Below are 57,031 nucleotides of genomic sequence, written 5' to 3'. Positions count from 1 at the left end.
ACGTCGGCGAACGGTGTTTGCGAGAGTGAACAGCGTTCACAACGCTACCAAGATCTAGGGCGACTCTAACCGTCGGCGCGGGAGGCAGACAGATGTTCGGCTGGTGGGGCAGAGCGGTCGTCCGGCTGCGCTGGTGGGTCGTCGCTGCCGGTCTGGCGGTGGTCGTGGCCGGGGCGACCTGGGGCGCGGGGGTCTTCGGGTCGTTGTCGGGCGGGGGCTACGACGATCCCGACAGCGAGTCCAACCGGGCCGCCGCGGCCATCGCCGAGCAGCTCGGGCAGCGTGATCCCGACCTGATCATTTTGTGGACCAGCGCCGGCGTGCCCGTCACCGACGCCTCCGTGCGCGAGGCAGTCACCGGCGTGGTCACCAAACTGCGTGCCAGCCCCGACGTCGCCCAGGTGGTCGATTACACCACCCAGAAGTCGTTCGTCAGCAACGACCAGCGCTCGACCTACGCGGCTGTCTACCTCGAGACGGAGGACGTCGACCAGAAGACGGCCGCGTACCACCGGATCGAGCCGGACTTCGCCGCGCCGGGGCTGACCACGCAGGTCGGCGGGCTCGTCGCCTTCAACGACCAGGCCAACACCCAGACCGAGGAGGACATCACCCGGGCGGAGATCTTCTCGCTGCCGGTGCTGTTCGTGCTCCTCGTGCTGATCTTCCGCGGGCTCATCGCCGCGCTGTCGCCGCTGGTCATCGGGGGCATCGCCATCCTCGGCGCCTTCGTGGCGGTGCGGGCGCTGACCTACGTCACCGACATCTCGGTCTTCGCCATCAACGTGATCACGCTGCTCGGCCTGGGCATGGCGGTCGACTACTCGCTCTTCGTGGTGAGCCGCTTCCGCGAAGAACTGGCGAACGGCAAGGACGTTCCGGCGGCCATCCGGACCACGGTCGCGACTGCCGGCCGTACGGTGATGGTCTCGGGGTTGACCATCGTCCTGGCGCTCTCGAGTCTGTTGATCTTCCCGCAGCCGTTCCTCGGCGGCATGGCCATCGGTGGCATGGCGGCCGTGCTGGTCGCGATGATCGCCGCCCTGACCGTGCTGCCCGCCGCCCTCTCCCTGCTCGGGCACCGGATCGACAAGCTGCGCATCCCGCTGCCGCAGCGCAGACATCCCGGCGCCGGCTGGGCGCGGATCGCCCACAGCGTCATGCGCCGCCCGATCCTGTACGTCGTAGGCGTGCTCGTCGTGCTGACCGCCTTCGCCGCGCCGTTCCTCCGGGTGGAGTTCGGCGGCTTCGACGAGCGGGTGCTGCCCGCCGACACGTCCGCGCGCATCGTCGGCGAGCGCCTGAACGCGGACTTCCCCGGTGGCGGCGAGAACCCGATCAACGTGCTGGTGAGCGGAGGCCCGGCGGACGCGTTCGCCGACCGGATCGCGGCCCTCCCCGACGTGAAGGGCGCCGCCGTGACCGCCGAGCAGGGCGGCTCGTCGCTGATCACGGTCACCTACCCCAGCACGTTGCCGGCGGCCGAGTCCCGCGACATCGTCTCGGCGATCCGCGAGTTACCACCGCCCGCCGGGGCCGAGGTGCTGGTCGGCGGCCGCCCCGCCATCGACCTGGACCTGCTGGAGAGTCTGGCCGACCGGCTGCCCTGGATGGCGCTGATCATGGCGGTGGCCACGATGCTGCTGCTCTTCCTGGCCTTCGGCTCGGTGCTGCTGCCGATCAAGGCCGTCCTGATGAACCTGGTGTCGATCGGCGCGTCCTTCGGCGTGGTCGTCTGGATCTTCCAGGACGGGCACCTCGAGGGCCTGCTGCGCTTCGAGTCGACCGGTTTCATCGAGCCCAGCAACATGATCCTGGTGCTCGCCGTCCTCTTCGGCCTGGCCACCGACTACGAGGTGTTCCTGCTGTCCCGGGTGCGCGAGGAGTGGGACCGCACCGGTGACAACACGGCCTCGGTGGCGGCCGGGCTGCAGCACACCGGCGGCATCATCACGGCCGCGGCTCTGCTGCTGATCACCGTGGTGGCGGGCTTCGCGACCGGTGGTGTGACGGTCATCAAGACCATCGGTGTCGGCATGATCGTGGCCATCATCGTGGACGCGACGCTGGTCCGAGCCCTGCTGGTCCCGGCAACTATGCGGCTGCTGGGCCGCTGGAACTGGTGGGCACCGGGTCCGCTGGGTCGTTTCTACGCTCGCTACGGGATTCACGAGACGGAGCCGGCACCTGCGGATCGTCCTCGAGAGACCGCAGCCGTCTAGCCCGCTGGTAGGTGCTGGCACTCTGCGTCGCGGCAAAACCGACCAGCAGGATGACGTGGAAGAGGTAGAGCCAGAGCCCGACCGCGACCACACCCCCGATCTCGGTGAAACCGCCGAACGGTACGCCCAGGTCCAGCGGCAGCGAGCAGAAGAGCACAAAGCCGTGCAGGAAGCCCGAGAGGTTCGCGGCGGTGAACGAGCCGACCAGCACCGTCGCGAGCCACTCGGGGCGGCCCGGGGCGACGCCGCGGTAGACCCAGATGACCACGGGTGTCAGGACCAGCCAGGCGGCGAGGAACGACAGGACCACACCGGCGAACGCGTACCAGCCGCCGCGCGTCCAGAGGCTGCTCGTGACCGGCAGGGCCAGGAACAGCGCCAGCAGCAGTGCGGGGGCGGCGGCGAGCAGCGGGAGCCAGAGGATGCGGCCGCGCCAGCCGACCATCGACTCGCCCGGGTCCCGTAACGACACGAACGCGCGGCGCAGACCCTCCCCGTACAGGGTGGCGGGAAGCAGGCTGGCGAGAGCGAGCATCGGGGTCAGGTGGAGCCCGGCATCGATGAGCGCGGACAGTGCCTGGGGGGCGCCGATGGCGTCCGGCAGGGTGGCGATGGTCTGCCCGGTGAGCCGCCGGACCCGGTCCGGGCCCGCGATCAGACCGGTGATCCAGATGGCGAGCAACGCCACCGGCACCACGGCGATCCCGGCGTAGAAGGTCACCGCCGCGGCGTGCAACGCCAGGTCGCGCCCGCGTAACGGCTTGAACGGCGCGGCCAGTTTTCGGCGTACGGCCGCCACCCGGGTTCCCATGCCCCCACCTATACCCAGCGGACCGCTACGATCTCGCACGATCATGGGAGCCGATTTGACGCTGACCTTCCAGGCGCAACCCGACAAGCGCCTTCTGACCGCTGCCATCAGGCACATCCTGCGGACGCGCCTGCTGATCGTCCGTGTGCTCGGCGCCTTTGTCGTGTTGTGCGGCGTCTACACCATGATCATCACGAACGGGAACCTGTTCTACCTCGTCTTCTACGGGCTGCTCGGTCTGTTCCTCGGTGCCGGGCTGAGCGAGCTGGTCGTCTGGCGGTCGGTCCGGGCCAGCGTCGACATGTCAGCACGGCCGACGCGGTTCCGCTTCGCCCCCGACGGTCTGGGTGTGAGCACCGACGTGGCGCAGACGGGCATGAGCTGGGCGGCGGTCACCGACTTCACCGTGCTGCCGGGGCAGATCGTCCTGCGGATCAGCAAGCGGCAGTTCATCTGCGTGCCGACCGGCGGCCTGACCGAGGAGGAGTTCGTCCAGCTCCGGACGCTCCTCCGTGACAGGGGAGCGGTCGCATCGCACGCGGCACCGGAGAGTCCGGCCGGGGTACGCCCGCCGACGCCGTGACCCGGCAGAGGAAGATGACTGCATGCGTGAGCTAGTGCTGCTCGGGTCGACCGGTTCCATCGGCACCCAGGCCATCGACATCGTCCGCCGTAACCCCGACAAGTTCCGGGTCGTCGCGCTCGGCGCCGGCGGCGGGAACGTCGAACTGCTCGCGGCTCAGGCCCTCGAACTCGCCGTCGACGTGGTCGGGGTCGCCCGGTCCAGCGTCGTCCAGGACCTGCAGCTCGCCTTTTACGCCGAGGCGCAGAAAAAGGGCTGGGCCACCGGTGACTTCAAACTGCCGAAGATCGTCGCCGGGCCGGAGGCGATGACCGAGCTCGCCCAGTGGCCCTGCGACGTGGTGCTCAACGGTGTGGTGGGCAGTCTGGGGCTCGCGCCCACGCTGGCGGCGCTGCGCTCCGGGCGTACCCTCGCGCTCGCCAACAAGGAGTCGCTCGTGGCCGGCGGCCCGCTGGTCAAGGCCGCGGTGACGCGGCCGGGGCAGATCGTGCCCGTCGACTCGGAGCACTCCGCTCTCGCCCAGTGCCTGCGCGGCGGATCCGCCGCCGAGGTACGCCGGCTCATCCTGACCGCCAGTGGGGGAGCCTTCCGCGACAGGCGGCGTAGTGAGCTTTCTGACGTCACTCCGGAAGAGGCGTTGAAGCACCCGACGTGGGACATGGGCCCGGTCGTCACGATCAACTCCGCCACGATGGTGAACAAGGGGCTCGAGGTCATCGAGGCGCACGAGTTGTTCGACGTGCCCTACGACACCATCGAGGTCATGGTCCACCCGCAATCGGTGCTGCACTCGCTGGTCGAATTCGCCGACGGATCGACGTTGGCGCAGGCCAGCCCGCCCGACATGCGGCTGCCGATCGCCCTGGCGCTCGCCTGGCCCGACCGGGTGCCGGACGCTGCCGCCGCGGTCGACTGGACGCTTGCGCACAACTGGGAACTACGGCCGCTCGACCACGAGGCGTTCCCCGCCGTCCGGCTGGCCAAGGCGGCGGGTGAGGCAGGACACTGCCGGCCGGCAATCTTCAACGCCGCGAACGAGGAGTGTGTGGCCGCGTTCGTGTCCGGTCGGCTACCTTTTCTGGGCATCGTCGACACCCTCGAGGCGGTGCTCGCGGCGGCCCCCGATTTCGACGAACCGGGTACCGTCGACGAGGTGCTTACCGCGGAGGACTGGGCGCGCGCCCAGGCGCAGCGGATGATCGCGACAGCGGCTGAAGGAGCCTGATGCTGTACTGGTTGGGGACGGCGGCCTTCGCGCTGGCAATTTTGATCTCGGTCAGCCTCCACGAGCTGGGCCACATGATCACGGCCAAGCGGTTCGGCATGAAGGTGACCCAGTACTTCGTCGGCTTCGGCCCGACGATCTTCTCGTTCCACCGCGGCGAGACGGAGTACGGCCTCAAGGCCATCCCGCTCGGCGGCTTCTGCAAGATCGTCGGCATGACGCCGCAGGACGACGACGTCCTCGAGGAGGACCAGCCGCGGGCGATGTGGCGCTACCCGGTGTGGAAGCGCACGATCGTCATGTCGGCCGGTTCGCTCACCCACTTCGCCCTCGCGGTTGTCGCCGCCTGGTGCGCTGCGGTCTTCGTCGGCCTGCCCAACCCCGACGTGCCGCAGACCATCCAGCAGCAGGTCGCCCTGCCGGCCCAGATCAGCGTCGCCGACTGCGTTCAGGTCGTGCTGTCTCCCCAGCAGGAGTGCAAGGCCGGCACCGGCACCGACGTGGCGGCGCCCTCGGCGGCCGCGGGTCTCAAGACCGGTGACGTGATCACCAAGGTCGGCGACACCCCGATCCGCAGCTACGGCCAGCTCACCGACGTCATCCGGACGGCCAAGGCCGGCCCGACCACGTTCGAATATCTCCGCGACGGCCAGGCCGGCACCGCCACCGTCAACCTGATCGAGGCGCAGCGCCCGCCGCTGGACAACCCGGACGGGCCCGTCACCAAGGTCTCGGTCGTGGGCATCGGGCAGAACATCAACATGCCGAGCACGGTCACCTACGGCCCGATCGACGGCATCGGCGCCAGCCTGCGGTACGACTGGAGCCTGGTCGAGGGCTCGTTCGTGGCGATGAAGCGCATCCCGGAGAAGATCCCCGCCCTCTGGAACTCCATCACCGGCGACGAACGCGACCCGAACACTCCGATCAGCGTCATCGGCGCCAGCCGCCTCGGCGGCGAGGCCATCGAACGCGGCGTCCCCGAGATCTTCCTGCTGATCTTCATCTCCCTGAACGTCTTCATCGGCATCTTCAACCTGCTCCCGCTGCTGCCCCTCGACGGCGGCCACATCGCCATCGCCTGGTACGAACGCGTGCGCTCCTGGCTCTACGCCAAGCTGCACCGCCCCGACCCGGGCCGCGTGGACTATTTCAAGCTGATGCCGTTGACCTACGTAGTCATCCTCATCGGTGGCGCGTTCACCCTGCTGACCGCCACAGCCGATGTGATCAACCCGATCACGATCTTCTCGAAGTGAGAGTGCGCACATGACCGCCATCAGCCTCGGAATGCCGGCTGTCCCGCCCCCTCCGCTGGCCACCCGCCGGCTGAGCCGCCAGATCATGGTCGGCAACGTGCCGGTCGGCGGCGGCGCGCCCGTCAGCGTGCAGTCGATGACCACGACCCTGACCTCCGACGTCAACGCGACCCTCCAGCAGATCGCCGAGCTCACCGCCTCCGGCTGCCAGATCGTCCGCGTCGCGGTCCCGTCCCAGGACGACGTCGAAGCGCTCCCCGCGATCGCCCGGAAGTCCCAGATCCCCGTCATCGCGGACATCCACTTCCAGCCGAAGTACGTCTTCGCGGCCATCGACGCCGGCTGCGCGGCCGTCCGGGTCAACCCCGGCAACATCCGCCAGTTCGACGACAAGGTCAAAGAGATCGCGGCGGCTGCGTCCGCGGCCAACGTGCCGATCCGCATCGGCGTCAACGCCGGCTCCCTCGACAAGCGCCTGCTGGCAAAATACGGCAAGGCCACAGCCGAAGCCCTCGTCGAGTCGGCCCTCTGGGAATGCTCGCTGTTCGAGGAGCACGGCTTCCGCGACATCAAGATCTCGGTCAAGCACAACGACCCGGTCGTGATGATCCGCGCGTACCGCCAGCTCGCCGAACAGTGCGACTACCCGCTCCACCTCGGCGTCACCGAAGCCGGCCCCGCATTCCAGGGCACGATCAAGAGCGCGGTCGCGTTCGGCGCCCTCCTCGCCGAAGGCATCGGCGACACCATCCGCGTCTCCCTCTCCGCCCCGCCGGTCGAAGAGATCAAGGTCGGCCAGGGCATCCTCGAATCCCTCGGCCTCCGCGAACGCGGCCTCGAAATCGTGTCGTGCCCGTCCTGCGGCCGCGCCCAGGTCGACGTCTACACCCTCGCCGAGCAGGTCACCGCCGCCCTCGAAGGCTTCCCGGTCCCGCTCCGCGTCGCCGTCATGGGCTGCGTCGTGAACGGCCCGGGCGAGGCCCGCGAAGCCGACCTCGGCGTCGCCTCCGGCAACGGCAAAGGCCAGATCTTCGTCAAGGGCCAGGTCATCAAGACCGTCCCCGAGTCGATCATCGTCGAAACCCTGGTCGAAGAAGCCCTCCGCCTCGCCGACTCCATGGGCGCCGAACTCCCCGAAGAACTCCGCGAACTCCTCCCTGGCCCGACCGTCACCGTCCACTGATCCTTTCCCGGTACGGCGTCGGTTGTCCTCAACCGCAACAACGACAACCGCCGCCGTCGCCGGTCAGCCAGTCACCGGTCCCGGCCGGGGAGAAGCCGCCGGGCTGACCTGCCTGGCCGCGCCCGGTGGGTTGCCAACCTGAAGCGCCGCAGCATTTGTGGTTCCGTCTCAGGCCGCGTGGCGCGCTGTGAGTGGGGGCACGTTGTGGCTGCGTTGGGCGACCCGGCTGCCGGGCCACCACGGTCTCAGGCTTTGTGCGACTGCCGTCGAGGCTCGCTGCGCGGTCGCTGGTGAAGGCCCAACTTCAACGAAGTTGGGCCAGTGGTGTCGGGTTGTGGCGGGGCTGGGCTGATTGCATGGCTCGCTTTGGGGCTGGGTTGGCAGCTTCGCGCGATCGCTGTGTGCGGTGGTGATGAAGGCCCAACTTCAACGAAGTTGGGCCAGTCGCGTCGGGTTGCAGCGGGGCTGGGCTGATTGCATCGCAGCGCTTCAGGGCTGGGGTGGCGGCTTCGCGGGGATCGCTGCGGGTGGCTGGTGAAGGCCCAACTTCAACGAAGTGGGCCTGTCGTGTCCGGTTGCAGCGGGGCCGGCCTGATTGCATGGCTGTGCTTCAGAGCTGGGGGTGGCGGCTGCGCGAGGCTCGCTGCGCGGCGGCTGGTGAGGGCCCAACTTCAACGAAGTTGGGCCTGTGGTTCGGGATTGTGGCTGCGTTGGGCTGATGTGTGGCCGTTTCGCAGTGCGGTTCGCTCGCCGAACAGCGACGAGCCGCCACAGCACAGCCTCGACGGTGTGGCACCAAGCGGCTACCCGCTGGGCCGCTGCGGTGCCGCCTGGCGCTGGGTGACAAGTGCGCTCGCGGCAGTGGGCGCTGTAGCTAAGCACGGAGACGCAGCCGGTCAGACTCGCGATTGGTGGCTGGGCTCAGGCCGTGGCTGCGTGAGGCAGGTTCGGTGGCGTTGGGGTTGACCCCGTGATCGCTCGGCCGCCGATCAAACAACCATGGGCAGGATCCACGGCGCCCGCCCCGGCCTTTGCGGCGTGGTGCCGGTTGGGGCCGGGGCGGGGGTGGGGTGTCGGCTTCCCGGTTCTGGTGTGCGGGTGGGCGACGGTGTTGCGGTTGTAGTGACCTCGCGCCGTACTGGAAGAGGAGCCTGATGACCGCCATGGCTGGGCGGATGCTGGGTCGGGCCTACTCGCCGTCGGCGAGGATGGCGTAGAGCTTGCGCTTGGTTTCGTTGAGGACCTCGAGGGCCTTCTGGCGCTGCTCCGGGGTGCCGTTGAAGCCGACCTGGCGCAGGGCGTCCATGATGCCGACCGCCGCGTCGCGGAAGTCCTGGACCTGGGACATGGTGTCGTTGCTGAACTGCGCCCACGGCGGGTTTTCCGACGCAGCGGCTGCTTCCTCGCGGCCGGCGTCGGTGAGCGTGAAACGCTTCCGGCCGCCGGTGGCCTCGGCGACGATGAGGCCTTCGTCCTCGAGGAGCTGCAGGGTCGGGTAGACCGATCCGGGGCTCGGGCGCCAGATGCCGCCGGTGCGGCTTTCCAGCTCCTGGATCATTTCGTAGCCGTGCATGGGCCGCTCGAGGAGCAGCGCCAGCAGGGCGGGGCGGACGTTGGGGCGGCTGCCGCGACCTCCGCGGCGGTGGCCGTGACCGCCCGGGCCGCCGGGGCCGAAGCCGCCGCCGAAACCGCCGGGGGTGCCCTGTCCGAAGGGGAAGCCGGGCGGGAATCCGAACCCGCGGCGGCGACCCTCGTGCATGTGAGGCATGTGTCCGTAACGCATGACCTTCTCCGATCTGTTGTCGATAGTTAGACGATATATCGGCAACATGTCGAGCGCAAGGGATTCTTTTCTTCGAGGGGGCGGGTGGGGTGCGGGCGGGCCACCATCTGGCAATCTGATAGCTGTGTTGACGGTGCCCATCCGCCAGCTCGGCGAGTCCGAGCGGGCGACGGTCGAGCGGATCCTCGACCAAGACCCGTACGCCGGCGCTCAGATCGCCGAGCGTGTGGCGGCCCATGGGCTGAACTGGTGGCGGTCCGACGGCCGGATCTACGGGTACGGTCCCGGTCGTCGCGTCGAGTCGCTGTGCTGGTCAGGGGCGCATCTGGTGCCCGTGTGCGCGACACCCGCCGCCGTGGCCGCCTATGCGGATCTGCTCGGGTCCGAGCCGCGCATCTGCTCGTCGATCATCGGTCGCGCCGATGCCGTCCTCGACCTGTGGGACAGGCTCGGCGGGCACTGGGGTCCGGCGCGCGACGTGCGGCCGAACCAGCCGCTGCTGGTCGCCGACCGCGAGGCGCCGATCGCTCCCGACCCGGAAGTGCGGTTGGTCAAGCCGGCCGAGGTCGACCAGCTCTTCCCGGCGGCGGTCTCCATGTACACCGAAGAGGTCGGCGTCTCCCCGCTGCTGGACGACGGCGGCCGCGGTTACAAGCGCCGGATCGCCGACCTGGTGCGGGCCAAACGTGCGTACGCGCGGTTCGTCGGCGACCGGGTCGTCTTCAAGGCTGAGCTGGCGATCGTCACCGGCCGGACGACCCAGGTGCAGGGTGTCTGGGTCGATCCGGAGTTCCGCGGGCGCGGTCTGGCGGCGGGCGCGATGGCCGCGGTGGTCCGTGACGCGCTGCACCGGGTCGCACCGACGGTGAGCCTCTATGTGAACGACTACAACACGGCAGCTCGCCGGGTGTACGCGCGCTGCGGCTTCGTCCCCAACGGCAGTTTTGCCACTGTCCTGTTCTAGCGGGGGCCGAGCCTGGTCAGCAGGTCCGTCAGCTCTGCTGGGGTGAGGTTTGCCTGGTCGGGGAGCGGGACCAGGGCCATGACCGGGACCTTGACGCCGGCCTCGGCGTAGCGGGCCACGTGGTCGCGACACTGCTCGGGCGAGCCGTGCACGATCAGCTCGTCGACCACCTCGTCCGGGATCGCCGCCAGGGCGCCCTTACGGTCGCCGGCCGCCCAGGCCTTCCACATCGGACCGAGCTCGGCCTCGCGGCCCAGCCAGCGGTGGAATTCCGCGTACGCGGGGACGGTCAGGTACGCCGCGATCATGCGCCGGCCGACCGTGCGCGCGTAGTCGGCGTCCTCGGTCGGGCAGACGAAGATGCGGGCGACCACTTCGAAGTTCCAGCGGTCGGATTTTGCCTCGGACAGGCAGCGGGACACGTCCGTCGCGGCCAGCCAGTTGAGGATCACACCGTCGGCCTCGGCCGAGGCGAGCCGGAGCATGCCCGGTCGCAGGGCCGCGAGCAGGAGCCCCGGGGGTGTGGCCGGTGGGCGTTCGAGACGGAAGCGGCGCACGCGGAACGTCTCGTACTCCTCGTCGACCACTTCGCCGGCCAGGGCGGCGCGGAGGAAACGCAGCATGTCGCGGCTGCGGGCGTACGGCTTGGTGAAGTCGGCGGCGTTCCAGTCGCCGACGACCACCGGCGACGAGGCGCCGATGCCGAGCTGGAAGCGGCCGGGGGCGGCCTCGGCGAGAGCGGCGGCGGTCATCGCGAGCAGGCCAGGGCCGCGGGTGAAGACCGGGGTGATCGCCGAGCCGAGACGGACGCGGGGCTGCCAGGCCGCGGCCAGGGCCAGCGGTGTGAAGGCGTCCGTGCCGTTGACCTCGGAGGACCAGAGGTCGGTGAAACCGGCGTCCGCCAGCGTCGCGAAGACGGCGGCGTGATCGGTCAGCGGTACCCCGCCCAGCGGAACGGTCATGCCCCAGCGTGTCGACATCTCCCGATCCTGCCCTGTCATCGACGTGAGGTCCACCACGTGCATGGCCATCGACGATCGTCAGGAGTAAGTTTTTGTACTGACCAGTCAGTTCGAAAAGTAGGTGCTGTGATGCCGGTCCTGACCGCCGCCGGAGCGGGCGTGCGCCACCGTCGCCGCTGGCTCTTCCGTGACCTCGACCTCTCTGTCGATCCGGGCGAGATCGTCGCGGTGGTCGGCCCACCGGGAAGCGGCCGGACGACCGTGCTCCTCGCGCTGTCACGGCGTTTCAAGCTGTCGGCGGGCCGAGTCACCGGTTCGGCCGCGCTGGGCTACGTGCCCGAGGTGACAGCTCCTGAACCTGTGCTGACTGTCCGCGAGCACGTCCGCGAACGCCTGCTGCTGCTCGGTCGCTCACCGCGTGAGGCGTCCGAGGTGCCGCTGCTGGGACTCGACCCCGCGCGCAAGGGCTTCCAACTGAGCCCGTACGAGCGTCAGGTGCTCGGGCTGGTGCTGGCCACGCTGGAGAAACCGCAGGTCGTGGCGCTGGACGGCGTGGATGAGGGCCTCGACCGGCGGGAGTCGGAGCTGCTCTGGGAGCTGATTGCCGGGCTTGCTGCGGACGGTGTCGCAGTGGTGGTGACGGCTCGTGAGATCGACGCCGAGCGGGTGACGACGGTGGTGAGCCTCGGCGGCGCCGAGCCTGAGACCGCTCCCGACGTCGACAGTGATCAGGACGTCGCCGACGAGCCGGACCACAACGACGGCCCGGAGGTCGTCGCCGATCCTGCCGGCACGAAGAGTGACGTTGATGACGTGGTGGGTGGGGAGAAGTCATGACCGGGTTGTCGAGTTTCCGGTTGGCCGGGTTCGAGCTGCGCCGCTTCCTGCGCGGCCGCCTTCCCGTGGCCGCGCTGGTGGTGCTCGCGGTGATCCCGCTGCTCTACGGCGCGCTCTACCTCTACGCGTTCTGGGATCCGTACGGCCGGCTCAACCACATCCCGGCCGCGCTGGTCGTCGAGGACGTCGCGGCCACGGCCAGTGACGGGACAAAAGTCGACGCGGGTCACGATCTGGCCGATGAGCTGATCAAGCGCGAGGTCTTCGACTGGCACGTCACCGACGAGCGCGGCGCCGAGGCCGGGCTGGCCGACGGCAGCTACCAGCTGTCCCTGCGCATCCCGAAGGACTTCTCCACCGACCTGACGACCGGCCCGGACGCAAACGCCACCCCGAAGTCCGCGCAGCTGGTCGTGATCAACGACGACGCCACCAACTACCTGTCCGGAGTCTTCTCGCGGACGGCGTTCCAGGAAGTCCAGGCGGCGGCCGCGCAGACGGCGCAGGCCGGCTACTTCGACAAGATGCTGATCGGCTTCACCGACCTCAAGAGTCAGACCCAGGAGGCCGCCGACGGCGCCACCAAGATCGACAACGGTCTGACGGACGCCAACCAAGGTGCCGGTGAGCTCGAGGACGGCTTGACCGACGCCGACCGGGGCGCCGGGAAACTGTCCGGCGGCCTCGGCACCGCAGCGCAGGGTGCCGACGACCTGGCCAGCGGTCTCGCCACCCTGCAGTCGGGTGCGGCCCAGCTCGCCACCGGTACGCAGCAGGCCGCAGCCGGCGGCAAACAACTGGCCACCACCGTCGACGCCGCAGCCGACCGGATCGGGCCCGTGCTCCGCGACAACGCCGAGCTCATCGAGGACGCGGCGAACCAGGTCGCGGACGGCGCCGACCTGCTCGCCCGGAACGTCGGCAGGCTCAGTTCAGCCGCCGACGACGCGGTCGAGCAGGCGGAGGATCTGCAGGCCTACCTGAACGGTCTGCCCGATGAGACCGAGGGCATCGACCAGGCCCGCGCCGCCGCAAAAGAGCTGGTCACCGCGGCCAAGCGGGTGCAGTCGACGATCCGTGCCGCCGACCTCGACGCGCTGAGCGACCAGCTGCACGAGGTCGCCGCGACCGCGCACAAGGTCGCCCGGGCCGCGCCGCACCTGGCCGACGACGTTGCCGCCGCGCGCAGGAACGTCGACGACCTGGCCGCCGGTCTTGGTGATCTCGCCACGGGTGCGAAGCAGCTCAACAGCGGTGCCGCCGATGCGGTGGCCGGCGCGACCGACCTGCGGGGCGGGATCTACCAGCTGGCGTCGGGGGCGCGCAGCCTCGACAACGGGCTCGACCGGCTCACCACCGGTGGGCAGCAACTCGCCGACGGCCTCGGTGACCTGCAGAGCGGCGCCGCGAAGCTGTCGTCCGGGTTGTCGGACGGCGCGAAGCAGATCCCCGGTTACGGCGACGATCCGCAGGCCCGGGCCGACCTGCTCAGCGACCCGGTCGCGCTGGACCGGACGGTACGACACCCGGCCGCCACGTACGGCGTCGGTTTTGCCCCGTACTTCCTGGCCCTCGCACTCTGGGTCGGCGCCATGATCACGTTCATGGTGCTGCGGCCGCTGAACCGCCGGTACGTCGTTTCGGGTGCTCCGGCGTACCGGGTGACGCTTGCGGGTCTGCTGCCGGCGGTGGCGATTGGACTGGCCCAAGCGACGCTGCTCTTTGTGGTCGTGGTGTTCGGGCTCGGGCTGGGCCCGGTCAACCCGGTGGTGACACTGGGCCTGCTGATGCTGACCGCGACGGCGTTCGCTGCGATCATGCAACTGCTCGGGGCGGCGCTCGGACCCGCCGGCCGGATCGTCGCGCTGGCGCTGCTGATGCTGCAGCTCACCTCGTCCGGCGGCACCTACCCGGTGCAGACCACGCCCGGCTTCTTCCAGGTGATCCACCCCCTGCTCCCCATGACGTACGTCGTGGACGTCCTCCGCCACGCCATCGACGGCGGCCCGGCCGGTACGGTGGTCACGGGCATGCTGGCGCTGCTGGGATACGGTCTCGGTGCGCTGGCCCTGACCGTGGCGGTCGCCCGCGGCAAGCGTCGCCTGACCCCGTCCGACCTGCATCCGGAGCTGGTGATCTGACAACCGTGGACGGCAGGACCCGTAGGCGCGAGGACACCCGGCAACGCCTGTACGAGGCGGCGGTCGAGCTGATCGCGGAGCAGGGCTTCTCCGCGACCACGGTGGACGACATCGCGCTGCGGGCCAAGGTCGCCAAGGGGACCGTCTACTACAACTTCGCCTCGAAGACCGCGCTTTTCGAGGAGCTGCTCCGGCACGGCATCGGTTTGCTGACCACCGAGTTCCGCGCGGCGGTCGACGGGCTGCCGCCCCGGGACGCGGTGGCGGCGCTGGTCCGGGCCCAGCTGGAGTACATCCGGCGCTACCGGGCCTTCGCGCAGCTGCTGCTCTCGGAGATGTGGCGGACCAACCGGGAGTGGCAGCAGACGCTGGTGCTGCTGCGCGAGCAAGCGATCGAGGTCATCGCCGAGACCGTCCAGGCCGGTGTCGACTCCGGTGACCTGCCCGCGGACCTCGACGTGCGGGTGGCGTCGTCGGCGCTCTTCGGTGTGGGCCTGGTCGTGGCCGTGGACTGGCTCGTGTTCCAGCCGGACCGCCCGATCGAGGACGTCGAGCGGTCCCTGCTGGCGATCGTCCGCCGGGTCGCCTGATCTTCCGATCTCAGCTCACCGCCGACCGGCTGCGCCAGGCCGTGGCGAACGAGGTACGCCCGTTGGTGCGCAGCAGCGACCCCTCGTAGACCCGGGCGCCTACGCCGAGGAACAGCACCGTCGCCACGATCAGCACAGCCAGCGCCACGAACGGCTCCCAGCCGGCCGCATCGCCGTTGAACAGGCGCACGGGCATCGCGATCGGTGCCGAGAACGGGATGTAGGACAGGATCTTCATCGCGATCACGTTGTCCTGCAGGAACAGCACCGCGAAGAACGGGCCCATCACGGCCATCTGCAGCGGCGCCGACGCACCGTTGATGTCTTCCTGGCGGGCGGCGAGGGCGCCGACCCCCGCCCACAGCGTCGCCAGCATGACAAAACCGATGAGGAAGAACGGCAGGAACCAGCCGATCACAGGTCCGACCAGACCGATCACATCGGTACCCACACCGGCGATCCTCATCCCGGCCAGGGCGACCACCGAGATCAGCGCGATCTGCCCGAACGCCAGCAGTGTCATCGCCGCGACCTTCCCGGCGAGCAGGGCACGGACGGGCACGCTGGCGACGAGGATCTCGACGATGCGCGTCTGCTTCTCCTCGGTGACGCTCATCGCGATCTGCAGGCCGAACGTGAACGACGTCATGAAGAAGAGGAACGCCAGCGCGAACGGGACCACGAACTTGAGGAACGGATCCACGGCGTCGGGGTCGAGCAACTGCACCGGCGGGGAGCTGCTCAACGCGTTGACGACCTCGGACGGTGTCTCTTCAAGGGCGAGGACCTTTGGCCCGGCGACCACGGCTGCTTCGACGTCACCGTCGCGGACAAGCTTTTCGGCTTCGGCGTCACTGGTGACTACGCGAACGTTGAGGTCCGCGTTCTGCAGGGCCGCTGCGACCGTACGGTCGGTGACCGCGACCTTGGCCGGCCCGCCGTCGAGCAGCGACGGCAGCACCGTGCTGCCCACCGCGATGAGGATGAAGAACAGCGTGCTGAAGATGAACGTCTTGTCCTTGAGACGGACCCGGAGCTCCCGGGCCGCAACAAGCTTGGCGGCGGCGAAGGTGGTCACTGGTTCACCTCTCGGAAGATCTCGGCGAGTGACGGCGTGACCGCGCCGAAGGAACGGACCGGCCCGCGGGCCAGCGCCGCCCGCAGAATGTCCTGGTCGTCGGTCCCCGGTGCGAGGTCAAAAACGGCACGCGGCCCGTCGAGGTCGATCAACGTCACGCCGGCCTCGTCCCGCAGCCAGCCGGCGTCGGTGTCCACCTCGAGCGCAAACCGGGGGAGGGCGTAACTGGACCGCAGCTCCTGGCGGCTGCCGTTCGCCCGGATCGTGCCATCGGCGATGATCACCAGGTCGTCGCAGAGCCGTTCGACAACATCGAGCTGGTGGCTGGAGAAGAGAACCGGTGCACCGGCGGCGGCCCGCTCCCGCAGGACGCCGAGGACCACGTCGACCGCGAGGGGATCGAGCCCCGAGAACGGCTCGTCGAGAACCAGCACCTCGGGGTCGTGCACCAGCGCGGCGGCGATCTGCACCCGCTGCTGGTTTCCCAGCGACAGCTTCTCGACCTGCTCACCGGCGCGCTCACCGAGGTTGAGGCGTTCGAGCAGATCGGTCGTGCTGCGCCGGGCCGCGTCGGCGCTCATGCCGTGCAACCGTCCCAGATAGACGATCTGGTCGACGATGGTCATCTTCGGGTAGAGCCCACGTTCCTCCGGCATGTAGCCGAACCGTTGCCGCAGCTCCCGCGTCAGCTTGGTGCCCTGCCAGGTCACCTCACCCGCATCCGCCGCGAGCACGCCCAGCATGATCCGCATCGTGGTCGTCTTCCCGGCACCGTTCGCACCGACAAAGCCGGTCATCCGCCCGGCCCGCACAGTGAACGACACGTCCTTGAGCACCTGCCGATCTCCGAAACTGCGACTGACGGCCTCGACTTGCAGCACGTTCGTCATAGGTCAACGCTAGGCAAAATCCGCCTCCGGCGAGTCAGGCTCAGGGATGAGCGTTCGTGTCCTCCTTCAGGAGGACCCCGGCTTCACCACCCCCAACTCGTACGCGATCACCACCGCCTGCGTCCGATCCCGAGCACCGATCTTCATCAGTACGCGGCTCACATGCGTCTTCACCGTGGTCTCCCCGAGCTGCAGACTTCCGGCGATCTCGGCGTTGGTGGCCCCACTCGCCATCAGCACCAGCACCTCGTGCTCTCGAGGCGTCAGCTCCCCGAGCCGTGTTGTGGTCCCGGCCTGCCGCAACGCCGGATTGGCAAACGTCTCGATGACCCGCCGCGTGATCGCGGGCGCCAGCAGAGCCTCCCCGCCGGCCAGCACCCGCACGGCCTCGGTCAGCGCTTCCGGGGTGCCGTTCTTCAGCAGGAACCCACTGGCGCCGGCCTGCAGCGCGGCGAAGAGGTAGTCGTCGCGGTCGAAGGTGGTGAGGATCAGGACGGAAGGCCCGTCGGCGTCGGCGGTGACCTGCCGGGTCGCTTCCAGCCCGTCCATGCCCGGCATCTCGACATCCATCAGGATGACGTCGGGCCGCAGCTGCCGGGCGAGCCGGACGGCCTCGGTGCCGTCGGCAGCCTCACCGACCACCTCGATGTCGTCCTCGATCTCCAGAATGACCCGGAACCCGGTCCGCACCATCCGGTGATCGTCAGCAATCAGAACCCGAATCATCACGTCCTCCCGGCTTCTTCGGCGGCTTCTCCGGCGGCTTCTCCGGCGGCTTCTCCGGCGGCGGCGAGGGTGCGCGCGGGGTCGCGGGTGATGGGGAAGCGGGCCCGGATGCGGTAGCCGCCGCCGGTTCGGGGGCCGTTCTCCAAAGTGCCGTCGTGAACGGCGACACGTTCCTGCATGCCGACCAGACCCAGGCCGTCGCCTCGCGCGGCCCCGCCCTGCCTGATCACGGTGCCGTGGCCGTCGTCGGCCACGTCGACCTCCAGTTCGCCGGCGAGGTACCGGATGCGCACGTCGAGGGTGGTCGCGCGGGCGTGCTTCAACGTGTTGGTCACCGCCTCCTGCACGATGCGATAAGCCGCCTGCGATATCGAGTCGCGGACCGGCACCGGTTCGCCGTAGACCTGGACCGTCGCGGTGAGTCCCGCCTCCCGGGCCCGCCCGACCACCTCCTCGATGTGGTCGATACCGGCGCCGGCGGACTGTTCCTCGGTATTGCCGCCGTCCTCCCGCAGGGCCCCCAGCATCCGGCGTAACTCGTCTACGGCCGTCCGGGCACCGTCCTCGACCGCGGTCAGAGACGTCCGGGCCCGCTCTGGATCCTTGTCCAGCACCCGGCGGCACGCCGACGCCTGGATGCCCATCACCGAGACGTGGTGCGCGACCACGTCGTGCAACTCGCGAGCGATCCGCACCCGCTCACCAAAAACGGCACGCTCACCGACCCGCGCTTGCGCCGCACGTAGCTCGGCCGCCTGCACTTCGAGCTGATCCTGCCGCCGCGCCGACTGCCACACCGTCTCGCCGAGGAAATACGCAAAGCCGAAGACCGCCACGTTGATGATCATGCTGTTCATCACCGCGGCCAGCAGCGGCGGCAACTCACCGGAGGCACCCGGCGGGCCCCCGTCCGGAACCTGGCCGTGCGACATGAACCACGCCACCCCCAGCCACACAAACATCGCTGCGATGATCAGAACGCGGAGCACTCGGGCCCGGAACCTCTTCTGCCCCCAGGCGCCGAGCGTGTAGATCGCCGCGATGACAGCGCCCGAGGTGAGCTGCTGCTCCTGGGCGCCACGCACCTGCCCACCGATGAAAAAGACGGCGGCCAGCACAGCAACGAGCTCCGGCCGCTGCCGCCGCCAGATCAGCGGCAAAGTCACCGCAAGCGTCCAGCAGATCTGCTCGGGCACCGCCGGCGCGGAATCGGTCGCAAAGAGGCCCACGCTGCGTGCGAAAAAGACGTTCAGCACCGCCAGAACCGCAACTCCGAGTCCGATGCCCAGGTCGATACGGCGCTGCCGTGCGGTCGGCCCCGGCCGCCGCCAGTTGTCGATGCTCACCACCGTCATCCGGAGACGATTGCACGCCCACCCTTTCCTGTCGCGCCGCAGGCCCAGGCCCCTCACACCCCACCTCCGACCGAAGGAAGACGGCCGGTGTCCGGCCGGGGCTGGGCGGTTCTTGGCCCGGGTCGGGCGATCCGTGGCCCGGGTCGGGCTGTGTCCGGCCGGGGTTGGGCGGTCTTTGGCCCGGGTTGCGGGGACGTGGAGGCCGGCCTCGTCGCCAGTGCGTTCGAGGGAGGCGGTCGGTTCGGTGACGGGGCCGGCGTGAGGCTGAGCTCGGCCCGGGTCGGGTGGCCTTTTGGCCGGGGTCGAGTTGTGTCCGGTCGGGTCGTCTTGGGCCTGGACTGCCTGGCCGTTGAGGCCGGCCTCGTCGCTAATGCGTTCGAGGGAGGTGGTCGGTTCGGTGACGGGGCCGGCGTGAGGCTGAGCCTGGCACGGGTCGGGCGGCCTTTTGGCCGGGGTCGAGTTGTGTCCGGTCGGGTCGTCTTGGGCCCGGGGCGCCCGGCCGTTGAGGCCGGCCCCGTCGCCAGTGCGTTCGAGGGAGGCGGTCGGTTTGGTGACGAGGCCGGGGTGAGGCTGTGTCCGGCTGGGGTCGGACGGCTCCGCGGTGCCGTGGCTGGAAGGGTTCGGTGATCGAGCCGTGTCTTGCGCGAGTCGACGTCGAGCGGTGCGGTTGGTAGTCATGACACGGCGACGATGACGGCGGTGCTGATCATCGCGGAGATGGTCAGGCCGGCCCAGCGGATCCAGGCGGCGCCGCCGGTGTGGGTAGGGAGATTGCGCCAGGTCGCGGCGACGGCGATCAGGCCTGCGACGGCCAGGCCGGCGGCCACGGCCCAGGTGGCGGGTGGAATCACCAGCCAGGCCCCGATGCGGTGCAGCAGGACCAGAAGCGCTGCTGTGGACAGCACGGTGCCGACGGCTCTGAGGCGGTCGGGCTTCGACTCCCACCATGCCGCTTTGCCGGCCTCGGGAACGGTCCTGCGGGCGGACGCCGCGAGATACAGCAGCGCGGAGGCGGCCCAGGTGAGCAGCAGGACGGTCACCACTGGCAGGACGACGCTTCTGCTCTCCTCGGGTGGTGTGGCGCCCAGCAGGCGCAGGCCGATCCGCTCGACCGGTCGATCGGTGTTGCCGAGAACGACCACACCCTTGCCGGCCGCGGGGTCGAAGGCGACGTACGAGGTGAAGCCTCCGGTTGCGCCGTTGTGCCAGGTGATCTCCTGGGTGCCGTACCGGGTGGTGAACCAGGCGTAACCGATGCGGCTGCCGTCCCCATCGGTGAAGCGTGGTGTTGCAGCGTCAGCGCCCGGCGCTGTGCCCGCGAGGGTGGCCGCGACGAGCTTGCCGAGGTCGGCGGCGGTGGAGCGGGGGCCGACCCCGGCGGGGGCGTAACCGGTGCTGGACCACGGATCCACCTGGCTGCCGGTCGCTCTGGAACCCGGGGACCGGTCGGCCGGCGCCGGATCGATGGTGGTGGCGGACAGGCCGAGCGGGGTCAGGATGCGCTCGGTGACCAGCTGGGCGTACGGCTTCTGGGTGTGGGCGGCCAATGCGTGGCCCAGGAGCGCCATGCCGAAGTTGGAGTACGAGACCTTGCCGCGGTGGTCGCCCGGCTCGGCGCGTTCTGCGGCTGACAGGAGGGTTTTCACGTCGTCGCCGGCGTACGGGTTGCTGCCGGTCAGGCCGGAGACCATGGCCTGGAGATAGGTTTCCGGGCCGGGTGCCAGGCGGGGGAGGCCGGAGCGCTGACTGGCCAGCTCCTCCAGGGTGATCGAAGCGGTGGTGCGCTTGAGGTCGGCGGCCGGGAAGGCTTCGCCGAGGGTCAGGTCCTTGCGCACCATGCCTTCGGCGACCAGGTCGGCGAAGAGCATGCCGGTCAGCACCTTGGTGACCGAGCCGATCTCGAAGAGAGACTCTCCGGTCGAGGCGGTGGTCGCCGTTCCTCCCTCGATGACGGTCACCGAGAGGTCGCGGTAGCCCTTGGTGTCGTCGCCGAGGATGTCCGTGAGCTGGGCAGGCAGGCCGGTGGTGTCGAGGCGAGGCGGAGCGGGCGCGACGAGCCAGGCCAGCACGGCCGCCACGAGCCCGGCGGCTGCGCAGTAGAGGGGGAGTCGTTTCATCCCTTCGCCCCCGACAGGACGACGAGCAGGGGCACCACCCGATCGCCGGGCACGGCGTACTGGCCGCGGGCGGCGGAGCGCAGCCAGCCGGCATTCACCAGCTGACGGAGGTGGTGATAGAGCTGGCCCGTCGTGCCGAGGGCTTCGTCGGCGCTCAGCTCGGCCGCTGTCCGGACACCGGCCAGGACGCGCCGCAGCAGCAGGAGTCGGACGGGATGGCCGAGGGCGCTCAGCGTGGCAGCCCACTCGGACCAGTCGTCGGCGAAGAGATCGTCGACCGTCGCGCCGTATTGCCAGTCGAAGTGCTCGCCGGTGGGGAGGTCGACCGTGCCGGTGTAGAGCACGGCGCCGGAGCCGTCGACGCGGTCGCGCAGGCCGTCGAGGGCCCAGAAGATGTCGGGGCGAGCGGCGGGCTTGGACTGGGCCGCCGGAGAAGGCGGAGTGATCGAGGTGATCAGCTCCTGGAGCCGCTCCTCGAGCGCGGAGACCCGGTGTTCGAGAGGCTCTGATGTCGGATCCATGGCTTCACTTTTACGGAAGAACGTAATAACGTCAATAGCGAAAGCCCGACGAGCCAGCTGACTGCGACGAGGAGAGCGATGCGTTCCAGGACGGCACCGAGTGGACCGCGACCGATCAGCAGCATGGTCAATCCGAGCGCCGCGCCTAACGGCACCAGCAGGGCTGCGGCGACGACGGACAGCCGCCGGGTGGCAGGACGGAAGGACGAGGAGAAGGCGACCAGCACCATGGCGCCGGCCAGGATCAGCAGCCCGGCGATGCTCGCCGCGGTGTGCACCACATCGTTGACCGTGGTCGGCTCGTAGGGCGGCAGGGGACATTGATTGCTGCACGGCACCACACCGGAGGTCGCCGCAAAAACGGCGGAGCCACTCAGAAGCAGAGTGAGGAGGCCCGACCAGGGCCGGACGGCCAAGCCGATCAGGGCAACACCGCACGCGAGCACGACCAGCCCGTAACGGTAGGGCGCGGCGAACTGCATCCCGGCCGTTCCGGCCTCGCTGACGTATCCCTGCAGCCAGGGGCCGGGGGCGGCAACCAGCGCCACGAGCATGACCACGGCGCCTCCGAGAACGGCGCCGCCGCCCAGCAAGGCCGCCGTGCGGCGTTCAGCCACGCAAGGGCAGTGCTGTGCGGAGGATCAAGAGCGCCATGACTCCACGCTAGCGCCCCGGCAGTGGTCGAATGTGGCGGTGGAGCGGACTGTGGTGGTGACGGGTGGCAGCTCGGGGATCGGGCTGGCCGCGGCGGTGGCGCTGGCGCGTGCCGGTGACGAGGTGGTGCTGCTCGGCCGTGACCCCGGCCGCTTGCAGCATGCGGTCGACGCGGTTCGCGAGGCAGGCGGGCGGACACCGGCGGCCTACCGCGCTGACTTTGCGGTGCTCGACGAGGTGCGTGAGGCGGGTGCGAAGCTGGTGGCCGACCACGAGCGGATCGCTGTGCTCGTCAACAACGCGGGGCAGCTTGCGCCGGCCCGCCGGCTCACCGCCGACGGGCTCGACCCGACCATGCAGGTCAACCACCTCGCGGGGTTCCTGCTGACCCACCTGCTCTTCGAGCGCCTGCTCGCCGGAGCGACCACCACCGCACCGGCCCGGATCATCACGACGTCCTCCGCGGCCGAGGCCTGGGGCACGCTCGACGTGGCGCGTCCCGGCCGGCGACAGGTCAGCCGCTGGCTCGCGTACGGCGCCAGCAAGCAGGCCAACGTCCTCTTCACCGTGGAGGCGGCGCGCCGCTGGACCCAGTACGGGGTGGTCCCGACCTGCTTCTTCCCGGGGCTGATCCGCAGCCGTTTCGGGCGGCGCAGCCCGATGTTCTCGCTGGCCAAGCTGGCCCCGGGCCTCTTCCGCTCGGCCGAGCAGGGCGCAGAGACACTGCTCTGGCTGGCCGACGCCGACGAGGCTCTGGTTCCGGGCGGCTATTTCGCCTGGAAGCGCCCGTTTGGCGCAACCGGCCGCTCAACCAACGCCGACCGAGCCCGCCGCCTCTGGCAATCGAGCCTCACCGCCGTCGGCCTGGAAGCCAGCACCACAGCGCCCTGAGGGTGGTGCCGAATTGGGCTCAAAGCTGGCCGAAGGGTGGCGCCGAGGTGGCTGCCGGGACCGCGCCGAGGTGGCTGTGGGGGCCGGGCGGAGGTGGCTGCCGGGACCGCGCCGGGGTGGCTGTCGGGACCGCGCCGAGGTGGCTGTGGGGGCCGGGCGGAGGTGGCTGCCGGGACCGCGCCGGGGTGGCTGTCGGGGCTGGGCGGAGGGTGTTTGGCGGGACCGCGTGGAGGTGGCTACTAAGACCCTTTGGGGTGGCCGCCGAGACCGCGCCGAGGTGGTGCGGGAGCCGTGCCGAGGTGAGCCTTGAGCGGGGCGTCGCATTAGGCCGGGGCCGGACGAGCGAGGCCGAATTGGGTCGGATGAGCGTCGTGGAGCTGGGCCGGGATGGTCGCGCTGAAATCGGTCTTAGGTCGCGCTGAGGCGCTGGAGGGTTGTGCTGAGGCGCTGGAGGTTCGCGCGTGGGGTGGGCATGGTCGCGCTGGGTTCTCGCGCAGAGCGCGGGGTGGCCTTGGGTGGGGCGCTGCTGTAGGCGAAGAGGGCGGCTGGACCGGCGTCAGGGGGCTGAGGGGGAGCGGTCCGGGCGGGGCGACGGGTAGTAGTGCGTCGTTGCGATGTCCGGGTGCGTCTGCGTCGGGAGATCAGCGAGATCTTCAGCCGTGAGCGTGCCGCCAAGCGCGAGGATGTGGCGGTGGGCAGCCGCGAGCCGGTCCTCGAGCATCACGATGCGGCACGCTGCGGTCAGCAGGATGCCGTCGTCGAGGAGTTGGCGGACGCGGGTGGCCAGCTGGAGCTGGTGGCGGGAGTAACGGCGGTGGCCGCCGAGCGAACGTTCGGGCTCGATCAGGCCCGCCGTGCCGAGGCTGCGCAGGAAGGCCGGTGTCACGCCGATCATGTCGGCGGCGCGGCCCATGGTGTACGCCGGGAAGTCGGCGTTGTCGAATGCGGTGCTCATGTCCTGTTCCAAGGGTGTGGTGGTCCGGACATGGTCCAAGGCCCCGGCGGGTTACCGGGGCCTTGGCTGTTCAATTCTGTGGCCGACCGTCGTCGGCGCGGTCGATCCGCCTGCGTGCCGCTAGCGGATCGCCTGAGTGATGGGCATCGGCTGCGATCACCTCTTGTCGGGTCGGGGACGTTGCGAGTTCGCGTTGCTGCGGTATCTCGTCCTCCTTAACCAAACTCGGCGTGCTGGCCAGTTGCGTGCCGGCTGTGCGTCGCCGACCTCAACGATGTTAGGCCGGTCACCAACAGATTTCTAGAGTCGCCGCTGTAGATTTTTAGGGCGAATGGGGCGACGACGCGGGGCGGGCGCGTGGCGCAGCGCGATGCTGCGTCGAGAGAGAGGTGACCGCGCCCCGCGTCGTCGCAGGGTTGGGAGCCGGAGGCTCCCGACCGGGTCTGCCGAGGACCCAGGCTGCGTCAGAGCCGCTGCAAAAAAACCAGCCGCGCAAGGCCAACCCGCGCAAGGCCAACCCGCGCAAGCATCAGCTGCCGGCGAACCGGCTGCGAAGAGGACCGCAGCGAGGCGATCCGATGCCCTGACATGTGTACGAGTGTGCGGGTTCCGTTCCGCGCCCGGCAACGCAATTAACTTGGCTCATTGACGGCCGTAACACTCCGGGTAGATCATCACCGAACAGCGGTGGCCCAGGTCACAACTGCCCTTCGGTACAGGGAGTCGCCATGAGTGTTGACCCTGCCCCCAGCACCGACGAAGAACGGCTTGCGCAGCTCGGCTATCAGCAGGAATTGCATCGCCGACTGTCCGGCTTCTCCAACTTCGCGGTCTCCTTCTCGATCATTTCCATTCTGGCCGGCGCGATCACGTCGTACGGCATCGCCATGACCGCGGGTGGGCCGATAGCCATCACCTTGGGGTGGTTGTTTGTCGGCATCATGGTCACTTTTGTGGCGCTTGCGATGGCGGAGGTCTGTTCGGCCTATCCGACCGCGGGTGCGCTCTACTGGTGGGCTGCCGCATTGGCCAAGAACAACAAGGCCGCGTGGGCGTGGTTCGTCGGGTGGTTCAACTTCCTCGGCGAGGTTGCTGTCACCGCCGCGATCGACTTCGGTGCGGCCATCACGACGTCGGCGTTCCTGAGTCTGACCTTCGACATGGAGGTCACGACCGGGCGGACGTTCCTGATTTTCCTGGTCATCATCATCGCGCACGGGCTGCTGAACACGTTCGGTGTGAGCCTGGTGCGGTTGCTGTCCGATGTGAGCGCCTGGTGGCATCTGATCGGTGTCGCGATCATCGTGGTGCTGCTGACCGTGATCCCGGATCAGCACAAGCCGATTTCCGAGGTGTTCACCGAGGTTCACAACGAGACCGGGTTCACCTTTGCCGGTGCGGGCGCCTACGCGGTGCTCATCGGTCTGTTGATGGCGCAGTACACGTACACCGGTTATGACGCCTCCGCGCACGTGGCGGAGGAGACCCACGACGCCGCGCGGGCGGCTCCGCGGGGCATCGTCATGTCGGTCGTGGTCTCGGTCATCGCCGGTTTTGTCCTGCTCGTGGCCATCACGTGGTCCATTCAGGACTACGAGGCGCAGCGGACCACGGAGCTCGGCCTGCCGCCGGCGCAGATCTTCATCGACGCCGTCGGGCACAACACGGGCACGTTCCTGCTCTTCATCTGCATGGTCGCCCAGTGGTTCTGCGGCATGGCCTCGGTCACGGCGAACTCGCGGATGGCCTACGCCTTCTCCCGTGACGGCGCGCTGCCCGGTTCGCGGCTGTGGAAGAAGGTCAACCCCCGCACGGGTACGCCCACGAACTCGATCTGGCTGTGCGTGACCATCTCCACGCTGCTGGTGCTGCCGTCGCTGTGGAACACGACCGCCTACCTCGCGGCGACCTCCATCGCGGTCATCGGCCTCTACATCGCCTATGTCGGGCCGGTGCTACTGCGGCGGCTGAGCCCCGACTTCCAGCCCGGTCCGTGGAACCTCGGCAAGTGGAGCGCGCCCGTCGGCTGGATCGCGATCGTCTGGGTGGTCATCATCTGCGTGCTGTTCGTCCTGCCGACGGCCAGTCCGATCACCGCCGCGACGTTCAACTACACGATCGTGGCCGTGGTGGTCGTGGTCGGCGCCGCCACGATCTGGTGGTTCGCCAGCGCCCGGAAGTGGTTCACCGGCCCGAAGCAGAACCTGATCGAAAAAGCCGCGCACGGAGAGCAGACGATGCCGACCGGGGAGTGATCTATTAGAGGCGGGGCCGGGCAGCTGCCCGGCCCCAACATCCCTGGAGGGGAACCGGATGGATCTCGAAGATCTGGACGTCGCCGTCGACAACGGCACGATCGACACCGTCCTGCTGGCGCTCACCGACATGCAGGGCCGGCTCCAGGGCAAACGGCTCCACGGCCGTTTTTTCATGGACGAGGTCGCGCGGGGCGGCAGTGAGGGCTGCAACTATCTGCTCGCGGTCGACGTCGACATGAACACCGTCGACGGTTATGCGATGTCGTCGTGGAACAGCGGTTACGGCGACTTCGTGATGAAGCCCGACTTCGCCACACTGCGACCGGTGCCCTGGCAGCCCGGCACGGCCATGGTCCTCGCGGACCTGGAGACCACCGACGGCGAGGCCGTTTATGCCTCACCCCGCCAGATCCTGCGCAAGCAACTCGACCGGCTCTCCGCGTACGGGCTGACGGCTTTTGCGGGCACCGAGCTGGAGTTTGTGCTCTACCAGGACACGTACGAGCAGGCGTGGACGAAGAACTACCGTGATCTGACACCGGCAAATCAGTACAACGTGGACTATTCGCTCCTGGGGACCGCGCGGGTCGAGCCGCTGCTGCGCCGCATCCGCAACGACATGTACGGCGCCGGGCTGATCCCGGAGAGTGCCAAGGGCGAGTGCAACTTCGGCCAGCACGAGATCGCCTTCCGGTACGCCGACGCGCTGACCTGCGCCGACAACCACGTGATCTACAAGAACGGCGCCAAGGAGATCGCGGCTCAGGAGGGCATGGCGCTGAGCTTCATGGCCAAGCCGAACGAGCGCGAGGGCAACTCCTGTCACATCCACTTCTCGCTGCGCAAGGAGGACGGCACGTCGGCGATGCTCGGCGACGGCCCGGCGCACCTCAGCGAGGTCGGGCAGCGGGTCACGGCGGGCCTGCTGGCCACGATGCGCGAGTTCAGTCTGCTCTTCGCGCCAAACATCAACTCGTACAAGCGCTACCAGCCGGGGTCGTTCGCGCCGACGGCGTTGCGCTGGGGTGTCGACAACCGCACCTGCGCGCTGCGGATGGCCGGGCACGGTCAGGGCATGCGGGTGGAGAACCGGGTGCCGGGTGGCGACGTGAACCCGTACCTGGCGATCGCCGCCCTCGTCGCGGGCGCGGTGCACGGGCTGGAGAACGAGCTGGAGCTCGAGGACGAGTTCCGCGGCAACGCCTACGAGGACGCGACCGCGCCGCGGGTGCCCGGGGCGCTGCGGGACGCCCTCGAGTTGTGGGAGCTCAGCCCCGTCGCGGCCGCCGCCTTCGGTGACGACGTGGTCGCGCACTACGCGAACATGGCCAAGGTCGAGGTCGCGGCGTTCGACGCGGCGGTCACGGACTGGGAGCTGCGCCGCGGATTCGAACGCCTGTGACCCGGCGCGTGTGATGATCATCGGGGAGGTGGCGGGTGGACAGCACTGACGTGATCAATCCGGCGACCGGGACCGTGCTCGGGACCGTGCCGTCGAACGGCCTGGCCGAGACGGACGCCGCGATCGAACGGGCCCAGCGGGCCTTCGAGAGCTGGCGGCAGGTGGCTCCGGGCGACCGGGCCCGGCTGCTGCGGCGCTTCGCCGCGGTGGTCGGCGACCACATCGAGGAGCTCGCCGGCCTCGAGGTCCGCAACTCCGGGCACACCATCGGGAACGCCCGCTGGGAGGCGGGCAACGTCCGCGACGTGCTCGACTTCTACGCGGGTGCCCCCGAGCGGCTGTCCGGGCGGCAGATCCCGGTGGCCGGTGGCCTCGACGTCACCTTCCACGAGCCGCTCGGTGTGGTCGGCATCATCGTGCCGTGGAACTTCCCGATGCCCATCGCGGGCTGGGGCTTCGCTCCGGCCCTGGCCGCGGGCAACACGGTGGTGCTCAAGCCGGCCGAGCTGACCCCGCTGACCGCGATCCGGCTCGGTGAGCTGGCGCTGGAGGCGGGCCTGCCCGAGGGCGTCTTCACCGTGATCCCCGGCAAGGGCAGTGTCGTCGGGCAGCGTTTTGTCACCCATCCGGCCGTCCGCAAGGTGTGTTTCACCGGGTCGACACCGGTCGGGAAGTCCATCATGGCCGGCTGCGCCGACCAGGTGAAACGCGTGACGCTCGAGCTCGGCGGCAAGAGCGCCAACATCGTTTTTGCCGACGCCGACCTGGAACGCGCAGCCGCCGCCGCACCGGCCGGAGTGTTCGACAACGCCGGTCAGGACTGCTGTGCGCGGTCGCGGCTGCTGGTCCAGGACACCGTCTACGAGCGTTTCCTCTCGCTGCTGGAGCCGGCCGTCAAGGCGTTCCGGGTGCAGGATCCGAGCCTGGACACCGCCGAGATGGGCCCGCTGATCTCCGCCGCGCATCGGGAGAAGGTCGCGTCGTACACGGGTGGGGCCGAGGTGGCCTTTGCCGGTGAGGCGCCGAAGGGTGACGGCTGGTGGTTCCCGCCGACCGTGCTCCTGGCCCACTCCGCCGACGACGCGCACTGGCGGGAAGAGGTCTTCGGGCCGGTCGTGTCGGTGCTGCCGTTCCACGACGAGGCCGACGCGGTCCGTCTCGCGAACGACACCGAGTACGGCCTCTCCGGCTCGATCTGGACGCGTGACCTGGGCCGGGCCCTGCGCGTCTCCCGCGGCGTCGAGACCGGCAACCTCAGCGTCAACTCGCACTCGTCGGTGCGGTACTGGACGCCGTTCGGTGGCATGAAGCAGTCCGGTCTCGGCCGTGAGCTGGGCCCGGACGCGCTGCTGTCGTTCACCGACGTCAAGAACGTGTTCATCGCGACGGACAGCTGAGAGGTCATCTGTGGAGCGTTTGCAGGATCGGGTCGCCGTCATCACCGGCGCCGGGAGCGGCATCGGCCTGGCCACCGCACGGCGGTTCGCCGCCGAGGGTGCCAAGGTCGTCTGTGTCGACATCTCGGCGGACGCCGGTCAGGCCGTGGCCGAGGAGGTGGGCGGCGAGTTCGTCGCCTGTGACGTCAGCGACGAGGAGGCGGTCAAGGCACTCTTCGACGGTGTGGCCGAGCGGCACGGGCGGGTCGACATCGCCTTCAACAACGCCGGCATCTCGCCCCCGGACGACGACTCGATCCTGGTCACCGGTCTGGACGCGTGGGAGCGGGTGCTGCGGGTCAACACCACGAGCGTCTTCTTCTGCTGCAAGTACGCGATCCCGCACATGCAACGGCAGGGCAAGGGCTCGATCATCAACACCGCGTCGTTCGTTGCGCTGCTCGGTGCGGCGACGTCACAGATCGCGTACACGGCCAGCAAGGGCGGGGTGCTCGCGATGACCCGGGAGCTGGGTGTGCAGTTCGCACGCGAGGGCATCCGGATCAACGCGTTGTGTCCCGGTCCGGTGGCGACTCCGCTGCTGATGGAGCTGTTCGCCAAGGACCCCGAGCGGGCTGCCCGGCGCCTGGTTCACGTACCGATGGGGCGGTTTGCGGAGCCGGCGGAGATCGCCGCGGCAGTGGCTTTCCTGGCCAGCGACGACGCGTCTTTCATGACCGCGTCGCAGTTCGTCGTGGACGGTGGCATCACCGGTGCGTATGTGACACCGCTGTAATTGTTTAAGGTGCGCCGAGGTCGGGCAGGCTTCTTCTACGCCCAGTTCACGCTGGGCGCAGGGGCCGAATCTCCGCTCGTACACGCTGCAATCGCTGCACGGGCGGATCCGAGGGTCCGGGGCGCGGCGTCAGCTTTCGGGCAGGCGCCGCGCACCCCTGTCACAACCACCCGCTCGGGCGAGTTGATCTGCGGCACGATGTGGTTACCGTGGGAAAGATGCGACCGGTCATCGGCATCACCACCTATGTGGAACCCGCCACCTGGGGCGTCTGGCACGAATTGCCCACGACGCTGGTGCCGCACGACTACGTCGCCGCCGTTTCCGCCGCCGGTGGGCAGGCCGTCCTGATCCCGCACGACGATCTCGACCCCGACATCCTGCGGGTGCTCGACGGCCTCGTGCTCAGTGGCGGGTCCGACCTCGGCCCGGCGCTCTACGGTGCCGAAGCCGGCCCGAAGACGGTCACCAGGCCGGAGCGGGACGTCGCGGAGATGCGGCTCACCCGGGCCGCCCTGGCCCGTGACCTGCCGATCCTCGGTGTCTGCCGGGGGATGCAGGTGCTGACCGTGGCGGCCGGTGGAACGCTCCACCAGCACCTTCCGGATGTTGTCGGGCACGACCGGCACCGCCCCGCGCCCGGCGTCTACGGCAAGCACGAGGCAAGGTTCACCGAGGGCAGCCGCATCGCCGCGCTGATGGGCGACGACACCCGGGTGCACTGCTTCCACCACCAGGCGGTCGACGATCCGGGCACCCTCGTTGTCACCGGCCGGGCCGAGGACGGGCTCCCCGAAGCCGTGGAGGATCCGTCCCACAAGTTTGTTCTGGGCGTGCAGTGGCACCCCGAAGTGACACGCGACAAACGGCTCTTCGGTGCCCTGGTGACCGCCGCGGCGGCCTAAGGGATCCCCGCCCGCCGCCGATACGCAGGTTCTGAGGACGAAGGAGGAATATGCGCAGGCCCTTGATCGGACTGACCGCCTATGCCGAGCAGGTCAAGTACGGAAGCAACGACCAGCTGGTCGGCATGCTGCCGATGTCCTACGTGAAAGCCGTGCACGCCACCGGCGGGCGTGCCGTCCTGATCACCCCCGACGACCCCGGTACGGACGTGCTCGAATCGCTCGACGGCATCGTCTTCGCCGGTGGCGGTGACGTCGACCCGGGCAACTGGGGCGCGGAGCCGCACCCGGCGACCAGCTCGGACCCCGTCCGCGACGCCTCCGAGCTGCTGCTGATGCGCGCCGCCCTCGACGCCGACCTGCCCGTGCTGGGTGTGTGCCGCGGCCTGCAGGTGATGGCCGTGGCCACCGGCGGTTCGCTGCACCAGCACCTGCCCGATCTGATCGGCCACGAACGTCACCGCGCGGCGCCGGGCACCGACCCGCTGGCCGCGGACTCCTCGGACTTCGGCCGTCACGACGTGGTGCTCAAGCAGGGCACGGCCGCCCGCGGGCTGCTCGGCCCCCGCCTGACCGTCAACTCGTTCCACCACCAGGCCGTCGACGACCCGGGCAGCTTCACCGTGTCCGGCTGGTGCCCGGAGGACCGCGTGGTGGAGATCATCGAGGATCCCGACCGGTACTTCACTCTCGGCGTGCAGTGGCACCCCGAACGCACCGGCGACCTGCGCGTTTTCGCGGCGCTGGTCGAGGCCGCCGCCGAGCGTTCGGGTCTGGGCCGCACCGCCCTGGCCGCCTGACCTCACCCCACGATCGGGTAGGAAGCCTGGAACGCCAGCCGTTCGTCCGCGCCGGCGGCCAGTTCCTGGAGCAGGTCGTCGAGCTCCATGAACGCCTGCCAGGGCGCACCACCCAGGTACGTCGCCACGTGCTGCTCCAGGTCCTCCACCCGGGCTGCTTTCCACACCTTGTCCGCCAGGCTGACCAGGAGATCGTCGAGCGGGGCGTCCGCCCCCCACGACCCGTGACTGCCGGCGAACCGCGCAAGATGAGCCGGTATGCCGTAGCGCAGCAGCAGGTCGCGCCCGGCCTCCTCATGGGCGTGACCAGGCGCCGAGAGCTCGCGCACATGCACCACCTTGCCGATGTCGTGCGTCGCCGCCCCGAACAGCACAGCGGTGGTGTCGAACTCCAGATCCGGCCGCCGACGCCCGAGGTTGTCCGTCAGCGACCACGCCACGTCGTGCACGGCCCGCAGATGCGCACCGAGCCGGGGCGGCGCCCCCACCTCACGCAGCAGCTCTGCCGCGGTCGCCGGCAACGGCCGCAGGGATGATTCGTTCAGCGCTCGCTCGAGCCCGGTCGTCGTCACCCGCTGAAGGCTAAGGGCCCGGGGTCGGTGTTACCGTGCCAGGACTTGTCGGGTGAAGCATCTGCTGGAGGAACGCATGCGGGCGAGGCCGGACGGCGCCCTGCCGGAACGGCTGCGGACGGCCTTCGAGCGTGGTGGCGAGATGGGTCGCCGCATGCTCGAGCTGGACTGGGCCGCGACGCCGCTCGGTGAGCCCGCCGGGTGGCCACCGGAGCTGGCCAATGCCGTCTACACGATGCTCGCCTCCAAGGCGCAGATCGTCGTCTTCTGGGGTCCGGACTTCTGCGCGCTCTACAACGACGCGTACATCCCGACGATGGGCAGCAAGCATCCCGATCATCTGGGGCGCCCGGGCCGGGAGATGTGGGCCGAGACGTGGTCGCTGCTGCAGGAGCTGTTCGACGACGTCGTCGCCCGTGACGAGTCGTTCTACGCCACCGACCACCCGTTCATGCTCGAGCGTTTCGGCTTTCTCGAGGAGACCTACTTCGACGTCTCCTACGACCCGATCCGGCTCGTCGACGGCAGTGTCGGCGGGGTGTTCTGCATCGTCAGCGACACCACCGGACGCGTGCTGGCCGACCGCCGTGTCCGTACGCTGAGCGCTCTCGGATCCCGCCTGGCCGACTCGCCCGATCAGGCCGCGCTGGGCACCCAGGTCGCGCAGGTCCTCGGGGAGAACGAGGCGGACGTGCCGTTCGCCGCCCTCTACCTGGACGACCCGGCCGACGGCGACGTGCTGACGCCGGCGGGTGCCTGTGGCCTGGCCCTGGACGCCTGCTGGCCGCTCTCCGCCGAGGCCCGGCAGGTCATCGAGACGGTCATGCGCACGGACAGCGCCGGCAGTCTTCCGGTCACGGAGGCAGCCCACCCGCCACCGTCCTCGGCCGCCGACGAGGTGCTCGTGCTGCCCGTCGGCGGAGGCACCAGCGCCGTCGGTGTGCTCGTCATCGGGGTCAGCCGGGTCCTGGCGATGGACCGGGGTTACCGCGACTTCCTGGACCTGGTCATCGCCCAGATCTCCCGTGCCGTGGCCAACCTGCGGGCCTACGAGCAGGAACGCCGCCGGGCCGCCGAGCTGGCCGCGCTGGACACCGCGAAGACCAACTTCTTCTCCAACGTCAGTCACGAGTTCCGGACCCCGCTGACGCTGATCCTGGGCCCCCTGGAGGAGCTGCTCGCGTCGCCGGGTCTCGGCGACGACCAGCGCGAACGCCTCCTGCCGATGCACCGCAACGGCCTGCGCCTGCTCAAGCTGGTCAACACCGTGCTCGACTTCTCCCGGCTCGAGTCCGGGCGGCTCCAGGCCGCCTACCGCCCGACCGACCTGGCCGACTACTCCGCCCGGCTGGCCAGCACCTTCCGGTCGGCGGCCGAGCGGGCCGGCCTGCAACTCGTCGTCGACTGCCCGCCCCTGTCCGCGCCGGTGTACATCGACCGCGAGATGTGGGAGAAGGTCGTCTTCAACCTGCTCTCCAACGCGGTGAAGTTCACCCCCACCGGCCGGATCACCGTCCGGATCGGCGAACGGCACGGCTCGGCGGTGCTCGAGGTCAGCGACACCGGTGTCGGCGTCTCTGCCGACGAGCAGCGGTTGCTCTTCGACCGTTTCCACCGGGTCACCGGTGCCTGGTCACGCAGCCACGAGGGTACGGGCATCGGGCTGGCCCTGGTCCGCGAGCTGACCGAGCTGCACGGTGGCACGGCGACGGCGCAGAGCGAGGTGGGTGTCGGAACGACCTTCACCGTCTCGATCCCGATGGGCACCGCGCATCTGCCCGCCGACCGGATCGTCGACGAGGCCACCACGGCGCTGCCCGACGACCAGACCCGCCTCTACGTCGAGGAGGCGCACTGGTGGCTCGGCGAGACCACTCCGGCCCAGGTCGCGCCGGGTGAGGTCCAGGAGGCGCGCCGCGGCCGGGTGCTGCTCGCGGACGACAACGCCGACCTGCGTGACCATGTCGCCCGGCTGCTGCGGCCGTACTGGGACGTCACGGCCGTGGTGGACGGTCAGGAGGCGCTGGACCGGGCGCTGGAGGAGCAGTTCGACCTGGTCCTGACCGACGTGATGATGCCGCGGCTGGACGGTTTCGGGCTGATCAAGGCCTTGCGGTCGGACGAGCGCACGCGGGACGTCCCGATCGTGGTGCTCTCGGCCCGCGCCGGCGAGGAGGCCTCGGTCGAAGGCCTGTCGGCGGGCGCGGACGACTATCTGGTCAAGCCGTTCTCGGCGCGGGACCTGTCCGCCCGGGTGCGGGCCAACCTCGAGCTCGGTCAGCTCCGCCGGCAGATCGTCAGCCGGCTGCGGGGTCTGGTCGACGCGGCCGCCGCGGTCAACACCGTCCGCACCACGGCCGAGGTGCTCGATGTCGCCGCCCGGCACGTGCGGGCGATGACCTCGGCGGGCCGGGTGGTCGTGACCACACCCGGAGCCCGGGCCGAGGTCGACGGAGGTGCGGCCGACTCGGCTGCCCCCGACGCCGTGCTGCCCCTGCCGGACACCTCCGGCGCGCCGCTCGGCGAGCTTCGCGTCTGGGCGGGCGAGGACGGGCCCCCCGAGGTCGGGTTCCTGACCCAGCTGGCCCGGCTCATCGGCCTGCGCCTCGAGAACGCCCGGCTCTACGAGGCCGAGCACCGCATCGCCAGCACCCTGCAGCACAGCCTGCTGCCGCAGACGCTCCCGCGGGTGCCGGGTGCGATCGTGGCCAGCCGCTACCTGCCGGGCAGCAGCGAGGCCGAGGTCGGCGGCGACTGGTACGACGCCATCGTCGCCCCCGGGGGTCAGCTCGTCCTGGTCATCGGGGACGTGGTCGGCAAGGGTGTCCAGGCTGCCGCCGGGATGGGACAGCTCCGGAACGCGCTGCGGGCGTACATCCTGGAGGGTTTCGACTGCGGTGAGGCGCTGACCCGGCTCAACCGGCTCGTCGACAACCTCGGCCGGCGTCAGTTCGCCACGGTCGTCTGCGTCCGTTTCGACCCGCGTACCGGGCAGCTCTTCTTCTCCTCGGCCGGGCATCCGTCACCGATCGTGGCATCGCCGGGCGAGGAGGGCGACTTGCTCTACTCCAGTGCCCTCGGACCGCCGATCGGTGCGCTGAGCGAGAGCGTCTATCCGACCCGCGAGTCGCAGCTGACGCCGGGGCAGCGGCTGCTGCTCTACACCGACGGGCTGATCGAGGACAGGCGCAAGGGCATCGACACGGGGCTGGCCGAGGTGCGCGCCGACCTGGGCAAACCGAACGACCACGTCGAGGACCTGCTCGACACCCTGCTGGCCAAGGCCGCGCAGCAGACCCGTCGCGACGACATCGCGCTGCTCGCCCTGCAGGCCACCGAGCCGCGGGAGTTCGTGCTGCGGCTGCCCGCCGACCCGACCCGGCTCAGTGTGCTGCGGCGCCGCCTCGAGGACTTCCTGACCGCGCACGACGTGCCCGAGAACGACATCTTCGACCTGACGGTGGCCGTCTCCGAGGCGGCGGCCAACGCGATCGAGCACCCGGTCGAACCGGCCGAGCCGACGATCACGGTGGAGGTGTCGCTCGACGACGAGGCGGTGCTGGCGACGGTCCGGGACACCGGGAGCTGGCGCCCGTCCACCGGTGCCGGTTTCCGGGGCCGCGGGCTCGCGCTGATCGGGGCCCTCTCGGAGCTGTCCGTGGCGCGGTCCGAGGCCGGGACAGCGGTGACCCTGCGACGTCCGATCAGTCGCGCTTGAGCAGCCAGGGCTGACCGGTCAGACCGGCGATGTCGAGCACCCGGTGCACCTGGGCCGACGGGACGACCTCGAGTCGTCCGGTGAAGTGCTCGGCCAGGCGGACGAGCGCCTGGATCGCCGCCGAGTCGAAGAACGTGACCCCGCGCAGGTCGAGGGTGACACCATCGGCGCCGGCGGTGTCTCCGGCCGCGGCGCGGTACATCGCGTCGGCCGTGGACATGTCGACCTCACCGGTGACCACGACGGTGGCACGGTTGCCCTCTACCGAGGCGCTGGCCGAGAAGTCCGTCCCGGCGGCATCTTGATCCACGCTGACACGATTACACAGGGGCCCGGAGGCGGCAAGAACCGGTGCATCGGGGTCAACCGACCTGTTATCGCCCGTCACACCGCCGGGGTCTTGCGAAACCTCGGCGATAGGCTGGGCCGATGACCGTTCGTGCCCCTCTCGTTCCGGGAAAACAGTCACCGTGGCGGGCGGTGCCACCGCAGATCACCCGCCCCGAGTACGTCGGGAAGAAGCGTCCGAAGGAGTGGCGCGGCTCTCACGTGCAGACGCCCGAGACCATCGAGAAGATGCGCGTCGCCGGTCGGCTCGCCGCCCAGGCCACCCAGCTCGCCGGGGAGCACTGCAAGCCCGGGGTGACCACCGACGAGATCGACCGGGTGGTCCACGAGTTCCTCTGCGACCACGGCGCCTACCCGTCGACGCTGGGTTACAAGGGCTTCCCCAAGTCGTGCTGCACGTCGCTCAACGAGGTCATCTGCCACGGCATCCCCGACACCACGGTGCTCGAGGACGGCGACATCATCAACGTCGACGTGACGGCGTTCCTCGACGGTGTGCACGGTGACACCGACGCGACGTTCTGCGTCGGCGATGTCAGCGACGAGGCGCGGCTGCTGGTCGAGCGCACGCACGAGGCGATGATGCGCGGCATCCGGGCCGTGGCGCCCGGCCGGCAGATCAACGCCATCGGCCGGGTCATCGAGGCCTACGCGCGCCGGTTCGGGTACGGCGTGGTCCGCGACTTCACCGGTCACGGCATCGGCGAGACGTTCCACAGCGGGCTCTACATCCCGCACTACGACAACCCGCGGCTCGACCTGGTGATGGAGGTCGGCATGACCTTCACCATCGAGCCGATGATCACCCTCGGCACCCACGAGTACGAGATGTGGGGCGACGGCTGGACGGTCGTCACCAAGGACCGCAAGTGGACGGCGCAGTTCGAGCACACGCTGGTGGTGACGGAGGAGGGGTCGGAGATCCTGACCCTTCCGTGACGTCCCCGGAGCATCACGCGGACGTCTCCGGCGGCTGGCTGCGCGCGGCCACCTTCGGTGCGATGGACGGCCTGGTGACCAACATCGCCCTGATCGCGGGTGTCGGTGGTGGTGGCGTCGGCCGCCACACGCTGATCCTCACCGGGGTCGCCGGTCTGGTCGCCGGGGCGATCTCGATGGGTCTCGGCGAGTGGACAAGCGTCCGCACCCAGAACGACCAGATCGCGGCCGAGCTGGGCAAGGAGCTGCACGAGCTGCGGGTCAACCCGGACGGCGAGGCCGACGAGCTGGTCGGCCTGTGGACCGCCCGGGGACTGCCCGAGCCGCTCGCCCGCCAGGTGGCCGACGTGCTCAAGATGCACCCGGAGCAGGCGCTGCGCGTGCACGCGCAGGAGGAGCTGGGTGTCGTCCCGGACGAGTTGCCCAGCCCTTGGATTGCCGCATCGTCGTCGTTCGTGTGTTTTGCGCTCGGCGCCGTGGTGCCACTGCTGACGTACCTGCTGGGTTCCGACAGCCTGCTCGCCGCGCTGATGGTCGGTGGGGTGGGTCTTTTTGCCGCCGGTGCGCTGGTCGCGCGTTTCACCGGGCGCGCCTGGTGGCGCAGCGGGCTGTTCCAGCTGCTGCTCGGGGCGGCGGCCGCCGGCGCGACCTATGTGGTCGGAGCGCTCATCGGCGTGGGCGTCTCCTGACGCTCACTCGAAGATCGCGCTCAGAGGACCGTCCACCGGCTTCCCCCGGGCGGTCAGGTCCTCGGCCTGCGACTTCAGGACCGCGCCCAGCTCGGTCATGTCGGCCCCGGCCAGCCCGGTGCGTTTGACCGCGTCGGCACGGTTGCGGAAATAGGTGCGGCTCAGCAGACCGGTGACCATCGCCGCGTGCAGCCGCGCCTCGGCCAGCAGGACCAGGGCGGCATCGGTCTCGTACCACTCGGCGAGCCGGACCGCCCGCGCGTGCGCGGCCGAGGCCACACACCAGTTGCGCCGGGCCAGCCCGCTGAATTCACCCGGCCGGGTCTCGGCCAGCTTGCCCAGGTGGGCGTCGCGCTGACTGCCGAACCAGCCCTGCGGGTCGAAGAGATCACGCGTCGTCAGATAGCGGTCCGCCTCCAGCGGCCACCGCGCCGTCAGCTCCGTCGCCCGGCGCAGGCCGTCGTCCGCGGTGCCGACACTGAGATCGACCAGGATGCCGTCGACCCGGCGCAGGGCCGCACGCGGTCCCGCCTGGGCCCTGTACGTGACCACGTGCAGATTGAGATCACTGCTGTCGGAGTCGTCGCCGTGCGCCAGCGAACCGTGCACACCGATGGCGCGTACCTCGGCCGACCAGCGGCGCAGGATCACGTCACGCAATCGGGTGGCGAGGTACCAGCGGGGGTTGGCCAGGTCGTACTCGTCCTGCGACACTGCGTCATTCTGTGCCCTCAGGCGCGTCCCGGCCAGGGCATCGTCACGGGTGTGACCTCCCCGAGACGCCGCCAGCGCGTTGCGCGGACCGCGGCGTCGGTCAATGCGTTCAGCGCGGTCGCCCGGTCCGGGCCCTCGCTGGCCGGCAGCACCGACCGCCACGCCTGGGCGACGCCGTCCTCGACCTGGATGGCCAGCTTCAGCGCGCTCGCCCGGTCGGTCACCTCGAACGGCAGGTCGTAGCCCGCCGGCGCGGGTGCGGTGCTGGCCTTCAGCGCGGACAGGCGGCTGACCAGCACGTCGCGGCGGGCGCGGTGCGTGGCCTCGGCGGCCCGGGCCTCGGTCCGGTCACCCTCACCGGTCAGCTTCACCCCGAGCGACCCGTACGCGTAGATGGCGGCTTCCTCGGCCGACAGCGCCGCCGCGAGCTGCACACTCATCGCAAAGCCTCCGCATGGGCGGCACGTGCGGCCGCGATCGAGCCCACGAGCCCCGCCCGCGCCGCCGGAGCCGTCCGGCACAGCGCGGCCGCAGTCTTCTGCGCCGCCTGCTCGGCCTTGCGGAGCGACGCCACGGAGTCGGCCGCGTCACCACTCGGCGCACTCGACGCGGGCGCACCCGACGGCACCGCTGCACCGATCACCCGGGACAGCTCGGCGACGTGTGCGCGGTGGTCGTCGGCCAGCGGTGTGAGTCGTCCGGCCAGGCCGGGCTGGGCGAGCGCCACCCGGTCGTACGCCGCGGCGAGCCGCACCGCTTCATCCAGGACCGGCTGCAACGCGTCGGGCTGCGGGGCGGGCTCCGGATCGTCGTCGAAGAGACCGCAACCCGCCAGCGTCGTTGCGCTCAGCGCGGTGCCGGCCGCCGCACCGATCAGCTGACGTCTTTTCACGCGGTCAGTCAACACCATCCGCGCGAGGTCCGGCGCGGGCGTCGCTGACCTGCGCCGGGCGCCGATTCGGAGCGGCGGCGGCCGGGCATCCCCGGCGGCGCGTTACGCTCTGCGTCAGCCGCCGGGGATTTTTCGCCCGGTGGTCCGCCGGTGTTCCCGGCGTTCGGCGCGCGGAGCATCTGCCGCGCCGCATTCGAGAAGAAGGGTTGGGCCCCATGACGCAGCGTGGTCGCGGCGGTGCCCGGCCGGCCAACCGCCAGGGTGGCGGTCGCAGCCGCGATGCCGTCCCGGAGACGCAGGCGCCTGCCGCCCCCCGCATCGACCTCGTGGCCGCGAGATCACGCGTCCGCGCGGTGATCGAGCCGGTCGTCGTCGCCGAGGGTTTCGACCTCGAGGACGTCACGTTGTCCCGCGCGGGCCGGCGGCACGTGGTCCGGGTGCTGGTCGACGCCGACGGCGGCATCAGCCTCGACGACGTCGCCGTGGTCTCCCGGGCGATCTCCGACGCGCTCGACACGGCCGACGAGAGCCAGGGCGAGGTGCTGGCGGGCGAATACCAGCTGGAAGTCGGCTCGCCCGGTGTCGACCGGCCGCTGACCCTGCCCCGGCACTGGCGGCGCAACGTGAGCAGGCTGGTGACGGTCACCGTCGCGGGCCGCTCGCTGACCGGCCGCGTCACCGCCGCCGACGAGACCGGCATCGTGCTGGACGTCGACGGCAAGACGAGTGAGATCCCGTACGCCGGCCTCGGGCCCGGCAAGGTCCAGATCGAGTTCAAGCGACTGGACGAGGCCGTCTTCCCGGACGAGTCGGAGGACGACGCCGGGGACGACGAGGACGAAGACGAAGCTGACGACGAGGATGGGGAGGGCGAGGACAAGTGAACATCGACCTCGCGGCGCTACGCGCCCTGGAGCGCGAGCGGGAGATCCCGTTCGAGACGATCATCGCGGCGATCGAGACGGCGCTGCTCACCGCGTACAGGCACACGGACGGGGCCGAGAGTCACGCCCGTGTGGAGATCGACCGCAAGAACGGCGCAGCCCAGGTCTACGCCCAGGAGTTCGACGCCGACGGCACGATGGTGCGCGAGTGGGACGACACCCCGCACGACTTCGGCCGCATCGCCGCGATGACCGCCAAGCAGGTCATCCTGCAGCGGCTGCGCGAGGCCACCGACGAGGTGCACTTCGGGGAATATGCGGGCCGCGACGGTGACCTGATCACAGGCATCGTGCAGGCCGACGCAGCACGGGCCGAGAAGGGCATCGTGATCGTCGACCTGGGCAAGCTCGAGGCGGTTCTGCCGCAGTCCGAGCAGGTGCCGGGGGAGTCCTACGAGCACGGGTCCCGGATCCGCTGCGTCGTGGTGCACGTCGCCAAGGGCTTCCGCGGGCCGCAGATCACCCTGTCCCGGACACACCCGGCGCTGGTCAAGAAGCTTTTTGCCCTCGAGGTGCCCGAGATCGCCGACGGCACGGTGGAGATCGCCGCCATCGCGCGTGAGGCAGGTCACCGTACGAAGATCGCGGTGCACTCGCGCGTCCAGGGTGTCAACGCCAAGGGCGCCTGCATCGGCCCGATGGGTCAGCGGGTCCGCGCGGTGATGAGCGAGCTGCACGGCGAGAAGATCGACATCATCGACTACTCGGAGAACGCGGCGCAGTTCGTCGGTAACGCCCTCTCACCGGCCAAGGCACTGCGTGTGGAGGTCGTCGACCTCGCCACGCGGACCGCCCGGGTGACGGTGCCGGACTTCCAGCTCTCCCTGGCGATCGGGCGTGAAGGACAGAACGCCCGGCTCGCCGCGCGGCTGACCGGATGGCGCATCGACATCCGCCCGGACAACGAACCGGACACGGCCGTGGAGCGGGATGCCGCCGAGACCGGAAGCTGACCGGATACGCGAGCACGGGGTACGGGGGGTAGACTTCGGGGTGGCCGGTCCGACACGCACCTGTGTTGGCTGTCGCTCACGCGTGCCGGCCTCCGATTTACTGCGGTTCGTCGCGGTCGGATCCGAGGGTGACCTCCGGCTCCAGCCCGATCCGAGCCGCCGACTGCCGGGTCGGGGAGCGCATCTGCATCCTGATCCGGCCTGTTTCGCGCAGGCGGAGCGGCGTCGTGCCTTCGGGCGTGCGCTGCGTCTCACCGGTGTTGCTGACACCGGCTTGCTTGCCGAGCACATCCGCGCGGTCTCCGTGCCGCGCGGAACAACCGATGATGGTGCGGTAAGTGCCCCATCCATGTCCAGCAAGGTAGGACGACCCAGATGAGCACACGATGAAGTCCCTGAAATGACCAGGCTTCTAGTGCACGAGTGAGGTCGGCGGGCGCTGCTCGTACGACCTCGAGATGAGGAGTGCAGTGCCAGGCAAGGCCCGCGTTCACGAGCTCGCCAAAGAGCTCGGGGTCGACAGCAAGACCGTTCTCGCCAAGCTCAAGGAGATGGGCGAGTTCGTCAAATCCGCATCCAGCACGGTCGAGGCCCCGGTGGCCCGGCGACTTCGTGGTGCTCTCGACGCACAGGACGGTGGCGCTCCGGCGGCCCCCGCCGCTGCCGCGACGAGTGCCCCGAGCGCGCCCAGCGCCCCGCGAGCCACTCCATCGACCGCGCGGCCGCAGCCGCCGCGCCGGCCCGCCGCAGCCCCGGCTCCGGGAGCGCCCACCAGCGCCCCCGCGACCCCGGCTCCGTCGCCCGGCCCGATGGCCCGGCCCAAGCCGACGGTTCCCGGCCGTCCGGGCCCCGTGCCCGGTCCGGTCGCCAAGCCGGCGAGTGCCCACGACATCGAGGTGGCGGCCGCCGAGGCACGCGCCTCGGCGCTGAAGGCTGAGCAGGAGGCCGCCGTCAAGGCTGCCCAGGCCGCCCGTACGCGGGATGCCGAGCGCCGGGCGCAGCAGCCTCCGGCCGACGGCACCACGCGCCCCCGGCCCCCGGGCCCGGGCACGGTGCCGCCGCGTCCAGGCTCACCTGCGGCCACGCGTCCCGGAGCCCCGGGCGCGCCCACTACCGGCCGTCCCGGCCCGGGCGGCTCGCCGCGCCCGCCGGCCCGCGGTCCCGGTAACAACCCGTTCGGTGTCTCCGGCGGCGGCCAGCGGCCGACCCCGGCGGGGATGCCGCGTCCCAACCAGGCAGGCATGCCCCCGCGGCCGAGCCCTGCCTCGATGCCGCCGCGGCCCAGTCCCGCGTCCATGCCCGCGCAGCGCCCCGCCGGTCCCGGTGGCGGTCGCGGCGGTCCTGGTGGCGGTCGTGGTGGTCCCGGTGGCGGCGCAGGTCGTCCCGGCGGTCCCGGTGCCGGTGGCGGTTTCCGTCCCGGTGGCGGTGCCGGAGCCGGTGGCGGCGGTTACCGCGGCGGTGGCGCCGGTGGTGGCGCCGGCGGCGGTGGCTACCGCGGTGGTCCCGGTGGCGGTGCTGGTGCCGGTGGCGGTTTCCGCCCCGGTGGCGGCGGTCCCGTCGGCGGTGCCCCCGGTCGTCCCGGTGGTGGCGGTCGCGGTCGTGGCGGCGGTGCCGCGGGTGCCTTCGGCCGTCCCGGTGGCCGGCCGACGCGAGGCCGCAAGTCGAAGAAGCAGCGGCGTCAAGAGTTCGACAACCTGTCGGCTCCGCAGATGTCGTCGGGTGCTCCCCGCGGTTCGGGCCAGGAGGTCCGGCTCTCGCGTGGTGCGTCCCTCTCCGACTTCGCCGACAAGATCAACGCCAACCCGGGTTCGCTGGTCCAGGAGATGTTCAACCTGGGCGAGATGGTGACGGCGACGCAGTCGTGTTCCGACGACACGTTGCTGCTGCTCGGCGAGCACCTGGGCTTCGACGTCCAGATCGTCAGCCCCGAGGACGAGGACCGCGAGCTCCTGTCGCGGTTCAACATCGACCTCGACGCCGAGGTGGCCGAGGACCGTCTGGTCGTTCGTCCGCCGGTCGTGACCGTCATGGGTCACGTCGACCACGGCAAGACGAAGCTGCTCGACGCGATCCGCAAGACGAACGTGGTCGCCGGTGAGGCGGGTGGCATCACCCAGCACATCGGTGCCTACCAGGTCGTCGTCCCGCACCAGGGTGAAGACCGCGCCATTACCTTCATCGACACCCCGGGCCACGAGGCGTTCACCGCCATGCGTGCCCGTGGTGCCCAGGTGACGGACATCGTGATCCTGGTGGTCGCGGCCGACGACGGCGTCATGCCGCAGACGGTCGAGGCGTTGAACCACGCCAAGGCGGCCGAGGTGCCGATCGTGGTCGCGGTCAACAAGGTCGACAAGCCCGACGCCAACCCGGACAAGGTCCGGCAGCAGCTGACGGACTACGGCCTGCTCGCCGAGGAGTACGGCGGCGACACCATGTTCGTCAACGTCGCGGCCAAGCCCGGTATCGGCATCGACGACCTGCTCGAGGCCGTGCTCCTGACCGCCGACGCGTCGCTGGAGCTCACCGCTCCGATCGACGGACCGGCGCAGGGTGTCGCGGTCGAGGCCCACCTCGACAAGGGCCGGGGCGCGGTTGCCACGGTTCTGGTCCAGAAGGGCACGCTGCGGGCCGGCGACTCGATCGTGGCGGGTGGCGCGCACGGTCGCGTCCGCGCCATGCTCGACGAGAACGGCAACCAGGTCACCGAGGCGGGTCCGGCACGTCCGGTCCTCGTCCTGGGTCTGACGTCGGTGCCCGGCGCCGGCGACACGTTCCTGGCGGCCGAGGACGACCGGACGGTCCGGCAGATCGCCGAGCAGCGGCAGGCACGCCGTCGTGCGGCGAGCTTCGCGAACTCGAAGGGCAAGGCCACGCTCGAGACGCTCATGGAGCAGCTCAAGGAGGGCGAGAAGACCTCGCTCACCCTGGTGCTCAAGGGCGACGGCTCGGGTTCGGTCGAGGCGCTCGAGGACGCGCTGTTCAAGATCGAGATTCCGGACGAGGTGCAGCTCAAGGTCATCCACCGCGGCGTCGGTGCGATCACCGAGAGCGACGTCAACCTGGCGTCGGCTTCCTCGGACCAGACCGCCACGATCATCGGCTTCAATGTCCGGGCCAGCAACAAGGTCAAGGAGATGGCCGACCGCGCCGGCGTGGAGATCCGCTACTACAGCGTGATCTACCAGGCCATCGAGGAGATCGAGGCAGCACTCAAGGGCCTGCTCAAGCCGGAGTACGAGGAGGTCGAGCTGGGCACCGCGGAGATCCGCGAGGTCTTCCGCTCGTCCAAGATCGGTCTCATCGCCGGCTGTCTGGTCCGCTCGGGTCTCATCCGCCGCAACGCCAAGGCGCGCATCCTGCGCGAGGGCACCGTGGTGGCGGACAACGTCACGATCAGCTCGCTGAAGCGGTTCAAGGACGACGCCACCGAGGTCCGCGAGGGCTTCGAGTGTGGTCTGACCCTGGCCGGTTTCGGCACGCCGCAGCCCGGCGACGTGATCGAGACCTTCGAGATGCGTGAGAAGCCGCGGGCGTAACAACCCCGGCTGACACGGCCCCCGGCGCTCAGGCGCCGGGGGCCGTTGTCTTTACTACTGGAATGTCTCGCTACGCCCTGCTGCTCGCGCCCTCCGCCAACCGTGTCTACGCCGACCAGGCCGGCCGTCTCTCCCGGGCGGAACTGGCCGCCTTCCGGCCGGTCCTGTCGGGGCCGGTGTCGCAGGTCGACGCGGCGCGGATCGGCGGGGTGGAGTACCTGACCTTCGACGCCGACCTCCAGGCCCGCGACGTCGCCTTCCTGTCGAACATGTCGGCCGCCTACGCCCTTTTCGAGCGGGTGGACGACGACCTGCTGCGCCCGGTCGAGCTGACCCCGCTGGCCCGCTACGACAGCGACCTGATCACCATCCCGAAGTACGCCGGCAAGACCAACGAGCAGTTCACCAAGTTGCTGCTCAACCTCACCCTGCTCGCGTCCGCCTCCGCGAAGAAGATGCTCGACGGCGGCCTCATCGTCGGTGACCCCCTCGCGGGCCGGGGCACGACCCTCAACCAGGCCCTCATGTACGGGTACGACGCCATCGGTGTGGAGATCGACGGCAAGGACGTGGAGGCGTACAAGCTGTTCCTGCAGACCTGGCTCAAGCGCAAACGGCTCAAGCACTCCGCCGAGTTCAATCCGGTACGCCGTCAGGGGCGCCGGGCCGCTCGCCGGATGGAGATCACGCTCGCCGCCAGCAAGGACGACCACAAGGCGGGTGCGGTCCAGAAGGTGACGATGCTCAACGCCGACACCACCCAGCTCGACGGTCTGCTCCGTGGCAACTGCATGGACGTGATCGTGACCGACCTGCCGTACGGCATCGCGCACGCCAGTTACGAGGACGAGGGCGGCATGTCCCGGCGCCCGCTGGACCTGCTGGAGCGGGCCGTGCCGCAGTGGGTGACCCTGCTGCGCCCCGGCGGCGCCCTCGGCCTGTCCTGGAACACCAAGGTGGCCAAGCGTGAGCTCGCCGAGGACATCCTCGTCGCCAACGGGCTGTCCGTCGTCGCCGAGGAGGAGCTGAGCCACCGGGTCGACCAGGGCATCGAGCGTGACGTCGTGGTGGCGCGGAAACCCGGCTGACCTGTGCGCGCGGCGGGCGTACCCTCGTCGCTGATGTATATCGAATCTGCGCTCTTCGACGTGCTCCTGCCCAGCGACTCGCGGTCGCTCAAGCAGAAGCGTTCCTATCTGCGGCCGATCATCGCGATGCTGCGGAAGTACGAGGTCAGCGTGGCCGAGGTCGGCGATCACGACGTCCACGGCCGCGCTCAGATCGGTGTGGCGGTCGTGGCCGCCGAGCCGTCCCAGGCCCGCGCGGTGATCGACACGTGCGAGCACCAGGTGGCCGGCCGGCCGGAGATCGAACTGCTCTCCGTGAGGCGACGACTACACGGCGACGACGACTGATCCGGGCTTTGCCGGCCGGTCCGACGACGGACGGCCGGGACGTTCGGCTCCCAGCTCCGATGGGTAGGCTTCAGGCGTTGGGCGGGGTGGTTCACCCGCAGGCACGGTTGTCGGAGGTGGGCGATATGTCGGATCCGGCCAAGACGCGTCGGCACGCGGAGCGCATCCGCGAGCTGGTCGCCTCGCTGGTACGCGAGATCAAGGATCCCCGGCTCGGCATGCTGACCGTCACGGACGCCCGCATCACGGGCGACCTGCGGGACGCGCACGTGTACTACACCGTGCTCGGTGACCAGACCGAGCAGGCCGCGACCGCGGCAGCGCTGGAGAGCGCCAAGGGCATGCTGCGCACCCGCGTCGGCCACGCCCTGGCCCTGCGGCACTCGCCGAGCCTGACCTTCGTTCTGGACAACGTCCAGGACAACGTCAAGGAGATCGACGACCTGCTGGCCGCCGCACGGCACCGCGACGAGGAGGTCCAGCGTCTCGCCGCCGGTAAGCAGTACGCCGGTGACCCCGACCCGTACAAGGTCGAGGAAGACGACGAGGAGGACGCCGACGAGCGTGTCGGTGCCCGCGAGGACCAGGGGTGACCGAGGCGGTCGCCGCCCCGGCCAGACCTGCCGCAGCCGACTGGTCGGCGGCCGTCTCGACGATTCACGAGCTGGCTCCGACCGGCCGGGTGCTGCTCATCTGCCACGTGAACCCGGACGGGGACGCGCTGGGGAGCATGCTCGGTTTTGCGCTGGGGCTGTGCCGGCTCGGTGTGACGCAGCTCCAGGCGACGTTCCCGGGTGAGTTCGAGATCCCGGAGCCGTTCACCGCGCTGCCCGGTGTCGACCTGCTCGTGCCGGAGTCGCAGGCGTGGGAGGACCCCGACCTGGTGCTGGTCTTCGACGTCGCGGCGGAGTCACGCCTCGGCGCCCTCATCGACCGGCTGCCCCGCGCCCGGGCCACGGTGGTGCTCGACCACCACGCGTCCAACACCGGCTTCGGCGGCATCCAACTCGTGGACCCGACGGCCGCGGCGACCTCGGTGGTCGCCGAGGAGCTGCTCAAGCGGCTGGACGTGCCGCTGGACGTCCAGATCGCGGAATGTCTCTACGTCGCCCTGGCCACGGACACCGGTTCCTTCCGCTTCGACATGACCACGCCGCGCGTCCACGAGATGGCCGCCCGGCTGATCGCGACGGGGCTGCGCCCGGGGGAGATCTCCCGGCGCATCTTCGACAGCCGCCCGTTCGGCGCGATGAAGCTGTTCGCCGACGTGCTGGGCCGGGCTCAGCTCGACCCCACGGCCGCGGGCGGTCACGGCATGGTCTGGACCTACGCCACGCTCGACGACCTCGAACGGCACGCTCAGCGCCCGTACGTGCTCGACGCGCTGATCGACCCGGTCCGCTGTGTGGCCGAGGTCGACGTGTCCGTGGTCGTGAAACAGCTCAGCGAGGGTGTGTGGGCGGTGTCACTCCGCAGCAAGGGCGCGGTGGACGTCAGCGCCGTCGCGATCAAGCTCGGCGGTGGCGGTCACCGTCTGGCGGCGGGCTTCACCGGGTACGGACGGCCGGGTGACGTGGTCACCTCCGTGCGCGATGAGCTGGAGAAACACCTCATCCGTTAGGTGTCTCGACGAGAAGGGCCGGCCTGCGGGCCGGCCCTTTGTCGTATTTCTGCGTCCCGTAGTGCGGGACACGACGCGCATCCAGCGAGACTGAACGATAGTTTGAGTGAACGGTGATTTGGTTTCTGCACGGGCGCTACCACCGCACGCCGCAGCAACCTCGAGCCACCCGGGACCACCCTCCCGGCTGCGTCGCCCCGCCACCCGTCCGGCGATCCCGGACCGGCACCTCGCGACGCCCCGCTCGATCGATCCCTGGGTGCCCAGCACCCGTTCTGCCGTGGAAGGACCACGATCATGGCTACCAAGCAGAAGCCCCAGAAGCCCTCCGACGACGCCCGCGAGCAGGCCCGCCGCGCGCTGCAGACGTCGATGGACACCCGCCAGTAAGCACTCGGGCGCATTGCGCTCCTTACGGCAGGGCGGGCATCATGAGCAGTCATGAGCCCGCCTGCCGTCGCTGACGAGCGCACCCTCACCCGGCGCATCGCCGCACTCGCACTCCCGGCCCTGGTGGTCCTCGCCGCCGAGCCGCTGTACGTGCTGGTGGACACGGCTGTGGTCGGCCACCTGGGTCGCGTACCGCTGGCGGCCGTGGCCGTCGGCGGCACGGTGATGTCGGTCGCCGTGTGGTTCGGCACGCTCATGGCGTACGGGACCACCGGCCGCGCCGCCCGCCGCTTCGGCTCGGGTGACCGTCCCGCAGCCGTCGCCGAGGGTGTCCAGGCGTCCTGGCTGGCGCTCGCCGTCGGCGCGTTGCTGGTGCTCCTCGCCCAGCTCTTCGCCTCACCGGTCGCCCGGGCACTGGCCAGCGACCCCGAAGCGGCACGGGCCGCCGCCGGTTGGCTGCGCATCGCCGTCCTCGGCATCCCGGGCCTGCTCCTGGCCGCGGCCGGCAACGGCTGGATGCGCGGGGTCCAGGACACCCGCCGGCCGCTGTTCTTCGTCTTCGGCCCGAACGTCCTGTCCGCGGTCCTGTGCCCGCTGCTCGTCTACACCGCCGGCTGGGGCCTGACCGGCTCGGCGATCGCCAACGTCGCTGCCCAGTCCCTCTCCGGCAGCCTCTTCCTCTGGGCGATCATCCGCGAACGCGCCCAGCTCCGCCCCGACCCGCGCGTCATCGTCCGCCAGCTCGTACTCGGCCGCGACCTGCTGATCCGCGGCGCCGCCTTCCAGGCCTGCTGGCTGTCGGCCACAGCGGTGGCAGCCCGCTTCGGCGTCGCAGCGGTCGGCGCCCACCAGATCGGCCTCCAACTCTGGTTCTTCTGCGCCCTCGCCCTCGACGCAGTCGCCATCGCCGCCCAATCCCTGGTCGGCGCGGCCCTCGGCGCCGGCGACGACACCTCCGCCCGCGAAGTCGCCCGCCGGGTAACCCTCGTCGGCGCGATCGCCGGCGTGGGCTTCGCGGTCCTGGCAGCGGCCGGCTCCGGCATCGTCCCGACCTGGTTCACCAGCGACCAGGCCGTCCACGCCCAGGCCGCCATCGTCTGGCCCTGGTTCGTCGGCATGCTCCCCTTCGCCGGCGTGGTCTACGCCCTCGACGGCGTCCTGATCGGCGCGGGCGACGTGGGCTTCCTCCGCACGATGACCCTGGCCGCGGCCCTGGTGGGTTTCCTCCCGGCCATCTGGTCGGCCTACGCCTTCAACTGGGGCCTCTCCGGCGTCTGGTTCGGCCTCGCCCTCTTCATGCTGATCCGCCTCGTCTTCATCGTCATCCGCTGGCGCGGCGCCCGCTGGGCCGTCCTCGGCGCAACCCGCTGAAGCGATCCACGGCCCGGCCGCTGCCGTGCGTGCCAGCTCATCTCTGGTGTAACCCGCTGACGCTGTCTGCGGTCGGTGTGGTGCGAGCCGGTGGTCCTGGTGTGGTCCGCTGCAGCGGACCTCGACCCTGGCCGCTGCCGTGCGTGCCAGCTGGTCTCCGGTGTAATCCGCTGACTCTGTCCGCGATCGGTGTGGCGTGACCCGGTGGTCCTGGTGTGGCCCGCTGAAGCGGTCCGCGGCCCTGGCCGCTGCCGTGCGTGCCAGCTGGTCTCCGGTGTAACCCGCTGACTCTGTCCGCGGTCGGCCTGGCGGGTGTGGTGCGAGACGGTCGTCCTGGTGTGGCCCGCTGATGCGGTCTGTGGTCAGTCTGGCCGGTCGGATGGTCTTCGGTGTGGTTAGCGGGCGCGGTCCTCGGTCAGCCCGGTGGGTGTGGTGCGCGCCCGGTGGTCTTGGGTGGGGCGGTTGGTTGATCGGCCTGGCTGGTGTTGGACGTGCCGGGTGGTCTTTGGTGTGACCGCGTCGGTTTGGTGAGCTCGGCCGACGAGGTGCCTGCCGGGTGGTTGTTGGTGCAACCGCTGATCCCGCCCGGAGTGACATCGCCCGCGGCGCCGCTCGCTTGCTGCACCCATGCCGGAACCGAGGTAACGATGGCGAGGCAGCTCGGGCCGGAAGCCGCCGCCTGGTGAATCAGGTCAGGTTCGTCAGCGTGGCGGTGAAAGAGCTGAGCAGCCGGGCGAAGGTGGCCCTGTCCTCGGCCGGCCAGCCTTCCATCGCTCGGGCGAAGATCGCCTGGCGGGTGCGATGGGCTTGTTCGAGATGCAGGTCGCCCCTCCGGGTGAGGGCGAGCAAGGTGCGCCGGCCGTCCCGCTGATCCGCTTGTCGGACCACCAGATCCTCGGCGACCGCCCGGGCAACCAGGCGACTGGCTCGCGGCTGGTCCACGCCGAGCGCCGCCGCGATCTCCCCGACGGTGACGGGCCGCCCGGCCTCCTCGATCGCGTCCAGCACACCGAAGAGCGCCGGGTCACTGACGAGCGTCCGATCATTGCCGCCCGCCAATTCCCCGGACCGCTCCAAGCCCGTTGAGCGACCTGGCGCGGGGGAAATGCCCGGTTTTAAGGACTCAGCCCGTTCGGCGGCATGCGCCCGGTCGGCGGAGGTGGCCGAGCTGGAGAAGCCCTCGCCGACATCGCGTCCCAGAACGTCGCCGACCGAGCTGGGGGAGTCGGCCGAGCTGGCGGGCCCAGCCGAGTTGAAGGAGTCGGCTGAGCTGGCGGGGCCAGCCGAGCTGGGGGAGTCGACCGAGCTGGCGGGCCCAGCCGAGCTGGGGGAGTCGGCCGAGCTGGCGGGGCCAGCCGAGCTGGGCGACTCTGTCTCGCTCTGCGGGCCCGCCGCGATGTGCGATTTGCCCGTAATGGGCGAGCCCGCGGTACTCGATGAGCCGGGAAACTCTGCCGAGCCGGAGAAGGCAGAGCTCGCTGAACCTGCCGTGTCCCCAGGCAACAAGAGACGGCTGAGGGCTCGGCGGCTCTGGCTGCGGCGGATCGCGATCATCGCCCGCTCCACGACCGCGAGTTCGTCCATGCATGTTAATTTACAACTACATGTAAAAACACATGTAATGGAGGCCGGGATGCGCCCGCTCGGTTATTGGGTCAAGGAGATCGACCGTCGCATCGAGACGGACCTGGAAAGCGTTCTCGGCGAGGAGGGTCTGACCAGGCGGCACTGGCAGGTGTTGCACACCGTCGCGCAAGGCTCAGCCACCCGCTCAGACCTGGACGACGCGCTCGCGCCCTTCGCGCCTACCGTCCGGCCCGAGGTCGACGATCTTATCGGCCGAGGCTGGATCGAGGACTCCGCCGGCATGTCCGGGCCGGGAAGCAGTGCGCCGGACAAAGAGACCCGGGCCGGCCTGACGCTGACGAGCGAAGGCCAGGCGGCTCACGATCGCGTAGCCGAGAAGGTCGCGGCCGCCCGGGCCCGCATCACCGCCGGCTTTTCGGAGCAGGACTACGTCACGCTGATCAGCCTGCTGGAGCGGGTGGCGGGCAACCTCGCACCCGGCTGAAGCCCGCCCCGGCGCGGTCTGGTTGGGTGGTGGGCGTGAACGTCGACGGGCTCATCGTTGTGGACAAGCCGGCCGGGATGACCTCGCACGATGTGGTCGCGCGGGTGCGGCGGCTCGCCAAGACGCGGCGGGTGGGGCACGGGGGGACGTTGGATCCGATGGCGACCGGTGTGCTGATCATCGGGGTCAACCGGGCTACGCGGCTGCTCACGTACGTGATCGGGTCAGAGAAGAGTTACGCCGGGACGATTCGGCTGGGGCAGTCGACGGTGACCGACGACGCCGAGGGTGATGTCACCGTGACCGCGGCCACGGACGGGGTCACCGACGAGGGGATCCGGGCCGGGCTCGCTGCGCAGACCGGTGAGATCGATCAGGTGCCCAGCGCGGTCAGTGCGATCAAGGTGAACGGGCAGCGGGCGTACAAGCGGGTGCGGGACGGTGAGGTGGTCGAGCTGGCCGCGCGCCGGGTGACCGTGTCGCGGCTGGACGTGCTGGACATCCGGCGGGAGCAGGGCGTGGTCGACGTGGATGTCGACGTGACGTGTTCCAGCGGCACCTACATCCGGGCCATCGCCCGGGATCTCGGTGCCACGCTCGGTGTGGGCGGTCATCTCACGGCCCTCAGGCGTACGCAGGTGGGCGGCCTGTCCCTCGCGGAGGCGGCGACGCTGCCGGAGCTGGAGGAGCGCGCCCCCGATGTGATCTCGCTGTCGATGGCCGACGCCGCACGGCAGGCTTTCCCGCAGCGTGCCGCCGACGCCGAGGAGACGCGTGTGCTGCGGCACGGCGGACCGCTCGAGCCGGTGGGCATCGACGGGCCGTACGCCGTGTTCGACCCCGAGGGTGATCTGCTGGCAATCGTTTCGGAGCGTGGCGGCAAGGCACGCGCCGAGATTGTGCTCAGCCCCGCCTAGACAGGTGGTCGGCGACGGTCGCCACCAGGTCGGCGGCCGCGTAGGGCTTGTCGAGGAAGCCGTCGCAGCCCGCCTCCAGCGCCGCGGCGCGGTCCTGGGGCAGCACGCTGGCGGTGACGGCGACGACCGTCGGGCGGGGCGGCCGGGTGCGACCGTGCCGGCCGCGAGTTCGCTGGCCAGGGTCAGGCCGTTGCCGTCGGGCAGGTTCATGTCGAGGAGCACCAGGTCGACGTCCTCGGTGCCGAGTTTCTGCCGGGCGCTCGCGAGGGATCCGGCGTCGATGACCTCGGCGTCGCGGACCGCGGCGATGTCGGCGCGGGAGAGGACCGCCTTGACGAGGGTGCGGTTCAGCTCCTCGTCCTCGACCAGCAGGATGCGCGGGTTCTCTGCCGTCACGGATTCTCCTTCTTGTCATTCGCAGCTGTTCCGGAGCCGCCGAGCAGCGGCGCCAGGGTCTCCCAGCCGGCCCCGCCGGCCATCGCGGTCGCCACGACGCCGCCGGCCATGGCCGTCGCGACCAGCGGGGCGGTGTCGCCGGGTTCGCGTTCGACGCCGGCTGCGGCGGTGAGGCCCAGCACCGGTGTGTGGCGGGTGGCCGGGTCCTGTTCCATGGCGGCCAGCATGCTGAAGCCGTCGACCTCCGGTGACTGCATGTCGCAGACGATCAGGTCGAAGTGGCCTTCGCGGCTCAGGGCCAGGCCGTCGCGGCCGTCGGCGCAGGCGACCACGTCGGCGCCGCCGGCGCGCAGGCCGTCCTCGATGGCCTGGCGGATCTCGTTGTCGTTCTCGACGACCAGCACCCGCGGGGTGGGCCGGTGCGCGATCTTCTTGGCCAGGGCGCCGAGCAGGGCGGCCTGGTCGACCGGCTTGATGAAGTAGTCGTCGGCGCCGAGCGCGAGGCCGGCCTGCCGCTCGTCGATGATCGTGGCGAAGAAGACCGGGATCTCGGCGAGCCGCGGGTCGGCCTTGAGGCGGCGGATGACCTCGAAGCCGTCGATGCCGGGCAGGGCCACGTCCAGCACGATCGCGTCCGGCGGGTGGGCACCGGCCGCGGTGAGGCCGGCTTCGCCGCTGCCGGCGACGTCGACGTGGTACCCGGCGCCGACGAGCTGGGTGCTGAGGAGCTCCGCCGACTGCGGGTCGTCCTCGACGAGCAGGACGCGGGCGCCGGCGTCGGGACCTTCCTCGAACTGCAGGATCGGGGCCGCGGGGAGCTTGACCGTGAAGGCGCTGCCCTCGTCGGGTACCGAGGTCAGGGTGATCTCGCCCTCGTGGGCGGCGACCAGGCGCTTGGTCAGGGCGAGGCCGAGGCCGGTGCCGGCCCGCTGCCGGTCGGGGTCGCCGACCTGCTGGAACTCCTCGAAGACCTTCTCCTGGTCCTCCTCGGCGATGCCGACGCCGGTGTCGGCGACGGTGATCTCGACGAAGTCGCCGGCGGCGACCGCCGAGACGAAGATCGAGCCGCCTTCCGGGGTGAACTTGATCGCGTTGGAGAGCAGGTTCTCGACGATCTGCCGGAAGCGGACCCGGTCGGCCAGCGCGGTGGCCTCGGGCAGCGCGGTGGTCACCGTCAGGTGCTTGGTGGTCAGCAGCGGGGACAGGCCGGTGAGCAGCTCGTTGATCGCGCTGTCGACCCGCAGCGGCGCGAGCCGCAGCTCCAGCCGGCCCGACTCGACCTTGGCCAGGTCGAGGATGTCGTTGATCAGGCCCAGCAGGTGCCGTCCGCTGGTGTGGATGTGGTCCACCCATTCGGCCGGGACGCGGCGGCGGTCACCGTCGGGTTCCTCGAGCCGCATCAGGTCGCTGAAGCCGATGATCGCGTTGAGCGGGGTCCGCAGCTCGTGGCTCATGTTGGCCAGGAACGAGCTCTTCGCCTGGCTGGCCCGGGTGAGCGCCTCGACGGACGCGCTGAGCTCGGTGGCCATCCGGCGGTGTGCCGCGGTGACGGCCTGCCGCTCGGCCAGGATGCCGGCCTGGCCGCCGAGTGCTGCCAGCAGCCGCAGGTCGTCGTCGCTGAAGAGGCTGCGGTGGCGGTTGAAGAGCAGGACCGCACCCTCGGCGTCCGGTGGCACCGGCATGCTGAGCACGGTCACGAAGTCGTCGCCGAGGTCGTCGCCGAAGTGCGCAACCAGCGCGTCGTCGGCCTCCCGCAGCCGGGCGGGCTTGCCGGCCCGGATCAGCGCCGTGACGTCCGCGAAGCCGAGGTCCTCGGGTGGGGAGATCGACGGCCCGGCGTAGGCGGCGGGCACGAGCATGCCGTCCGGGCGGGGCATCAGCACGGAGACCGCGTCGGCGCCGGTCTGCACCCGCATCATTTCCGCGTAGATCTGCCAGACCTGTTCGGGGGACTCGACCGGGGCGCGCAGCAGGCGTTCGGTCACCGACTGGGCGGCGGTGGCGGAGAACGCCCGGCGCAGCCAGCGGGGCGGGACGAACGCGATGAGGTAGCCGACGCCGCAGATCAGGGCCAGGACGCGGTTGGCGGTGTCGAAGGCCGGGTTGGTGCCCGGCACCGAGCCGATGCCCAGCAACGCGATCATCGCGCCGAAGGCAAGGGTGGCGCCCGCGGCGGTCAGCAGCCGGGCGCGGTTCGCCCCGGTACGCGTCCGCGCCTTGCCGTAGAGGAGGTAGGCGGCAACCAGTTCACCGCCGATGAAGCCGATGACGGCGAGCCCCCACTGCTCGGGCGGGCGCGGGCGCGGCGCGAAGACCAGCGGGGCGGCGGTGGTCACGAAGACGACCAGGACCGTCAGATCCAGCCAGCGCGGCACCTGGCGCAGGCGGGCGGCCAGCCGCACCGTCAGGTACGGCTGAGCGAGCACCGTGGCCAGGGTGACCGCGCCGACCCAGTACGGCAGGTTCTCCTGGTTGATCCGCCGCGCGATGTCGGTGCAGAAGAGCACCATGCACGGCATGAAGACCAGCGTGACGTCGCGTTGCAGGGGATCTCGGCGGCGCAGGTAGCCCGCCAGTGCACGCAGAAAGAGCACCGCGAACATGAACTCGGCCGCGAGTAGGACTTGAGGACTCCAGTCGGTGCTCATATCGGGATCAACTGTAGCGTTTCAGGCACGGAAGGTGACCGATACGCTTACCCGCGAGATCTGTGGCAGGGGAGGCGGCGGTATGCAGCGGTGGCGCGGCTACGAAGCGGTGCCGGGTGGATTCGGCCGATCGGTGGTGACGATCGGCGTCTTCGACGGTGTGCACCGCGGCCACCAGGCGATCATCGGGCACACCGTGAAACGCGCCCGGGATCTCGGCCTGCAGTCGGTCGTCGTGACCTTCGACCCGCACCCGGCCGAGGTCGTCCGCCCGGGATCGCACCCGGCGGTGCTGACCGAGCCGGTCCGCAAGGCCGAGCTGATCGAGCAGCTGGGTGTCGACGCCCTCTGCGTCGTGCCCTTCACCCCGGCGTTCTCGCAGCTCACCGCCGAGGAGTTCGTGCACGACGTGCTGGTCGAGGCGCTGCACGCGGCGGTGGTGGTCGAGGGGGACAACTTCCGGTTCGGGCACAAGGCCGCCGGTGACCTGACCATGCTCACGGCCCTCGGGCGCACCTTCGGCTTCACCGTCGAGGAGGCGCCCCTGGTCGCCGAGGAGGGGCTGATCTTCTCCTCCACGTACATCCGCAGTTGTGTCGACGCCGGGGACGTCGCGGCCGCTGCTGCCGCGCTCGGCCGGCCGCACCGCCTGGGTGGTGTGGTCGTGCGTGGTGACCAGCGCGGACGTGAGATCGGCTTCCCGACCGCCAACCTGATGTGCCACCGGTACGCCGCGATTCCGGCCGACGGTGTCTATGCGGCGTGGCTGATCCGCGGTGGCAAGAACGGCGGTCCGCTGCCGGCCTCGGTGTCGGTCGGGACCAACCCGACGTTCAACGGCCGGGAGCGCCGGGTCGAGGCCTACGTCCTCGACTTCGCCGGTGATCTGTACGGCGAGCGTGTGAGCCTCGACTTCGTCGCCCACCTGCGCGAACAGCGCGTCTACACCGGCATCGAGCCGCTGGTCGCGCAGATCCGGGAGGACGTGGAGGAGACGCGACGCGTGCTCGCCCGGCCTTCGATCTGAGCTGCTGATAAGCTTGCCGGGACGTCGGCACATCCGACGACCGGACTCGCCTGCCTGCCCGACGCCGCGGGCCGCGAGCCCGCCCTTCTTCGGGCGGGACACCGTAGACATCGGCAACACAGAATCACGGAGAACATGGCGCTCGACCAAGAGACCAAGACCAAGATCATGACCGAGTACGCGACCCTCGAGGGCGACACGGGTTCGCCCGAGGTCCAGGTCGCGATGCTCACCAAGCGGATCGCCGACCTGACCGAGCACCTGAAGGTGCACAAGCACGACCACCACAGCCGTCGTGGTCTGCTGCTGCTGGTCGGCCGTCGCCGCCGCCTGCTGAACTACGTCCAGAAGAAGGACATCGCGCGCTACCGGACGCTGATCGAGCGTCTCGGCCTGCGCCGCTGATTTGACGGGGGAGTGACCACCTGGTTGCTCCCCCGTAGCTTTACCCACGGACCCGCGCGGCACCAGGCCTCCGGCCCCGGTCCTCGGTAGTGGTTCCCGAGCATTGAATCTCGGGCACTTCGATCGAAGACCGGCCAGCCTTTCTCCGCGCTGTGTGAACCGCCGGGTCCTCGACGAA

General features: G+C 70.2%; 49 protein-coding genes and 2 pseudogenes. 32 read left to right on the top strand and 19 right to left on the bottom strand.

The features are described from left to right. Positions 1–92: 92 nt before the first annotated feature. Positions 93–2,072 (top strand): annotated as a pseudogene (locus AFR_RS36340) (MMPL family transporter); the annotation flags it as partial. Positions 2,073–2,094: 22 nt separating this feature from the next. Here AFR_RS36340 and AFR_RS48195 read toward each other — a convergent pair. Continuing rightward, a complete protein-coding gene (locus tag AFR_RS48195; RefSeq protein WP_084298252.1) occupies positions 2,095–3,033 on the bottom strand; it encodes a YhjD/YihY/BrkB family envelope integrity protein in 939 nt (312 codons plus the stop codon). Positions 3,034–3,076: 43 nt separating this feature from the next. Between AFR_RS48195 and AFR_RS36335 the strand changes: the two genes are divergently transcribed. Genes AFR_RS36335 through ispG form a run of 4 tightly spaced genes read left to right on the top strand, consistent with a single transcriptional unit; the run spans position 3,077 to position 7,283 of the window. After that, positions 3,077–3,616 (top strand): YcxB family protein, encoded by a 540-nt coding sequence (locus AFR_RS36335; RefSeq protein WP_023561823.1) that lies wholly within the window; start codon positions 3,077–3,079, stop codon positions 3,614–3,616. A 22-nt stretch (positions 3,617–3,638) separates the two neighbouring features. Beyond that, positions 3,639–4,841 carry a 1-deoxy-D-xylulose-5-phosphate reductoisomerase gene (gene dxr / locus AFR_RS36330; protein WP_084298251.1) on the top strand — a complete coding sequence of 401 codons (1,203 nt, stop codon included), beginning with the start codon at positions 3,639–3,641 and terminating at the stop codon, positions 4,839–4,841. Further along, positions 4,841–6,100, top strand: a complete 1,260-nt coding sequence (locus AFR_RS36325; RefSeq protein ID WP_023561821.1) for a M50 family metallopeptidase — start codon at positions 4,841–4,843, stop codon at positions 6,098–6,100. The genes dxr and AFR_RS36325 overlap by 1 nt, the downstream gene beginning before the upstream one ends. Before the next feature lie 10 nt (positions 6,101–6,110). Next, a complete protein-coding gene (gene ispG / locus AFR_RS36320) occupies positions 6,111–7,283 on the top strand; it encodes a flavodoxin-dependent (E)-4-hydroxy-3-methylbut-2-enyl-diphosphate synthase (RefSeq protein ID WP_023561820.1) in 1,173 nt (390 codons plus the stop codon). A 1,189-nt stretch (positions 7,284–8,472) separates the two neighbouring features. Here the strand turns inward: ispG and AFR_RS36315 are convergent. Further along, complete coding sequence (locus AFR_RS36315; RefSeq protein ID WP_041841404.1) at positions 8,473–9,066, bottom strand: PadR family transcriptional regulator; 594 nt, start codon at positions 9,064–9,066, stop codon at positions 8,473–8,475. A gap of 124 nt (positions 9,067–9,190) precedes the next feature. Between AFR_RS36315 and AFR_RS36310 the strand changes: the two genes are divergently transcribed. After that, entirely contained in the window at positions 9,191–10,030 is an 840-nt protein-coding gene (locus tag AFR_RS36310) for a GNAT family N-acetyltransferase (protein WP_023561818.1), read from the top strand. Here AFR_RS36310 and AFR_RS36305 read toward each other — a convergent pair. After that, complete coding sequence (locus AFR_RS36305; RefSeq protein WP_238547182.1) at positions 10,027–11,010, bottom strand: LLM class F420-dependent oxidoreductase; 984 nt, start codon at positions 11,008–11,010, stop codon at positions 10,027–10,029. The genes AFR_RS36310 and AFR_RS36305 overlap by 4 nt on opposite strands. Positions 11,011–11,121: 111 nt before the next feature. Between AFR_RS36305 and AFR_RS36300 the strand changes: the two genes are divergently transcribed. The 3 genes from AFR_RS36300 to AFR_RS36290 are packed head-to-tail and all read left to right on the top strand — an operon-like array spanning position 11,122 to position 14,560. Next, on the top strand, positions 11,122–11,829 hold the full coding sequence (locus tag AFR_RS36300; protein WP_023561816.1) for an ABC transporter ATP-binding protein: 708 nt from the start codon (positions 11,122–11,124) through the stop codon (positions 11,827–11,829). After that, entirely contained in the window at positions 11,826–13,970 is a 2,145-nt protein-coding gene (locus AFR_RS36295; RefSeq protein WP_023561815.1) for a YhgE/Pip domain-containing protein, read from the top strand. The genes AFR_RS36300 and AFR_RS36295 overlap by 4 nt, the downstream gene beginning before the upstream one ends. A 5-nt stretch (positions 13,971–13,975) precedes the next feature. Then, entirely contained in the window at positions 13,976–14,560 is a 585-nt protein-coding gene (locus AFR_RS36290) for a TetR/AcrR family transcriptional regulator (RefSeq protein WP_023561814.1), read from the top strand. Positions 14,561–14,570: 10 nt separating this feature from the next. Here the strand turns inward: AFR_RS36290 and AFR_RS36285 are convergent, their stop codons facing one another. The 7 genes from AFR_RS36285 to AFR_RS36255 all read right to left on the bottom strand — a co-directional run bounded on the left by AFR_RS36285 (position 14,571) and on the right by AFR_RS36255 (position 21,864). Next, a complete protein-coding gene (locus AFR_RS36285; RefSeq protein WP_023561813.1) occupies positions 14,571–15,638 on the bottom strand; it encodes an ABC transporter permease in 1,068 nt (355 codons plus the stop codon). After that, positions 15,635–16,528 carry an ABC transporter ATP-binding protein gene (locus AFR_RS36280; protein ID WP_023561812.1) on the bottom strand — a complete coding sequence of 298 codons (894 nt, stop codon included), beginning with the start codon at positions 16,526–16,528 and terminating at the stop codon, positions 15,635–15,637. The genes AFR_RS36285 and AFR_RS36280 overlap by 4 nt, the downstream gene beginning before the upstream one ends. Before the next feature lie 66 nt (positions 16,529–16,594). Then, positions 16,595–17,254 carry a response regulator gene (locus AFR_RS36275; RefSeq protein ID WP_041841403.1) on the bottom strand — a complete coding sequence of 220 codons (660 nt, stop codon included), beginning with the start codon at positions 17,252–17,254 and terminating at the stop codon, positions 16,595–16,597. Beyond that, positions 17,254–18,609 (bottom strand): sensor histidine kinase, encoded by a 1,356-nt coding sequence (locus AFR_RS36270; RefSeq protein WP_023561810.1) that lies wholly within the window; start codon positions 18,607–18,609, stop codon positions 17,254–17,256. Before AFR_RS36270 ends, AFR_RS36275 begins: the two co-directional genes overlap by 1 nt. A 674-nt stretch (positions 18,610–19,283) precedes the next feature. Next, complete coding sequence (locus AFR_RS36265) at positions 19,284–20,726, bottom strand: serine hydrolase domain-containing protein (protein WP_084298250.1); 1,443 nt, start codon at positions 20,724–20,726, stop codon at positions 19,284–19,286. After that, positions 20,723–21,247 carry a helix-turn-helix domain-containing protein gene (locus tag AFR_RS36260; RefSeq protein WP_023561808.1) on the bottom strand — a complete coding sequence of 175 codons (525 nt, stop codon included), beginning with the start codon at positions 21,245–21,247 and terminating at the stop codon, positions 20,723–20,725. Before AFR_RS36260 ends, AFR_RS36265 begins: the two co-directional genes overlap by 4 nt. Beyond that, positions 21,181–21,864: a DUF998 domain-containing protein gene (locus AFR_RS36255; RefSeq protein WP_052359548.1), complete on the bottom strand. Its 684-nt coding sequence runs from the start codon at positions 21,862–21,864 to the stop codon at positions 21,181–21,183. Before AFR_RS36255 ends, AFR_RS36260 begins: the two co-directional genes overlap by 67 nt. Positions 21,865–21,952: 88 nt before the next feature. Between AFR_RS36255 and AFR_RS36250 the strand changes: the two genes are divergently transcribed. After that, positions 21,953–22,792 carry an SDR family NAD(P)-dependent oxidoreductase gene (locus AFR_RS36250; RefSeq protein WP_023561806.1) on the top strand — a complete coding sequence of 280 codons (840 nt, stop codon included), beginning with the start codon at positions 21,953–21,955 and terminating at the stop codon, positions 22,790–22,792. Positions 22,793–23,348: 556 nt separating this feature from the next. Here the strand turns inward: AFR_RS36250 and AFR_RS36245 are convergent. After that, positions 23,349–23,747: a MerR family transcriptional regulator gene (locus AFR_RS36245; RefSeq protein ID WP_023561805.1), complete on the bottom strand. Its 399-nt coding sequence runs from the start codon at positions 23,745–23,747 to the stop codon at positions 23,349–23,351. A gap of 728 nt (positions 23,748–24,475) precedes the next feature. Here AFR_RS36245 and AFR_RS36240 point away from each other — a divergent pair. From AFR_RS36240 to AFR_RS36215, 6 genes are all read left to right on the top strand, one after another. Then, positions 24,476–26,002: an amino acid permease gene (locus tag AFR_RS36240; protein ID WP_023561804.1), complete on the top strand. Its 1,527-nt coding sequence runs from the start codon at positions 24,476–24,478 to the stop codon at positions 26,000–26,002. 58 nt (positions 26,003–26,060) lie between these two features. Then, positions 26,061–27,407, top strand: coding sequence for a glutamine synthetase family protein (locus AFR_RS36235; RefSeq protein ID WP_023561803.1), 1,347 nt, complete (start codon positions 26,061–26,063; stop codon positions 27,405–27,407). 35 nt (positions 27,408–27,442) lie between these two features. Next, positions 27,443–28,804, top strand: a complete 1,362-nt coding sequence (locus AFR_RS36230; protein WP_023561802.1) for an aldehyde dehydrogenase family protein — start codon at positions 27,443–27,445, stop codon at positions 28,802–28,804. A 10-nt stretch (positions 28,805–28,814) separates the two neighbouring features. Next, positions 28,815–29,579 carry a 3-oxoacyl-ACP reductase gene (locus tag AFR_RS36225; RefSeq protein WP_023561801.1) on the top strand — a complete coding sequence of 255 codons (765 nt, stop codon included), beginning with the start codon at positions 28,815–28,817 and terminating at the stop codon, positions 29,577–29,579. A 218-nt stretch (positions 29,580–29,797) separates the two neighbouring features. Beyond that, positions 29,798–30,484: a gamma-glutamyl-gamma-aminobutyrate hydrolase family protein gene (locus AFR_RS36220; protein ID WP_041841402.1), complete on the top strand. Its 687-nt coding sequence runs from the start codon at positions 29,798–29,800 to the stop codon at positions 30,482–30,484. A 50-nt stretch (positions 30,485–30,534) separates the two neighbouring features. Further along, a complete protein-coding gene (locus AFR_RS36215) occupies positions 30,535–31,284 on the top strand; it encodes a gamma-glutamyl-gamma-aminobutyrate hydrolase family protein (RefSeq protein WP_041841401.1) in 750 nt (249 codons plus the stop codon). Positions 31,285–31,286: 2 nt separating this feature from the next. Here the strand turns inward: AFR_RS36215 and AFR_RS36210 are convergent, their stop codons facing one another. Beyond that, positions 31,287–31,856, bottom strand: coding sequence for an HD domain-containing protein (locus AFR_RS36210; RefSeq protein WP_023561798.1), 570 nt, complete (start codon positions 31,854–31,856; stop codon positions 31,287–31,289). A gap of 142 nt (positions 31,857–31,998) precedes the next feature. Here AFR_RS36210 and AFR_RS36205 point away from each other — a divergent pair, with 142 nt between their 5' ends. After that, positions 31,999–35,574, top strand: a complete 3,576-nt coding sequence (locus AFR_RS36205) for a SpoIIE family protein phosphatase (RefSeq protein ID WP_193786394.1) — start codon at positions 31,999–32,001, stop codon at positions 35,572–35,574. Here the strand turns inward: AFR_RS36205 and AFR_RS36200 are convergent. Beyond that, positions 35,561–35,884, bottom strand: coding sequence for an STAS domain-containing protein (locus tag AFR_RS36200; RefSeq protein ID WP_023561796.1), 324 nt, complete (start codon positions 35,882–35,884; stop codon positions 35,561–35,563). The genes AFR_RS36205 and AFR_RS36200 overlap by 14 nt on opposite strands. Positions 35,885–36,003: 119 nt before the next feature. Here AFR_RS36200 and map point away from each other — a divergent pair, with 119 nt between their 5' ends. Continuing rightward, positions 36,004–36,861, top strand: coding sequence for a type I methionyl aminopeptidase (gene map / locus AFR_RS36195; RefSeq protein ID WP_023561795.1), 858 nt, complete (start codon positions 36,004–36,006; stop codon positions 36,859–36,861). Between the two features lie 62 nt (positions 36,862–36,923). After that, positions 36,924–37,550: a VIT1/CCC1 transporter family protein gene (locus AFR_RS36190; protein ID WP_148308339.1), complete on the top strand. Its 627-nt coding sequence runs from the start codon at positions 36,924–36,926 to the stop codon at positions 37,548–37,550. A 3-nt stretch (positions 37,551–37,553) separates the two neighbouring features. Here AFR_RS36190 and AFR_RS36185 read toward each other — a convergent pair whose 3' ends face one another. From AFR_RS36185 to AFR_RS36175, 3 genes are read right to left on the bottom strand one after another with little or no spacing between them, the layout of a single operon-like run. Next, positions 37,554–38,264 (bottom strand): nucleotidyltransferase family protein, encoded by a 711-nt coding sequence (locus tag AFR_RS36185; RefSeq protein ID WP_023561793.1) that lies wholly within the window; start codon positions 38,262–38,264, stop codon positions 37,554–37,556. Positions 38,265–38,281: 17 nt separating this feature from the next. Then, a complete protein-coding gene (locus tag AFR_RS36180) occupies positions 38,282–38,704 on the bottom strand; it encodes a ferritin-like domain-containing protein (protein WP_023561792.1) in 423 nt (140 codons plus the stop codon). Next, positions 38,701–39,156 carry a hypothetical protein gene (locus AFR_RS36175; RefSeq protein WP_023561791.1) on the bottom strand — a complete coding sequence of 152 codons (456 nt, stop codon included), beginning with the start codon at positions 39,154–39,156 and terminating at the stop codon, positions 38,701–38,703. The genes AFR_RS36180 and AFR_RS36175 overlap by 4 nt, the downstream gene beginning before the upstream one ends. Before the next feature lie 215 nt (positions 39,157–39,371). On the opposite strand from AFR_RS36175, the gene rimP reads away from it, so the two are divergent. The 9 genes from rimP (at position 39,372) to AFR_RS36130 (ending at position 49,389) form a co-directional block, all read left to right on the top strand. Continuing rightward, entirely contained in the window at positions 39,372–40,040 is a 669-nt protein-coding gene (gene rimP, locus AFR_RS36170) for a ribosome maturation factor RimP (RefSeq protein ID WP_023561790.1), read from the top strand. Beyond that, the gene (nusA, locus tag AFR_RS36165) at positions 40,037–41,053 is read left to right on the top strand and encodes a transcription termination factor NusA (protein WP_023561789.1); all 1,017 of its coding nucleotides are present in this window, start codon (positions 40,037–40,039) and stop codon (positions 41,051–41,053) included. The genes rimP and nusA overlap by 4 nt, the downstream gene beginning before the upstream one ends. After that, positions 41,031–41,432 carry a YlxR family protein gene (locus tag AFR_RS45565; RefSeq protein ID WP_084298249.1) on the top strand — a complete coding sequence of 134 codons (402 nt, stop codon included), beginning with the start codon at positions 41,031–41,033 and terminating at the stop codon, positions 41,430–41,432. The genes nusA and AFR_RS45565 overlap by 23 nt, the downstream gene beginning before the upstream one ends. Positions 41,433–41,523: 91 nt before the next feature. Next, positions 41,524–44,592, top strand: a complete 3,069-nt coding sequence (gene infB / locus AFR_RS36155) for a translation initiation factor IF-2 (RefSeq protein WP_023561787.1) — start codon at positions 41,524–41,526, stop codon at positions 44,590–44,592. A gap of 62 nt (positions 44,593–44,654) precedes the next feature. Then, positions 44,655–45,680, top strand: coding sequence for a TRM11 family SAM-dependent methyltransferase (locus AFR_RS36150; protein WP_023561786.1), 1,026 nt, complete (start codon positions 44,655–44,657; stop codon positions 45,678–45,680). Between the two features lie 33 nt (positions 45,681–45,713). After that, on the top strand, positions 45,714–46,007 hold the full coding sequence (locus AFR_RS36145; RefSeq protein WP_023561785.1) for a DUF503 domain-containing protein: 294 nt from the start codon (positions 45,714–45,716) through the stop codon (positions 46,005–46,007). A 125-nt stretch (positions 46,008–46,132) separates the two neighbouring features. Continuing rightward, complete coding sequence (rbfA, locus tag AFR_RS36140) at positions 46,133–46,600, top strand: 30S ribosome-binding factor RbfA (protein WP_023561784.1); 468 nt, start codon at positions 46,133–46,135, stop codon at positions 46,598–46,600. Continuing rightward, the gene (locus AFR_RS36135) at positions 46,597–47,628 is read left to right on the top strand and encodes a DHH family phosphoesterase (protein ID WP_023561783.1); all 1,032 of its coding nucleotides are present in this window, start codon (positions 46,597–46,599) and stop codon (positions 47,626–47,628) included. Before rbfA ends, AFR_RS36135 begins: the two co-directional genes overlap by 4 nt. A gap of 441 nt (positions 47,629–48,069) precedes the next feature. Next, positions 48,070–49,389: an MATE family efflux transporter gene (locus AFR_RS36130; RefSeq protein ID WP_023561782.1), complete on the top strand. Its 1,320-nt coding sequence runs from the start codon at positions 48,070–48,072 to the stop codon at positions 49,387–49,389. Positions 49,390–50,076: 687 nt separating this feature from the next. Here AFR_RS36130 and AFR_RS48525 read toward each other — a convergent pair. Next, positions 50,077–50,973, bottom strand: coding sequence for a MarR family winged helix-turn-helix transcriptional regulator (locus tag AFR_RS48525; protein WP_023561781.1), 897 nt, complete (start codon positions 50,971–50,973; stop codon positions 50,077–50,079). Positions 50,974–51,022: 49 nt separating this feature from the next. On the opposite strand from AFR_RS48525, the gene AFR_RS36120 reads away from it, so the two are divergent. Together AFR_RS36120 and truB are read left to right on the top strand one after the other, a co-directional pair. Beyond that, positions 51,023–51,460: a MarR family winged helix-turn-helix transcriptional regulator gene (locus AFR_RS36120; protein ID WP_041843189.1), complete on the top strand. Its 438-nt coding sequence runs from the start codon at positions 51,023–51,025 to the stop codon at positions 51,458–51,460. Continuing rightward, positions 51,457–52,377, top strand: coding sequence for a tRNA pseudouridine(55) synthase TruB (gene truB, locus AFR_RS36115; protein WP_438829955.1), 921 nt, complete (start codon positions 51,457–51,459; stop codon positions 52,375–52,377). The genes AFR_RS36120 and truB overlap by 4 nt, the downstream gene beginning before the upstream one ends. A gap of 219 nt (positions 52,378–52,596) precedes the next feature. Here truB and AFR_RS48180 read toward each other — a convergent pair. Next, positions 52,597–52,773, bottom strand: a pseudogene (locus tag AFR_RS48180) (hypothetical protein); the annotation flags it as partial. Beyond that, positions 52,770–55,421 (bottom strand): response regulator, encoded by a 2,652-nt coding sequence (locus AFR_RS36105; protein ID WP_023561777.1) that lies wholly within the window; start codon positions 55,419–55,421, stop codon positions 52,770–52,772. The pseudogene AFR_RS48180 and the gene AFR_RS36105, both read right to left, overlap by 4 nt. Before the next feature lie 82 nt (positions 55,422–55,503). On the opposite strand from AFR_RS36105, the gene AFR_RS36100 reads away from it, so the two are divergent. Together AFR_RS36100 and rpsO are read left to right on the top strand one after the other, a co-directional pair. Beyond that, on the top strand, positions 55,504–56,448 hold the full coding sequence (locus AFR_RS36100; RefSeq protein ID WP_023561776.1) for a bifunctional riboflavin kinase/FAD synthetase: 945 nt from the start codon (positions 55,504–55,506) through the stop codon (positions 56,446–56,448). Positions 56,449–56,583: 135 nt separating this feature from the next. Next, complete coding sequence (gene rpsO / locus AFR_RS36095; protein WP_023561775.1) at positions 56,584–56,853, top strand: 30S ribosomal protein S15; 270 nt, start codon at positions 56,584–56,586, stop codon at positions 56,851–56,853. Positions 56,854–57,031: the final 178 nt, after the last annotated feature.

Source organism: Amorphoplanes friuliensis DSM 7358 (assembly GCF_000494755.1).
GTDB classification, from domain to species: domain Bacteria; phylum Actinomycetota; class Actinomycetes; order Mycobacteriales; family Micromonosporaceae; genus Actinoplanes; species Actinoplanes friuliensis.
Note: the sequence above shows the minus strand (reverse complement) of the source record. Positions and strands in the feature narration are given on the sequence as shown.

Excerpts from the sequence above, each read along its gene's own strand:
- AFR_RS36235 (WP_023561803.1), top strand. The coding sequence starts at position 26,061 with ATGGATCTCGAAGATCTGGACGTCGCCGTCGACAACGGCACGATCGAC.
- AFR_RS36265 (WP_084298250.1), bottom strand. The coding sequence starts at position 20,726 with ATGAAACGACTCCCCCTCTACTGCGCAGCCGCCGGGCTCGTGGCGGCC.
- AFR_RS36190 (WP_148308339.1), top strand. The coding sequence starts at position 36,924 with ATGGACGGCCTGGTGACCAACATCGCCCTGATCGCGGGTGTCGGTGGT.
- AFR_RS36205 (WP_193786394.1), top strand. The coding sequence starts at position 31,999 with ATGGGTCGCCGCATGCTCGAGCTGGACTGGGCCGCGACGCCGCTCGGT.
- AFR_RS36215 (WP_041841401.1), top strand. The coding sequence starts at position 30,535 with ATGCGCAGGCCCTTGATCGGACTGACCGCCTATGCCGAGCAGGTCAAG.
- AFR_RS36130 (WP_023561782.1), top strand. The coding sequence starts at position 48,070 with ATGAGCCCGCCTGCCGTCGCTGACGAGCGCACCCTCACCCGGCGCATC.
- AFR_RS36300 (WP_023561816.1), top strand. The coding sequence starts at position 11,122 with ATGCCGGTCCTGACCGCCGCCGGAGCGGGCGTGCGCCACCGTCGCCGC.
- AFR_RS36295 (WP_023561815.1), top strand. The coding sequence starts at position 11,826 with ATGACCGGGTTGTCGAGTTTCCGGTTGGCCGGGTTCGAGCTGCGCCGC.
- ispG (WP_023561820.1), top strand. The coding sequence starts at position 6,111 with ATGACCGCCATCAGCCTCGGAATGCCGGCTGTCCCGCCCCCTCCGCTG.
- AFR_RS36105 (WP_023561777.1), bottom strand. The coding sequence starts at position 55,421 with ATGAGCACCGACTGGAGTCCTCAAGTCCTACTCGCGGCCGAGTTCATG.
- AFR_RS48195 (WP_084298252.1), bottom strand. The coding sequence starts at position 3,033 with ATGGGAACCCGGGTGGCGGCCGTACGCCGAAAACTGGCCGCGCCGTTC.
- AFR_RS36245 (WP_023561805.1), bottom strand. The coding sequence starts at position 23,747 with ATGAGCACCGCATTCGACAACGCCGACTTCCCGGCGTACACCATGGGC.
- AFR_RS36315 (WP_041841404.1), bottom strand. The coding sequence starts at position 9,066 with ATGCGTTACGGACACATGCCTCACATGCACGAGGGTCGCCGCCGCGGG.
- AFR_RS36305 (WP_238547182.1), bottom strand. The coding sequence starts at position 11,010 with ATGTCGACACGCTGGGGCATGACCGTTCCGCTGGGCGGGGTACCGCTG.
- AFR_RS45565 (WP_084298249.1), top strand. The coding sequence starts at position 41,031 with ATGCCGCCGAGACCGGAAGCTGACCGGATACGCGAGCACGGGGTACGG.
- AFR_RS36325 (WP_023561821.1), top strand. The coding sequence starts at position 4,841 with ATGCTGTACTGGTTGGGGACGGCGGCCTTCGCGCTGGCAATTTTGATC.
- rbfA (WP_023561784.1), top strand. The coding sequence starts at position 46,133 with ATGTCGGATCCGGCCAAGACGCGTCGGCACGCGGAGCGCATCCGCGAG.
- AFR_RS36145 (WP_023561785.1), top strand. The coding sequence starts at position 45,714 with ATGTATATCGAATCTGCGCTCTTCGACGTGCTCCTGCCCAGCGACTCG.
- AFR_RS36100 (WP_023561776.1), top strand. The coding sequence starts at position 55,504 with ATGCAGCGGTGGCGCGGCTACGAAGCGGTGCCGGGTGGATTCGGCCGA.
- AFR_RS36120 (WP_041843189.1), top strand. The coding sequence starts at position 51,023 with ATGCGCCCGCTCGGTTATTGGGTCAAGGAGATCGACCGTCGCATCGAG.
- AFR_RS36270 (WP_023561810.1), bottom strand. The coding sequence starts at position 18,609 with ATGACGGTGGTGAGCATCGACAACTGGCGGCGGCCGGGGCCGACCGCA.
- rpsO (WP_023561775.1), top strand. The coding sequence starts at position 56,584 with ATGGCGCTCGACCAAGAGACCAAGACCAAGATCATGACCGAGTACGCG.
- AFR_RS36150 (WP_023561786.1), top strand. The coding sequence starts at position 44,655 with ATGTCTCGCTACGCCCTGCTGCTCGCGCCCTCCGCCAACCGTGTCTAC.
- AFR_RS36180 (WP_023561792.1), bottom strand. The coding sequence starts at position 38,704 with ATGAGTGTGCAGCTCGCGGCGGCGCTGTCGGCCGAGGAAGCCGCCATC.
- AFR_RS48525 (WP_023561781.1), bottom strand. The coding sequence starts at position 50,973 with ATGGACGAACTCGCGGTCGTGGAGCGGGCGATGATCGCGATCCGCCGC.
- AFR_RS36260 (WP_023561808.1), bottom strand. The coding sequence starts at position 21,247 with ATGGATCCGACATCAGAGCCTCTCGAACACCGGGTCTCCGCGCTCGAG.
- AFR_RS36220 (WP_041841402.1), top strand. The coding sequence starts at position 29,798 with ATGCGACCGGTCATCGGCATCACCACCTATGTGGAACCCGCCACCTGG.
- AFR_RS36275 (WP_041841403.1), bottom strand. The coding sequence starts at position 17,254 with ATGATTCGGGTTCTGATTGCTGACGATCACCGGATGGTGCGGACCGGG.
- rimP (WP_023561790.1), top strand. The coding sequence starts at position 39,372 with ATGACGCAGCGTGGTCGCGGCGGTGCCCGGCCGGCCAACCGCCAGGGT.
- AFR_RS36240 (WP_023561804.1), top strand. The coding sequence starts at position 24,476 with ATGAGTGTTGACCCTGCCCCCAGCACCGACGAAGAACGGCTTGCGCAG.
- AFR_RS36335 (WP_023561823.1), top strand. The coding sequence starts at position 3,077 with ATGGGAGCCGATTTGACGCTGACCTTCCAGGCGCAACCCGACAAGCGC.
- AFR_RS36280 (WP_023561812.1), bottom strand. The coding sequence starts at position 16,528 with ATGACGAACGTGCTGCAAGTCGAGGCCGTCAGTCGCAGTTTCGGAGAT.
- map (WP_023561795.1), top strand. The coding sequence starts at position 36,004 with ATGACCGTTCGTGCCCCTCTCGTTCCGGGAAAACAGTCACCGTGGCGG.
- dxr (WP_084298251.1), top strand. The coding sequence starts at position 3,639 with ATGCGTGAGCTAGTGCTGCTCGGGTCGACCGGTTCCATCGGCACCCAG.